This is a genomic window from Microbulbifer sp. THAF38, assembly GCF_009363535.1.
Taxonomy (GTDB): domain Bacteria; phylum Pseudomonadota; class Gammaproteobacteria; order Pseudomonadales; family Cellvibrionaceae; genus Microbulbifer.
Map to the genome: position 1 here is coordinate 1,432,672 of NZ_CP045369.1, position 57,671 is coordinate 1,490,342.

Below are 57,671 nucleotides of genomic sequence, written 5' to 3' on the forward strand. Positions count from 1 at the left end.
CTCGCCAAAGTGGGTAATGTAAATGGCGGCAACCACCATCACCATGGCGGTGATCCATGCGCCAAAAAACATTTTCCAGAAGAGGCTGCGCATTTTGATACTACCTACTGCTTGGCCTGGGTGAGCATGTAACCGGCGCCGCGGATATTGATGATCAGGTCGCGGCTGGCGCCTTTATCCGCGAGTTTCTTGCGAATGTTGCTGACGTGCACATCGATGGAGCGGTCGTAGGGCATCAGCTTGCGCCCCAGGGCACTCTCGGTGAGCACCTCTTTACTCACTACATCCCCGGCGCTTTGGACCAGCACCTTGAGTACGGAAAATTCGGCGCCGGTCAGGGACAGGGCCTGGTCGCCCCAATAGGCCTGATGCTCGGCTGGTAGCAGGCGCAATTGACCGCTGTTGAGGCTGTCGTCATTGTCCTCTACTTCGACCCGACCGCGACGCAGGATAGCTCGCAGGCGCGCCGCCAACTCGCGGGGATTACAGGGCTTTGGTAGATAGTCATCGGCGCCCATCTCCAGGCCCACGATTCTATCCACGGTATCACCCTTGGCGGTAAGCATAATAACCGGCAGGGAGCGGCTGGTAGGTGAAGCCTCTTCCCGTAGTTTGCGCAATACGTCAAAACCGTTGTGCACCGGCAGCATCACGTCTAATACCAGCGCATCAAAGTGCTGACTCTGGGCCAATTCCAGTCCGCGGCCGCCATCATTGGCGGCGGTTACATCGAAGCCCTCCCCGGTAAGGTATTCACTCAGCAGATCGGTTAATTCTGTGTCGTCGTCGATAAGAAGGATGCGGCTCATGGCGTTCTCTCAATTGCTGTGGAGCCATTATATGCAAAGCACTGGCGCTAGTTATCGCCGCTTATCCGGCTTTTTACCGTTCTTAACAAATGTTTACCGCAGTTTGCCCCTGTTTACACAGGCCCGACTTACTATGAAATCACTGAATACAAACGTGAGGACGGAGTGATGAAAAACTGGAAACTGATGCTGAGTAGTCTGGCTCTGGCCGGCGTGATGGCGGCCCCTGCAGCTACTATGGCGTTTGGCGCAGAGGGGGGCCATCACAAGCGCGGATTTGAGCATATGGCGCGCAAGCTGGAGCTAACCGAGGGCCAGAAAGCCCAGTTAAAGGCTAACAGAGATAGCAACAGTGAAAGCAGGAATGCTCAGCGCCAGCAGTTACAAGAGCTGCGTAAGGAGATTTATACCGCCCTGGAGAGCGGTGCAGACCAGGCCACCCTGGACCAGCTCGGGGCAGAATTGGGTAAGTTGCAGGTTCAAAAAATGCAAAACCACTTCCAAATGCGCCAGCAGTTCGAAGCGATCCTCACCGATGAGCAGAAAGCCAAATTTGAAGAGTTGAAAGAGCAGCGCAAAGAGCGCCGTGTAAAGTGGCGTGAGGAACGCCTTGAGCGCCGCACCACAGAAAGCTGATCTTCCCCAAACCGCAGACTCCTTGTGCGATCCGCCGGGCGCACCCTTCCCCAGAGGCCCGGTCGGTTCATAACCCTTTGCCCCCACAATTATGGGGGCTTTTTTGTGCCGAGACACAACCTTGGTCAGCTTGCCGTGCCCCGCCATTGCTGGGAGAATACGCCGCCCCGCCAATAAGTATCTAGTGTGGCCCGGTTTGGGCGAAGAGGAATGACTGTGAGCAAAATCGGCTTGTTTTATGGCAGCGACGAAGGCAATACCGAATCTATAGCCCTGCGCATCCGCGCCCGCATGGGAGAGGAGCGGGTAGACCTGTTTGATATTGCCGATGTTACCCAATTGGAGATTGCCAACTACGAGCAGCTGATTTTCGGTATTCCTACCTGGGACTTCGGTCAGATTCAATCCGACTGGGAAGAGTTCTGGGAGGATGTGCAGGAAATAGACTTCAGTGGCAAGACGGTGGCCCTGTTTGGCCTGGGCGATCAGTTCGGTTACGGCGATTACTTCCTGGATGCGATGGGCATGCTACATGATGTGATTGCCGGTCGAGGAGCGGCCATTGTTGGCTTGTGGTCAACAGAGGGCTATGAATTCGAGGCTTCCAAGGCGGAAATTGAAGGCGAAGGCAAATTTATGGGCCTCGCTATCGATGAAGACCAGCAGGAAGAGCTGACTGCCGAACGCCTCAACCTCTGGTGCAAACAGATAGCTGACGAGTTTAACCTTGATGGCGGTGCCGCCAGTGTCGTCGAGTTGGATGACTAGTTACTTATGCCGCTGACGATCCCCTTTAAAGAATTCTGGCCTTGGCTGACTGAACACCCCAATTGCATTCTCCGGGCCGGTACCCCGGAGAGCGTCGTTTATGATGATGATGACTATTACTGGCGTTTTGCTGAGGAAGACACCCGCACACTGCTAGTACAGGTGATGCGCGGCAAACGCCCGGTAGCGGAATTCTTTATTGAGCCCTCACATATTGCGTCTGTACAAGTGGGCCCAGGGGAAAGGGGGGAGTATAACTTCGACCTGATGACCGAAATCCATGGGCAGCTGCAGGTGATTTATTATTTTGTGCTGTCACATGGATTAGATGAGCCTGTGAATTCCGTCGAGGAGCCCTCCCAGGCTTCAGGACAGCTCCACTAAAAGGGAAAGCACCAGTTGATAGCTCAACGGGTGCTGGAAAGTCTGGGGTGGTATTAGCTTATTACTAGTTCACAGCCGGCTGTTTTTCTACTGACCCAATACCGATGTGCTTATCAAGAAAAGCTAGCAGTTCGGTATAAAGCTTCATGTTGTTTTCTTCGCTATAAAACCCGTGCCCTTCATTGGCAACAATAAGGCTTTTTGCTGGTTTCCCTTCTTTCTCTAGTTTTTCCAGTAGCTCCTCGGCATGCTCAACGGGCACTCGCTCATCTTTCTCACCGTGAATAATAAATAAGGGAATATTGAGTTTATCGGTGTTGTGGATTGGGGAGTTTTCCTTTAAGAAGTTCTTATCTTTACTCAGTTCCCTATTAAGGTAGGCTAACCCTCTATCACGACGTTTGATATCCCCTTTCTTGTACATCATCTCCAAGTCATAAACACCCACATAGCCAACCGCACATTTATACAGGTCTTGATATCTGATCGGGTTCATTAGGGCAGAGTAGCCCCCAAAGCTGGCACCGTAAATACAAACTTTTCTTGGATCTGCATAGCCTTTTTCTACTGCCCAATGAACGGCGTCGGCTATATCCTTTTGAATTTTTCCTCCCCACTCTTGCTCTCCGGCAGTGTAAAAGTGGTCGCCGTATCCTGTTGAGCCACGAAAGTTTACCTGGAGAACCAAGTAGCCATTTTGGGAAAGTATTTGTGCTTCTTGGTCATATCCCCAGTAGTCACGGGCATGGGGGCCTCCATGTGGTACTACTACCATAGGCAGATTTTTAGTTTGTCCTTTGGGGAAAGTCAGATAGGTGCCTATTCTCATGTTGTCCGTGGTGACAAATGAGTCCGCTTGCATTGAGTTTAGAGTTTCAGGGGCAAGCCATTCTGATGATGATAATAGAAAATCTACTTTCTTAGTCTTCAAATTTGCTAAGAAATAATCCCCTGGGAGCCGGTCTCCATATACTCTTAATATTCCTAGAGAGCCGTCATCGGTAAAGCTTGTAAAGTTGATTCTGTAGCCTTCAAAAGCTTTCTTTAAGCCTCGAAAATAAGCTGCAAATCCATTGCCTTCATCAAAAAAGTACTCTTCAGGAAAATCAGGGTGTAGATAGACTCCGATGGGGTTGTCATTTGTGGGGTGGTAAATTATTCCGCTAATATCGGAGATTTCGTGGGAAAATATCGGGGTTATTGTGTTTGTTTTTTTGTTAAATTTAACTAGTTGCTCAGTACTGTTAGGGCGATCTATCTCAAAATAGAATTCACCAGTATCTAAGTCTCCCCCTTTTGGCCAGCCGTGAGCTAGGAGAGAATTCTCTACTTTCTTCCATCCTTTTTTTGATTTTTCGTATATTTCATAATCTCCTTTTCGATTACTGCCAGTTGCGAAGACTACATTGCCATGATCATCGGTGTGAGCCCGGCCAACCTGCGGCAGCCCTGTTATTCTGGTTTTAACGCCGTTATAAATGTTTACCTTGAGAATTTCCCCTGTTGTTTCCCAATTATTGGACCATGGATATGTGGAAAGCAAAATTTCACTTTTGTCTTCGGGAAGGAGATCAATAATTGTGGCATGTGCATAGGTTGCTTTGGCTCTTTTTAAACGGGTTCCAGTTTGAGTTTCACTTGCTAGGTATCCAAAGATGTTTTTCTTCTTGGAGCCATCTACATTTACAGCGAATAGAGTGCCGTAATAAATAGGCATCTCCAAAGCGGCTTTTCGTGATACGACTTTTGCTACAACTCTTTCATTATTGGCCCAATAAAAGTCACCAACTTCATCCTTACCTTTGAATCGAAGGCCTCCGGTGATTTTTCGGTCTTTGAGGGATATAAAAAGTAAGACTCTCTCGCCATTATGGTTTTTTCTTATGGCTAGATGGGTGCCCTCTGGAGATATTTTCACCTCCTCAATTTCTATATGGCGTACTAGGTCGGATAAGGGTACTTCGGTGCTAAATGCGAAAAGTGGCCACAGAAAAGTGAAAAATAATAGAAGCCTGCGCATATATAGTCCTTGTGTCAAAAGCTTGTAATTATGCGCGTTAAGGTTATGGATGCAAATGGTTAGGGCGGGCTCCGAAATGTCGCCCTAACCTAAAAAGGCTTAAAAGTAAAGTTAATTTATAACCAAATCCTGACTCTCCCGCTCAGGCTTATGCTGATCAAACCAGTACAAAATAGAAGCCACTTTTGCAACCATCTGGCTGGGCCTCGCGGCAATACTGTGAGAGGCGCCTGGAATTCGTACCATTGCAGCTTCCACATCGTTTAACTTCAGTGCCTGGTAAAACTGCTCTGTTTCGGACATCGGTGTGCGGTAATCCTCCTCTCCGGTAAGCAGCATAGTGGGCGTAGTGACATTGCCCACATAAGTGAGGGGAGAGCGGCGGCGATATTCCTCCGGTTTTTCCCAGGGCATACCTGAGAACCAGTATTTGGTAAAGAACCTCGAGTAGTCAGCAGTCAAGACGAAGCTCTCCCAGTTGATTACCGGTTTGGCAACTACTGCCGCGCGGAATCGATCGGTTTTGCCGATAATCCAGGCTGTTAGGGTGCCGCCGCCGCTGCCGCCGGTAACGAATAATTGCTCCTCATCGATATAACCCTGATCAATTACTGCATCGACGCCGGCTATTAAATCGTCGTAATCCTGGCTCGGGTAATTGTGGTGAATCAGGTTGGCAAATTCATGCCCGTAGCTGGTAGAGCCCCGTGGGTTTGTGTAGAGAACTACATAGCCGGCGGCAGCAAAAAGTTGCACCTCGGCGGCAAACCGGGGGCCATAGTTAGAGAAGGGTCCGCCGTGAATTTCCAACAGCAGGGGATATTTTTTCTTCGGGTCGAAGTTGGGCGGGTAGGCGACCCAGCCCTGTATATCGCGCCCATCGAAGCTGGACTTGTAATGGATCTTCTCCACGTGGGCCATATTGCGCAGCGGCACCACATCGTTATTGAGGCTGGTCAGCGCTTTTACTTTGCCGTTGTGGGCTAAAGCCAGCTCTGCCGGATGCTGCGGATTGGTTTGCGTGTAAGCAATAGCTCCGCGTTTGGATGTGGCAAAGTGAGTGCCCGAGTAGGGTCGCCCCAGCGATAGACCGCCAGCATCACTGGCGACTACAGTGTCGCTGCCACCAATTTTTTTAATGGCAATTTTTGTGGAGCCCTGATCGTCGTAGCTATAAGCGATACGTTTACTGTCGCCTAGCCAGTTGAAGCTGGAGATACTGCGGTCTTTAGCGGTTTGGACTTTGCGAGACTCGCCGCTGTCGAGATCGATGATGCGCAGGCTGTGTTGTTGGTACCCGAGCCGCTGATCCTCGAATCCCAGGTAGGCAAGCTTTTTACCATCGGGGGAAATCTGCGGATGATGATCGGGCCCGAATCTTTCGGTGATCTGCTCGATTTTGCCATCCTTGAGATTTACTCTATAAATTTCAGAGTTCATCAATTCGATCTCGTGATCGGGGTGGCGGTTTGCAGAAAAGTAAATAGCGTCGTTGTTTTTACTCCAGGCGAGACTACTGCCGTGATCGAACTCACCGCTGGTAAGCTGACGCGGCGTGCCGCCCTCACGGGGGATGACAAATACCTGGGTGTGCCCCTGCTTGAGATAACCCATGCCGTCCGCACGATAAATACTGCGGTCGATAAACTGAGGTGGTTTTGCCCACTCTGCGCCCTCGGGGGCACCGGGTAGTTCAACCGGGAACGGTTTGCTCTCGGGCACAAACATGGTGAAGGCAATTTGTTTGCCGTCCCGTGACCACTGAATATTGGAAGGGGATTTTGGCAGGTGGGAGATCTGCAGATTTTGGCCGTTATCGAGCCACAATAAGTGTATCTGGGGGCTGCCACTGCGGGAACTGATAAAGGCAATTGTTTTACCGTCCGGGGATAGGCGCGGCGAATAATCCGAGTAATCTCCTGAGGTCAGTGGACGGTGGTCCTTGCCGTCGGCACTGATGCGCCACAGGTTTGCCCGCTTGTTGTCCGCCATTTTGTTCATGGAGTTGCGGACGTAGTAAATACTCTTTCCGTCGTTGCTGAACTGAGGATCGCTGGCATACTCGAGATTGAATACATCCTCATAGCTGAAATTAGTGGGTTGCTCTTCAGCGAGGGCAGGACTGGCGATTAATATCGCCGCGGCTATTTTCAATAGTCTGTTCATGATCTGCGGGCTCCTCCATTTTGTTATCGGAAGGAGCATACCGCAGAGGCAGTTGGTTAGGAGGCGAATAAGCCGATCTGTGTATTTAGTGGGATAATCCGTGCAATTAATAAATAATTATCGTCCGGGGCAGTAAGCTCAGGTTAGAAGCCCCCTAAGTACTTCCCGATAGATATCCTTAAGGATATCCAAATCGTCGGCTTTGACTCTCTCATCAACTTTGTGAATAGTGGCATTGACCGGCCCCAGTTCCACTACTTGCGCTCCTGTTGGAGCGATAAAGCGGCCATCGGAAGTGCCCCCGGCAGTCGATAATTCTGTTTCCTTTCCTGTGATTTTTTGGATTGCTTGCTCTACAGCGCGGACCAGTGGGCCCTCGGCAGTGAGGAAGGGGTGCCCGGACAAATTAAAGTTCGCTTCATATTTCAGTTTGTGCTTATCCAGGATTGCTCGGGCACGGGTTTCCAATTCTTCGGCGGTGGATTCCGTAGAAAAGCGCCAGTTACAGAGCAGATCCACCTCACCGGGAATCACATTGGTTGCTCCTGTACCTCCGTTGATGTTGGAAACCTGGAAGCTGGTGGCGGGGAAAAATTGGTTGCCCTGATCCCACTCTTCTGCTGCCAGTTCAGCGAGTGCTGGGGCCAAATTGTGAATTGGGTTTTCCGCCAGATGTGGATAGGCCACATGTCCCTGAACACCGAAGACTTTTAACTCAAGGCCCAATGAGCCGCGTCTTCCGTTTTTAATAATATCGCCGACGCGCTCGCTGCTGGAGGGTTCACCGACAATACAGCAGTCTATTTTTTCTCCCTTCTCCTCGAGCCACTCAACGACTTTGACTGTGCCATTGATTGCCGGCCCCTCCTCGTCGCTGGTGATCAAAAAGGCGATGCGACCGCTGTGATCGGGGTGCTGGTGGATAAACTCCTCGCAGGCCACCACCATTGCTGCCAGTGAACCCTTCATGTCGGCCGCACCGCGACCATACAAAAAGCCATCGCGGATTTGTGGCTCGAAGGGCGGGCTGCTCCAGTTTTCCTCCGGCCCGCTCGGCACGACATCCGTGTGACCGGCAAAGGCAAGCAGAGGGCCTTTGCTTTGCCCGTTGCGCACCGCCCAAAAATTATCGGTATCGCCACGTCGCAGCTTTGTCACCTTGAACCCAACTTTTTCCAGTCGCTCAATCATCTGATCCATACAGCCTGCATCTTCGGGGGTTACGGAGCGACGGCGGATAAGGTCAAAGGCCAGTTGCAGTGTGGGGGTCACGGAATAATCCTTTTAGTTGATGAGGTGCGCTGTTATTAGAATTTATGCAAATGGAGAGCGGGCGGGGCCGGGGCCCCGCAGGGTCAGCTTTTAATTGCTGTGCAGTGCTGCATTCAACTCAATGGCGCTCTTATTCGTTAGGCATTCAACGGCGCCATTGGTGGAGTTTCTGCGGAACAGCAGGTCGGATTTTCCGGCCAATTCGCGCGCTTTGATGTATTCGACCAGTTTGCCGCTGTCATCTAGAAGGGCTACCTTAGTTCCGGCGGTGATATAGAGGCCCGCTTCCACGGTGCAACGATCCCCCAGGGGAATACCAATACCGGCGTTGGCACCCAGCAAGCAGTTATCGCCCACGGAAATCACTATGTTTCCGCCACCAGAGAGCGTGCCCATGGTGGAGCTGCTGCCACCCAGATCGGAACCAGCGCCGACAAATACGCCCGCAGAGATACGGCCCTCGATCATCCCTGGGCCCTCGGTGCCCGCGTTAAAGTTGACGAAGCCCTCGTGCATGATGGTAGTGCCCTCGCCGAGATAGGCGCCGAGGCGCACGCGCGCGGTGTGGGCGATGCGCACGCCCGTGGGCACTACGTAGTTGGTCATCTTGGGGAATTTGTCGACGCAGGCAATTTCCAGGTGCTCTCCGTTCAGGCGCGCTTCCAGTTGGCGCTGTGGCAGCTCCTCCAGGTCGATAGCGCCCTGATTGGTCCAGGCCACATTAACCAGTTTGCCGAAGAGACCTTCGAGATTGGTTTCGTGGGGTTTTACCAGGCGGTGGGAGAGTAGTTGCAGCTTCAAATAGGCTTCCGGTACTGTCTGCGGTGCCTCGTCGCTGGAAAGTACAACGACAACCAGCGGCCGGTGGCTGTTGGCGAACTGCTGCAGGATCTCCGCCTGTTCGTCCGCTCCGGCGCTGTGCAGCTTTTCTGTGAGGCTGTGCAGCAGGGTCGCGTCGAGGGGCAGGCTGTGGTTGCCGCCATCAATATGTAGGGTCTCAGTTACCGCTTTGGCTATTTCTGCATTGGGTTTGAACAGCGGTTTTGGGTAAAAGACTTCCAGCCAGTCGCCCTTGCTATTGCAGGTGCCAACGCCAAATCCGATGCTGTAGATATCACTCATTTTTTTCTCCTAGTTGGCTTGGCCGGTAAGCGCGGCGAATTCTTGCTCTTTAAAACCAAAGCGAGTAGTGCCGTCTGAGGTGGTCACCGGGCGCTTGATCAGGGTGGGGGTCTCGCTGGCAAGTGTTAAAGCGCTGTCGTTGTCCATTGTATTTTTCTGTACTTCGCTCAGAGCGCGCCAACTGGTGGAGCGGCGATTCAGTACTTCCTGCCAGCCAAATTCATTCAGCCAGGCTTTTAGGGGCACATTGTCCATGCCGTCTTCACGGAAATCGTGAAATTGATAGTCGACCCCATTCTTTTCCAGCCACTTGCGGGCTTTTTTTACGGTGTCGCAGTTTTTAATGCCGTACAGAGTAATCACAGTTACGCCTTTTTGGTTTTCTTGGGGTTTTTGCGGTTGGGGTAGCAGGTGGTGCAGATTTCGCAGACGGTGCCGTCGCAGCCGCGCGCGGAACAGTACTCGCGGCCATAGAAAATAATCTGCAGGTGCAATTTATTCCACTTTTCTCTGGGGAACAGCCTTTTTAGGTCTTTCTCGGTCTGGGTGACATTTTTACCGTTGGTGAGCCCCCAGCGCTGCGCTAAGCGATGAATATGAGTGTCCACCGGGAAGGCCGGGTGGCCAAATGCCTGGGACATCACCACGCTGGCGGTCTTGTGGCCGACACCGGGCAGGGTTTCCAGGGCGGCCATATTCTCCGGCACTTTACTGTGGTATTCGTTGACAAGAATTTGCGACAGCTTGCTGATGGCTTTGGATTTCTGCGGTGATAAACCGCAGGGGCGGATAACCGCCTGGATATCCTCCACGGGCACCAGTGCCATATCCTCGGGGTTGTCGGCCAACTGCCAGAGAGCGGGGGTGACTTGGTTGACGCGCTCATCGGTACACTGTGCCGAGAGTAGTACGGCAACCAACAAGGTGTAGGGGTCTTTGTGATCGAGCGGAACCGGGGTTTGCGGATAGAGTTCTTCCAGGCGCTGTAGAATAAAATCCACGCGCTCTTGTTTGAGTAAGTTTTTTACTGCCATTCTCGTCTGTGCCTGAGTGGGGCTCCTGGGTTGCGGTGTCTGTTGGATTAATTCGGCGGTCAGTTCTGCCGGCAAAATTCTTTGATGCGCTCTGCCGCTTCCACGCACTCTTCTAATGTGGCTACCAGAGCCATGCGCACATACTCGCTGCCGGGGTTCACTCCCTCGCGCTCGCGGGCGAGGAAAGAGCCCGGCAAAACCGTGATATTTTGCTGGCGGTACAGCTCGCGGGCAAACTCCTCCCCGTCGCCGACACGGGGCCACAAGTAAAAGCTGGCCTGTGGCTTTTGTACTTCTAGGCAGCCGTCGAGAATATCGAGCACCGCGTCGAACTTCTGTCGGTAGAGTGCGCGATTTCCGCGCACATGCTCTTCATCCTGCCAGGCGGCGATGGAGGCGTACTGGTTAGACAGTGGCATGGCGCAGCCGTGGTAGGTGCGATAGAGCAGGAATTTATCCAGCAGCTGAGCATCGCCGGCAACAAACCCGGAGCGCAGCCCCGCCAAATTGGAGCGCTTCGACAGGCTGTGAAAAACCACACAGCGACGATAGTCGCCCCGGCCCATTTGTTCGCAGGCTTGCAGTAGCCCGGCCGGCGGCGCGCTCTCGTCGAAGTAGAGTTCCGAGTAGCACTCATCCGAGGCGATGGTGAAGTCGTAGCGGTCTGCCAGCTCGATGAGTGTTTGCAATTCGTCGATCTCCAGCAGGGCGCCAGTGGGGTTGCCCGGTGAGCAGAGATACAGCAGCTCACACTGGCGCCACACCGATTCGGGCACGGAGCCGAAGTCTGGCTTAAAGCGATTGCCAGCGAGGCAGTTGATAAAGTGCGGCTCGGCGCCGGCCAGCAGGGCCGCTCCCTCGTAAATCTGGTAGAAGGGGTTGGGCATCAGCACTTTACTGCCCGGCGTGACCATGGCCTGGGCGAAGGCGAATAACGCTTCGCGGGTGCCATTCACCGGCAAAACCTGGGTGTCGGCGCAGACCTGTGCGAGCTGAAAGCGGGTGCACAGCCAGTCGGCAATCGCCTGGCGCAGGGTTTCCAGGCCTTTGGTGAGCGGGTAGGCGGCGATTTTGTCCAGGTGCGCGACCAGCTCTCTCCGCACGAATTCAGGCGGCTCGTGTTTCGGCTCGCCGATGGAGAGGGCGATATGGGGTTTGCTCGCCGGTTGCAGGTCCGCTTTCAGCGCCTGTAACTTGGAGAAGGGGTAGGGCTGCAGCTTGTCCAGGTTTGGATTCATAGCGTTCTTATCCGCTCGTCATTGGTGTTATTGCGGCGCTGTGTGGTCGTCCAGCTCCCGGCAAATGGCCTGCTCCAGTGCGCGATTGGTCTCGGCGTTACTGAGCGCGTGACCCTCGGCATCGGTGATATGGAAAATATCCTCTACCCGTTCCCCAAGAGTGGAGATTTTGGCGTTGTGCAGGCGCAGATCATGGGTGACAAAAGTGCGCGCAATCAGCGCGAGCAGACCGGGCCTGTCGGCGCTGGTGATTTCCAGTGTGCTGTATTGGTCGCCCGCCTCGGTAGACAGGTGCGCGCGGCTCTCCATTGAAAACATCTTCAGGCGCCGCGGGGTGCGCCGCTGGATCACCTTGGAGTAGTCCTCCACTAAGGCCAGCTCTTTTTGCAATGTCTCGCGAATTTGCTGTAGGCGCTGGGGCTCGTCGAGCAGGGGTTGTCCATATTCGTCCAGCACGTAAAAAGTATCCAGGGTGTAGCCGGAGGCCGAGCTGTACAGGCGCGCATCGTGCACATTCAGGTTGAGCATATCGAGCCCGGTGACGACGGCGGCGAATACATTGGCGCGGTCGGGGGTGTAGACAAAAACCTGGGTAGCGCCGTCGTGCTCGCCGGGGCCTGAGTTGCGTGTCAGCACCAGGGTGTCGCTGGGCATTAGCGGGCTGTTGCTGTGCAGCTCGTGAATGGCCGCGGTGTGCCAGACGATGTTGTCGGCGCTCTCGCGCACAAAATAGTCGTCGCCCATCTGTGCCCATATGTTTTCCATAGAGGCTTCCGGCAGCCCGAGGGCGCACAGTTTTTCCAGCGCCAGGCTGCGGGTTTCCTCGATAATTTCCTCGCGGTCGATGGGGTTCTCCAGGCCGCGGCGCAGGGCGTGCTGGGTGGCCTGGTAGAGCTGGCGCATCAGGCTGGCCCGCCAGCTGTTCCAAAGCTCTGGGTTGGTGGCGTTGATATCCGCTACGGTCAGGGCGTAGAGGTAGTCCAGGTGTTCGCGGTCGCCCACTTCGCGGGCGAAAGCGTGCACCACTTCCGGATCACTGATGTCTTGTTTCTGCGATACCTGGCTCATCAATAGGTGCTTTTCCACCAGCCAGCAAACCAGGCGGCGGTCGCGCGCCGGCAGCTGGTGGCGCTCGCAAAACTCGGCGGCGTCCACTACGCCCAGCTTGGAGTGGTCGCCGCCGCGACCCTTGGCGATATCGTGGTAGAGGCCGGCGATATACAGCAGTTCCGGTTGGCGCAGGCGCTCGAGAATTTCCGCGGCGATGGGGAATTTTTCCCGCGCCTCGGGGCCGCGAAAGCTGCGCATATTGCGCACCACCTGCAGGGTGTGAGCGTCCACGGTGTAGATGTGGAAGAGGTCGTGCTGCATCTGCCCAGTGACGCGGCCGAACTCCGGCAGGTAGCGCCCGAGAATACCGTAGCGGGTCATCCGCGACAGCTGTGTGGAGAGTCCGCGCGCAGAGCGCAGCAGCTCCATAAACAGCTCGCTGTTGGCGGGGTCCGCGCGAAAGTGCTCGTCGATCAGGTGGCGGTGCTCGCGGATCAGGCGGATGGTTGAGGCGCGCACCCGTGTGATTTGCGGGTGTCTGGCCATCAGCACAAAGATCTCCAGCAGCGCTGGGGGGTGCTGATTGAACACCTGTGGGTAGGCGGCCTCAATAGCCCCGCCGCGCAGCTGGAAGCGCTCATTGATGGGGGTGGCAGTTTGCTCGCCACCCTGCTGGATTGCCTCGCCCAAATACTGCAGCAGTACATCGTTGAGTTCGCGCAGGGCCATTACGATGCGGTAGTAGTTGTGCATGAACTGCTCAACCGCCAGCTGGGTGTCGCTGTCTTCATAGCCAAACTGTTTGGCCAATTCTCTCTGGTAGTCGAACAGCAGCCGCTCCTCGGCACGTCCGGCGAGAAGGTGCAGGCCATAGCGCACTCGCCAAAGAAAGCTCTCGCCAGACTGGAGGATGGCGAATTCCTCCTCGGTGAAAAAGGCCTTGCCCTGCAGCTGTCTGAGCGTGCGCACCCGAAAGAAATACTTGGCGACCCAGGCGATGGTCTGGATATCGCGTAGCCCACCGGGAGAGTTCTTGATGTTGGGTTCGAGAATATATTCCGCGGCCTGCTGGCGGTTGTGGCGCTCATCTTGCTCGGCCAGTTTGGCATTGAAAAAGTCCTCGGTAGACCAGAGTTTGCCCCCCTCCATGCCGGCCGCAAGTTGTTCCCCGGGTTTGCTGTCGCCCACCACTGTGCGGGATTCGGTGAGATTGGTGATGACAGTGATGTCCTCGGCGGCCAGTGCCAGGCACTCCTCCACGCTGCGCACCGAGTGGCCGATCTCCAAGCCTAGATCCCAGAGGAAGGTGACGAACCTCTCAATACTGTCGATGGTTTCTTCGTCGGCGCGATCCTCAGTGAGAATCAGTAGATCGATATCGGAATGGGGGTGTAGTTCTCCTCGGCCATAACCGCCTACGGCCATCAAGCTGGCGCCTGACTTCCATTGGTACTGATGCCAGGCATAGTGCAGCAGGCAATCGACAAAGAGCGCGCGCTCATGCACCAGAGTGGCGACATCTTCGCCCTCGCGAAAACGCTCAGCCATCTGGTGCTCGGCCGCACCTATCGCATCCTTGAAGATCTGCAGGGGCGGTTTTTCACGGGCGGCGAGATCGCGGCGAAAGCGGGCTTGGTCGAAGAAGAAGAGAGGGCGCTCGAAGTAGGGTGTGTTGACCGGCTGCATGACTGAGGTCCGTTTGGCTATACCCCGCCGCTGGGCGGGGCTGTGCATCTTTATTTAGAAACGGGAGGAGCTTGTGGTTAAAATTTTTCCTCGCTACGCGCGGTCAGCACCTCGACCCCGCTGCTGGTGACCACCATGGTGTGCTCCCACTGAGCCGACAGGCGGCGGTCCTTGGTGACCGCGGTCCAGCCATCGCCGAGAACACGAGTGGCGGCCTTGCCGGCATTGATCATCGGTTCAATGGTAAAGGTCATGCCTTCCTGCAAAATCTCGCCGGTTCCGGGCTGGCCGTAGTGCAGTACCTGGGGTTCCTCGTGGAAGACATCGCCGATACCGTGGCCGCAAAAGTCGCGCACCACAGAGTAGTAGTTCTTCTCGGCGTGTTGCTGGATCACGTGGCCGATGTCACCGAGGCTGGTGCCCGGACGCACTATCTCAATGGCCTTGTACATGCATTCTTGGGTGACGCGCACCAGTCGCTCGGCGTGTGCGGCGGGCTTGCCGACGAAGAACATCTTGCTGGTGTCGCCGTACCAGCCATCCTTAATCACGGTGACATCAATATTGATGATGTCGCCCTTCTTGAGCACTTTGCTCTCAGAGGGTATCCCGTGGCAAACCACCTCATTGACCGAGGTGCAAATGGACTTTGGGAAGCCCCGATAGCCGAGGCAGGCGGGGATGGCCTTCTGCACATTGACGATATGGTCGTGGCAGCGGCGGTCCAGTTCTTCTGTAGTGACGCCAGGGACCACATACTCGCCAATCATCTCCAGGACCTCTGCGGCGAGGCGGCCCGCGGTGCGCATTTTGGCAATTTGTTCCGGCGTCTTTATGGCTGAGGTCATGCGTGTCCTTAAGTCTATCTGTGAAGGCGGGCATTGTAGCGGATTGCCGACGACGGGGCATAGCGCCAGCGAGTGGCGCTAACTAAGGAACCCACAGGCGCAGCCATTCACATCATATTTATTCCCGTTCTTCACTCGGCTGCGTGGTTGTGGTATAAAGCGCGCCGCTCCGGAGTGCTTCCGGGGCGGAAATGCCGCACACGCATCGACACATGTGTCTGGGTGCCTCGAAAGGGGTTGACGCATGGGATGTGTGGAGGACTAACCCGTATATTTAGAGGTTTATTATGCCGCAAGTAAGCATGCGCGATATGCTGCAGGCTGGTGTTCACTTTGGCCACCAGACCCGCTACTGGAACCCGAAGATGGGTCAATACATCTTTGGTGCCCGCAACAAGATTCACATCATCAACCTGGAGCACACTGTTCCGGCTTTTAACGAAGCCCTGCAGGTGGTCAAGGGGATGGCCGCTCAGAAGAAAAAGATCCTGTTCGTAGGCACCAAGCGCGCCGCACAGAAATCTATCAAAGAGCAGGCCGAGCGCTGTGGCCAGCCTTTCGTCAGCAACCGCTGGCTGGGCGGTATGCTCACCAACTACAAAACCATCCGCGCGTCCATCAAGCGTTTCCGCGAGCTGGAAGTTCAGTCTCAGGACGGTACTTTCGAGAAGCTGACCAAGAAAGAAGCTCTGATGCGCACCCGCATGATGGAGAAGCTCGACCGCTCCATCGGTGGTATCAAGGACATGGGCGGCCTGCCCGACGCGATCTTCGTAATCGACGTTGAGCACGAGCGCATCGCGATTCAGGAAGCTAACAAGCTGGGTATTCCGGTAATCGGTGTTGTCGATACCAACAGTGATCCCGCTGGTGTTGACTACGTGATCCCCGGTAACGACGATGCTATCCGTGCCATCAAACTGTACACCACTGTTGTGGCTGACGCAGTTCTGGCCGGCGCAGCGGAAGCTGGCAGCGCGGTGAACAAAGACGAGTACGTCGAAGCTAGCGATGACGAAGCTGCTGCAGAGTAATTTGCAGGGCGAAGTGGTGTAACGGAGTAGCGTTACATTGCGAACTTAAAAAGGGGCCCGGTTTACGGCCCCTTTTTTCTAACTTTAAGTGACAGAACCCCGAGGAAAAAATCATGGCGATTACCGCGTCAATGGTAAAAGAACTGCGCGAGCGTACCGGCCTGCCGATGATGGAGTGTAAGAAAGCACTCACCGCAGCGGATGGCGATATCGAAAAGGCGATCGAAGACCTGCGCAAAGCCTCCGGCCTGAAGGCTGCCAAGAAAGCTGGCCGCACCGCTGCAGACGGCGTTGTTGCTGCAAAAGTCGCCGAAGACGGCAGCTACGGCGTATTGGTAGAAGTGAACTCCGAAACCGACTTCGTTGCTCGCGACGATAACTTCCAGGCTTTTGTTGCCAAGGTTGTCGATAAAGCATTTGCCGAGCGCCAGCAGGACGTAGCCGCCCTGATGGAAGGTGATCTGGAAAATGCTCGCGAAGCACTGGTTCAGAAAATCGGTGAGAACATCGGCGTGCGTCGAATCCAGTTGGTCGAAGCTCCGGTTGTGGGTGCTTATGTACACTCCAACAATCGTATCGCCGCTCTGGTAGCTCTGAGCGCGGGTGAGGTTGAGCTGGCGAAAGACGTTGCTATGCATGTAACCGCGGTAAACCCTCAGGTGAACAAGCCTGAAGATATGCCTGCTGACGTCCTGGAAAAAGAGAAGGACATCATCAAGGCCCAGCCCGATATGGAAGGCAAGCCGGCTGAAATCGTTGAGAAAATGATGGGCGGTCGTATCAAGAAGTTCCTGAAAGAGAACAGCTTGGTGGAGCAGCCTTTCGTTAAGAATCCAGACGTAAGCATTGGTAAGCTGGTTAAAGACGCCGGCGCTGACGTAACTTCTTTCGTCCGCTTTGAAGTGGGTGAAGGTATCGAGAAAGAAGAGGTGGACTTCGCTGCGGAAGTAGCGGCACAGGTTAAATCCTCTTCCTAATTGATAACAGTGAGTGCTCTGAGTACTCACTTGCGGTGGGGTGCCTCCGCTGGAGCCTGTGTGCTTGCAGCGGGGCACCCCTCTGTGTAAATGACAGAAAGTGTTGTAATGTTCGGCGGCAATACTTGGCCACTAAACAGGTACATTTGAGAGGACCAACGAATGCCCGGTATTAAAGACCGCAAATATAAAAGAATTCTGCTGAAGCTCAGCGGCGAAGAGCTGATGGGTGATCAGGGTTTTGGTATCAGCCCTAAAGTGCTGGACAAAATGGCCCTGGAGATTGGTCAGCTGGTGGGTATCGGCGTTCAGGTTGGACTGGTTGTAGGCGGCGGTAACCTGTTTCGCGGTGCGGCCCTGAGTGCGGCTGGACTCGATCGTGTGACTGGCGATCATATGGGAATGCTGGCTACGGTAATGAATGCGCTGGCTCTGCGCGATGCGCTGGAAAGATCCAATATTTCATCGCGGGTAATGTCCTCTATCCAGATGAGCGGAATCGTGGACCACTATGACCGCCGCGCGGCAATTCGCTACCTGGAGCGCGGCGAAGTGCTGATTTTTGCTGCGGGTACCGGTAATCCATTCTTTACTACTGATTCTGCTGCCTGCCTGCGCGGCATTGAAATTGAGGCGGAGTTGGTGCTAAAAGCCACTAAGGTGGACGGTGTTTACTCGGCCGATCCGGTGCTGGACCCCACCGCAACCCGCTATGACCAACTGACTTATGACGAAGTGCTCGATAAAAAGCTCGGCGTGATGGATTTGACTGCGATCTGTCTCTGCCGCGAGCACAATATGCCCGTGCGGGTATTCCGTATGGATAAAACCGGCGCGCTGCTCAATATTGTCGTGGGTGGCGAGGAAGGCACGCTAATCGAAGAGGAAGTGAAATCGTGATTGAAGATATCAAAAAAGACGCTAAGACTCGTATGAGCAAGGCGCTCGACGCACTAGCCAATAATTTCAATAAAATCCGTACCGGTCGTGCGCACCCGAGTATTCTCGACGGTATTCATGTTTCCTATTACGGTTCCGATACTCCACTATCTCAGGTTGCCAACGTCACCGTTGAAGATGCGCGCACCTTATCGGTTACCCCCTGGGAGAAAAACCTGGTTCCGGATATCGAAAAAGCGATTATGAAGTCCGATTTGGGCCTCAACCCCAGCACTGCTGGAGCGGTTATTCGCATTCCGATGCCTATGCTGACTGAAGAAACCCGCAAAAACTTTATTCGCCAGGCTCGCGGTGAGGCTGAGACTGCGCGGGTGTCTATCCGCAATATTCGTCGTGATGCACTGGCTGAGGTCAAGTCCCTGGTCAAGGACAAGGAAATCTCCGAGGATGACGAGCGTCGTGCAAGTGACGATATCCAAAAAATTACGGATCAGTTCGTGGCGGATGTCGACAAAGCGCTCACCGCCAAAGAAAAAGATCTGATGGAAATTTAATGGGTAATAGTGGTACCGACTTGAACTCCCCCGGTCCCCGACACATCGCCATTATTATGGATGGCAACGGGCGCTGGGCCGCCCGCAGGGGGCTCTCGCCCTCGGCGGGGCACAGGGCAGGAGTTGAGCGCATACGCGATCTTTTGTCCGCGTGCAAGAGTCGCGGTGTTGAGGCGCTGACGCTTTTCGCTTTTTCCAGTGAAAACTGGCAGCGCCCCCCAAAGGAAGTGGAACTGTTGATGACCCTTTTTCACTCCTATCTGCGCAAGGAAGCCAAGCGCATGCGCGATGAGGGTGTGCGCTTGCGAGTGATAGGGCGCAGGGACCGCTTTTCGTCGCGCTTGCAGCGCGCCATTGCGGAAGCGGAAGAGATTACCCGTGGCGGTGACCAGGGTGATCTGGTGATTGCGGCGGACTACGGTGGTCGCTGGGATATTGCCCAGGCGGCAAGGCGGCTTGCGGAGGAGTTGGCCAATGGCGAGCGCTCTCTCGATTCGATCGATGAGGATGCCATGGATAGCCAAATGCAGCTCACCGATTTGCCGCCGGTGGATCTGTTGATAAGATCCAGCGGCGAGCAGCGTATCAGTAACTTTATTCTCTGGCAGGCCGCCTATAGCGAGTTATTTTTTATCGATACGCTCTGGCCGGATTTTGATGAACATGCCCTTGATGAGGCGATAGAAGCATTTCAGCAGCGTGATCGGCGATTTGGTGGACGCGCTGAAGATGATGGCACGGCTGTGCAGGCCTGATAGGGATCGGGCCAAATGCGCGGCCATTTTTTTGTCCGCGGATAACTTTTAGGAATATTACACCGGGGCGCTCAAGGTCGCTTAAAGATAGCAGGCCGAGTGTGGGTCCAGATGAAAGGGGTTTTCGGTGCTTAAAGAAAGAATAATTACTGCGCTGGTATTGCTGGTACTTTTCGCTGGAGTTTTGTTCCTGCTGCCAATTCAATGGTACTCGCTGATTTTCGTCGCGGTGATATTGCTCGGTGGCTGGGAGTGGGCCAACCTTTCCAACCTCAATCGCGCACTGCGTTTTGTCTTTCTCGCCGCATTGGGTGGGACTCTGGTTTTCACCGCTGAATATGTTTTTTCTATGGATTTCAGCTCCCCGGATATTGACCGGGCGCGCCAGATATTGGCGATCGCTTGCGGTTGGTGGGCGCTCGCTTTCCTGTGGGTGCAGAGCTATCCAGCCAGTGCCATGCTCTGGGGGAACCGCTGGGTGCGGGGTCTGATTGGGCTGGTAGTGCTGGTGCCCAGCTGGCTGTCGCTGGTGATTTTGCGAGGACTCGATCACGGTGCCTGGTTGGTTTTATACGTTGTCGCTATCGTTGTAGCTGCCGATGTGGGCGCTTACTTTGTCGGTCGCAAGTTCGGCAAGCGCAAATTGGCCCGCGAAGTGAGTCCCGGTAAATCCTGGGAGGGCTTTTTTGGCGGTTTGGGCGCTTGTCTGATACTCGCTCTTGTCACTTCCTACCTGTTTGATCTACCGCTTAAAAACACAGTGTTGTTTTCTTTTGGTGTGCTGGTGACCGCGCTTGCCTCGGTGATTGGCGACCTGTTGGAGAGTATGTTCAAACGGCACCGGGGTATTAAAGACAGCAGCCATATACTGCCGGGGCACGGCGGTGTTATGGATCGCTTGGATAGCCTCACTGCGGCTCTGCCGGTCTTCACTATGGCAGCGCTCGCTAGCGAGCTGCCTAAGTATCTGTAAAAAAGTACCTGTAAATAGGTATCTGTAACAGGTACGCCACTCTTCAATCTATATCTGTGATTTTGATAGGCGCCGGCATTGCTTGTCGGCGCTGTCGTCGAAGCGCAAGAGGTTTCGTAGGTAAGTCGAACGCTTATGCAAAGGCAATCTCCACAAGTCGTTACCGTCCTCGGTTCTACGGGTTCCATTGGTGGGAGCACTCTGGATGTGCTTGCACGCCATCCACAGCGCTATACCATCTATGCCTTGACGGCCCGCGAGCGTATCGCGGAGTTGGCCCAGCAGTGCCGTAAGCACAACCCGCGCTATGCGGTAGTCAGCAGTGAAGAGCGGGCCGAGGAGTTGCGAAGCTTGCTGGGGGATGACGTTTCGACTGAAGTCCTTTGGGGCTTGGAAGGACTCTGCCAGGTTGCCTCTGTGGATGAGGTGGATGTGGTTATGGCGGCGATTGTCGGCGCCGCAGGCTTGCGACCAACCCTAGCAGCCGTTGAGGCTGGCAAGAAGGTGCTGCTCGCCAATAAAGAGGCGCTAGTGATGGCCGGACCGGTTTTCCTGCGCGCTTTGCGGGCAGGCGGAGCCCAGCTTTTACCTATCGATAGCGAGCACAATGCTATTTTCCAGTGCCTGCCTCAGCCGTGCGATAGCTTGGTGGGAGCAGGGGTGGAAAAGATACTGCTTACCGGCTCCGGCGGTCCATTTCGTACGCGCGAAGCGAACGATCTACATCGGGTGACGCCTGAGGAAGCCTGCGCACATCCCAATTGGTCGATGGGACGGAAAATCTCGGTGGATTCGGCCACCATGATGAACAAAGGGTTGGAGTTTATCGAGGCCTGCTATCTGTTTAACGCAAGCCCTGAACAGATAGACGTAGTTGTGCACCCGCAGAGTATTGTGCACTCCATGGTGCAGTATCGAGATGGCTCTCTGTTGGCACAGATGGGGAATCCAGATATGCGCACCCCTATCGCGCACGCACTGGCATTTCCCGCTCGTATTGACGCGGGGGTCCCAGCACTCGACCTGATTGCACAGGGCCGGTTGGATTTTGAGGCGCCAAATTATCAGCGCTTCCCCTGTCTGCGCCTTGCTCGTGAAGCTATGGATGCCGCTGGTAGTATGCCGACGGTGCTGAATGCCGCTAACGAGGTGGCTGTCGAGGCGTTTTTACAGGGACGGCTGGCATTTACTAGTATTGCTGCGGTTATAGAAAAAGTAATGAATAGCGCTCCCATCGTTGAACTGACGGGGCTGGACGTAGTCGAAGCCATTGATCTCAATGCGCGGGAGCTGGCCCAGCAAGCTGTTGGAGCCCTTTAGATTTGCTGCTGGGCATATAATGCCGGGATTTGCGCATGAAAAGAGACTGTAACTGAGTATGGATTTGATTCAGACGGTAATCTGGGCCCTGGTGGCCCTCGGTATACTGGTATCCTTCCACGAGTTTGGACACTTTCTCGTAGCACGGCTCTGTGGAGTCAAGGTGCTGCGCTTTTCTGTGGGCTTTGGCCGTCGCTTATTCTCCCGTTATGATCGACACGGCACTGAGTTTGCAATCTCGGCAATTCCCCTCGGCGGCTATGTCAAAATGCTGGATGAGCGGGAGGGGCCTGTCGCCGCCCACGAATTAAATCAGGCATTTAACCGCAAGAGTGTGTGGGCGCGTATGGCGATTGCCGCAGCGGGTCCCGCAGCTAATTTCTTGTTGGCTATTGTACTGTTTTGGGTTGTCTTTATGGGGGGCACGGCGGGCCCTGTACCTATCGTAGATAACGTCAAGCCTGGAACTATTGCTGAGGCAGCGGGCCTGGAGCCCGGGCAAGAAATTGTTGCGGTGGACGGTGAGGACACACCTACCTGGCAGGCGCTCAACTGGCGCTTGGCCAATCGCCTGGGAGACAGTGGCGCAATAGAGTTTTCGGTGCGCTACCCGGACTCCAATCTCGAATATCACATGGTGGCGGATATCAACCGCTGGCTCTCCGGTCAGGAAGTACCTGATCCACTGGGGGAGATTGGTCTCGAACTCTGGACTCCCCCCATCAGTATGACGCTTCACCAGGTTTTGGAAGGTAGCGCTGCCAGCGCAGCGGGTCTGCGTGCGGGTGACAAGATAGTGGCAACCGATGGGAGAACTTTTTCCGGTTGGGAGGAATGGAGCCAGTATGTACGTGCACGCGCAGGAGAGCCTCTTCTGGTAGAGGTGGAGCGGCAGGGGCAGCGTTTGACCCTGCCAGTGACGCCGGCAGAAGTGACGCTTGATGGTGGTGAGCGCGTCGGCCAAATTGGCGTGCAGCCAGTAACAGAGCGCTGGCCAGAAGATCGGGTCAGGGTGTTCCATTATGGCGTGGCGGGAGCGCTATCGCAGGGGCTTCAGGAAACTTGGGATAAAACCCTGTTTACCTTGAACAGCTTAAAGAAATTGATTTTTGGTCAACTTTCGACCAAAAACTTGAGTGGTCCCATCACCATTGCTAAAGTGGCGGGTACTTCCGCAGAGAGGGGATGGCAGTCATTCCTGTCACTTTTGGCTCTGCTCAGTATCAGTCTCGGTGTACTCAATCTGTTACCCATTCCGGTACTCGATGGTGGTCACCTTCTCTACTACGGTATTGAGGCGATCAAGGGATCTCCTGTGTCTGAACGAGTACAGGTGATCGGCTTGCAGGTGGGCATGGCCCTGGTGCTTTGCATTATGGGGCTGGCTCTGTACAACGATATTTTGCGTTTGTAGCGCTCTAAAGCTTATTTTCCCAACTGCACCGAGTGTGAAGGAATTTTTGTTAAGTGAGGGCGTTGCGGGTTGTTTTTGCAACCTCTGTAATAAATTGAAGTAACTCGGCATTGGAATGAAATATTGGCTGATAACGATCACTCTCGGCCTGGTGCTGCCTTTCAGCGCTTTGGCACAGTCGTTCGTTCTCAGTGATATCCGGGTGGAAGGGCTACAGCGTGTTTCAGCAGGCACTGTTTTTTCAGCGCTTCCGGTTCGGGTTGGCGATGAGGTTGGGCTTGATGACATTCAGGGGGCAACCCGAGAGCTGTTCCGTACTGGTTATTTTGAAGACATACAAATTGGTCGTGAAAATAGCGTTCTCGTTGTTAATGTCAGGGAACGACCGGCCATATCAAAGATTGGTATTTCGGGAAACAAGGCGATTGCCGCAGAGGATCTGCTAAAAGCGTTGGAACAATACGGCCTGGCCGAGGGGCAGATTTTAAAACGCTCGACTCTCAAAGGTTTGACTCAGGAATTTGAGCGCCAGTATGTGGCACAGGGGCGCTATGGCGCTAGCGTCAAGACCGAAGTCAAAGAGCTACCGCGTAATCAGGTTGAGCTGCGAGTTATTGTTGAAGAAGGGACTGTCGCTGCGATTAAACATATTAATATTGTGGGGAATCGTGTCTTTTCCGATAAAGAGCTTGGCGAAATTTTTGAGCTCAAAACTACCGGCTGGCTCTCTTGGTTGCGCAGTGATGATAAGTACTCTCTTGAGAAACTCACTGGTGATCTCGAGCGTCTGGAGTCCTATTACCTCAATCGTGGTTACCTTGACTTCCAGATCGATTCGACCCAGGTATCTCTGGGGCCGGACAGGAAAAGTGTTTTTATCACCATTAATGTGAATGAGGGTGATGTTTACACTATCAGTGAGGTAGAAATCGCAGGAGACCCGGTAGTTTCTGAGGAAGAGATACAGCGCTTATTGTTAGTACGTGAAGGTCAGACATTCTCTCAAGAGAGGGTAACTACAACTTCCGACTATATTTCCAAGCGTTTGGGTAATAAAGGTTACGGTTTTGCCGAAGTGAGTGGCATTCCAGAGGCCAATAAAGAAGAGAATACAGTAAAAATCACCTTCTTTATCGATCCGGGAAAACGCACTTACGTACGGCGTATTACTTTTCGTGGAAATACTCGTACCGCAGATGAAGTCTTGCGGCGAGAGTTGCGCCAGATGGAGTCGGCTTTAGCTTCCTCGGCTCGTATTGAGCAAGCCAAAGCGCGTCTTGAGCGGCTTGGTTATTTGAAGGTAGTGAAAGTTGAAACTGTTAAGGTATCCGGTGATTCAGACCGGATTGATGTCGATTACATGGTAGAGGGGCAACCCTCAGGTTCCGGGGGAGCGGGGCGCTAATAAAGTGCTGTAACTCCTGGATTGCGAATAAAAAGACTCGGAATTAGTAGATGAAAGATTTCCTGAAAGCGGCCTCCCTCGGCCTGATGTTGCCTTTAAGTGCAATAGCGCAGTCGTTCGTGGTCAATGATATTCGCGTGGAAGGATTACAGCGCGTCTCTGCCGGTACCGTTTTTTCCGCCCTTCCCGTGCGAGTGGGCGATGAAATTGAGTCTGTGGAAATCCAGAGCGCCACTCGGGCACTATTTCGTACCGGGTACTTTGAAGACATCCAGATCGGCCGTGAAAACGGTGTGCTTGTGGTTACGGTGCGTGAACGCCCGGCAATCTCCAAAATCGAGATCACCGGCAATAAGGCTATCGCCACTGAAGATCTACTCAAAGGCATGAAAGATAACGGTTTGTCCGAGGGGCAGATCTTCAAACGGGCAACTCTAGAAGGGCTTGCCCAGGAGCTCGAGCGTCAATATGTAGCGCAGGGGCGCTATGGCGCCAGCGTAAAGACCGAAGTCAAAGAGCTGCCGCGCAACCAGGTCGAACTCCGGGTTATCGTCGATGAGGGCTCGGTCGCGGCGATTAAGCACATCAATGTTGTGGGTAACCGGGCCTTTTCCGATGAGGAACTGGCGGAAATTTTCGAGTTGCAGACCACTGGCTGGTTGTCTTGGCTGCGCAGCGATGACAAATACTCCCGCGAGAAGCTTACCGGTGACCTGGAGCGCCTGGAATCCTACTATCTCGACCGCGGCTACCTGGATTTTCAGATCGAGTCGACTCAAGTTTCCCTGAGCCCTGACAAGCAGAGCGTTTTTATCACGGTCAATGTGCGAGAGGGCGATGTTTACACGGTCAGCGAAGTGGACCTTGCCGGTGATCCGGTGGTATCGGAAGAGGAAATCAAGCGTCTGTTGTTGGTACGTGAAGGGCAGACTTTCTCCCAAATCCGGATGACCACCACTTCTGACTACATTACCAAGCGCCTGGGCAACGAGGGCTATACCTTTGCGGAAGTGAATGGTATTCCCGAGCCCAATAAAGAAGATAATACGGTAAAAATCACCTTCTTTATCAACCCCGGCAAGCGCGCTTATGTGCGCCGAATTCAATTCCGCGGAAACACCCGTACTGCCGATGAAGTATTGCGCCGTGAGATGCGCCAGATGGAGTCGGCCTCGGCTTCCTCCGCAAGAATTGAGCAGTCCAAGGTGCGCCTGGAGCGCCTCGGTTACTTCAAAGAGGTAGAGGTGGAAACCGCAGAGGTACCAGGCACTTCTGACCAGATCGATGTGGAATATACCGTTGAGGAGCAGCCTTCTGGTTCTATTGGCGGCACCATCGGTTGGGCCCAGAGCAGTGGCTTGGTACTCGGAGGTAATATTCAGGAGAACAACTGGCTGGGTACTGGCAAGCAGGTAGGTATCGGGGTTAACGTTTCTACCTATCAGACTGCAATGAACTTCTCCTACCTCGACCCCTACTTCACCCCGGATGGAGTAAGTCGTGGTTTTAATGTTTTCTTCCGAGAAAATGATTATTCTGAGGTTAATCTTTCTGACTATAACACCACAACTTACGGTGGTGGTGTCAGCTTTGGCTACCCGGTTTCGGAAATCTCTCGCGTTGGTTTGAATGTTAACTTCAATCATTTGGAGCTTTCTGCTTCAAGTGGTTCTGTGCAGGAAATTAAATCTAGCCCATCTTTTTTGGACGACACGTCTCTTGAGGGGGTGACACGCGCTAATGCTGAGATAATCGTCGATGATGCCAACAATGGAATTGCAAACAACCTTGCAATGATGATTGATGAAAACCAATTTAATACCTCGGCCGATGGTTTTATTGACCGCTATGGCGATGCGTTTAACAACTTAGCTTTGACCGCTTCTTATGCCCGTTCCACTCTGAACCGCGGTATTCTGGCGACTCGCGGAGCTTCCCAGAACTTCTCCGCAGAATTCACTGTGCCTGGTAGTGATCTCGAATATTATAAATTTATCTATACCGGCCAGTATTTCCGCCCCCTAACTAAGAGTTTGACTCTGCGTTTGCGTACGCGACTGGGTTACGGAGATGGCTATGGTGACCTCGACCAGCTGCCCTTCTTTGAAAACTTCTATGCAGGTGGTTTTGGCTCTGTGCGTGGCTTCAAGCGTAATACATTGGGCCCCCGTTCCACTCCTGCAGAGTTTTATACTCAACTTCCTTGTGCAACCGATGGTGAAAGCATCACACAAAACTGCTATCAGGTAGATGAGAATGGAAACCTGGATATCCGTCAGAACGGTGATGCCGATCCATTTGGCGGAAACATCCTAGTCGAGGGTAGCGCCGAGGTTATCTTCCCGCTTCCATTTATCAAAGATCAGCGCTCCCTACAGTCTGCTTTCTTCATTGACGCAGGTAATGTATTTGATACCAGCTGCGATGAAACCCAGATCAACTGTTACGATGTGGACTTTGGTAAAATGAATGTTTCCGCGGGCATCGGCTTGACTTGGGTGACTGGTTTTGGCCCACTGACCTTCAGCTTGGCTAAAGCCTTGAAGGAAAATGACGATGATGAAACTGAAGTGTTCCAGTTTACCTTGGGTAACAGCTTCTAAATTAATCGGACATAAATGGATAGAGCGCAGTTGTTGCGCATAAAAAATAAAATCAATTGGAGAGACCAAAGTGCTTAAGAATGTAAAGATTTTCGCAATCCTGCTGGTTGGTATAACCCTTTCTGGTGCCGCTCTGGCGCAGACTAAGGTTGCGGTATTTAACCTGCAGGCCGCGATTATGAGCACCGATGTGGCCAAGACCAAGGTCAATTCACTGAAGACCAGTTCCGAGTATTCCAAGCTGCAAAGCAGCGCCGAATCAATTCGTTCAGAGCTGCAAAAAATGGCAGAGGACGCGCAGAAAAACAGTGTTACTTGGTCCGATGAGCAGAAAACCGAATACCAGCGTAAAATGAACTTCCAGCGTTCAGACTTTGAAACTACTGTTAAAAAGCTTCGTGCAATGGAAGCTCAGGTGGGGCAGGAAATCCAGACTTCCCTGGGGCCCAAAGCCAAAGCTGCACTGGAAGCGATCATTAAAGAGCAAAAGCTAGATCTGGTGTTGGACGCCTCTACCGCTTACTTCGCCAATCCTTCAGTTAACCTGACTGAGGCTGTCGTAAAGCGTATGAACGCTGATAAGTAATCGATAGCCTGTATGAGAGACAATTTGTCGTTAACCCAGCTTGCGCAAGCGCTGGGTGCTCAGCTGCGTCTGGCCCCAGGGGTAGACGCAGACCATGTAATTTGTGGCCTGAGTACCTTGCAAGATGCAGGGCCGGACCAGCTGACCTTTCTGGCAAACCCCAATTATCGTCGCTTCCTCAAGATTACATCGGCTGGTGCAGTACTTGTGACCAGTGAGTTTGTCGAGGAGACACCTGTTAGTGCCCTATGTGTGGATAATCCCTACCTAGCTTTTGCCAGGGCCAGTGCTTTATTCAATACGGCTCCAACCATAGAGGCTGGAGTGCACCCTAGTGCTGTAGTTCACTCAGATGCTGAAGTGGACCCCAGTGCCTCCATTGCCGCGGGTGCAGTAATTGAGGCATTTGCGAAAATTGGTCCTAGTGCATCGGTTGGTGCCAACTGTTTTGTGGGAGAGGGTAGCACCTTGGGTGAAGGGAGCTGCCTCTTTGCTGGCGCGATACTGCATCACGGTTGTCAGGTGGGTCGGAATGTTATCATCCATAGCCATGCGGTTATTGGTGCGGATGGCTTTGGTTTTGCTCCTCATCAGCGGGAGTGGATAAAAATTTACCAGTTGGGCGGCGTCCAGATTGGCGATGAAGTTGAAATAGGTGCCAACACCTGCGTGGATCGTGGAGCGCTAGGTGATACGGTGATTGGCCGTGGAGTCAAGATCGACAACTTGGTCCAAATCGCGCACAATGTGCAGATTGGTGACTACTCAGCCATCGCCGCATGTACCGGAATCGCCGGCAGCGCAATGATAGGGAAGCACTGTGCTTTAGGTGGCAGCTCCCGCATAGCTGGGCATGTAACGATCGCCGATGGCTGCCAGGTTACCGCTAATACCTTTGTGACCAAATCCATTGAAAAGCCGGGAATTTATTCCGGCGCCTTACCCTTTGATGACAGTCAGTCTTGGCGTCGCAACGCGGTGCGCTTCGGTCAGTTGGATAAAATGGCGCGAAGAGTGAAAGATTTGGAGAGGCAGCTTGAGGTATTGTCCCGCGACAGGGATGAATAGCTCAACTGCTGTAAGAAAAACAATTTTGAATTGCTGTTTTCGGGGCGTTTAACGCCCCGAAGTGGTTTCTGGGGGCATTTGGAATGATGGATGTAACTGAGATTCGCGAGTACCTGCCACATCGCTATCCGTTTTTATTGGTCGATCGTGTTGTCGAACTCGAGGAAGGAAAGTTTATTAAGGGGTATAAAAATATTTCTGTTAATGAAGAGCTGTTTAACGGTCACTTTCCACAGATGCCGATTTTTCCCGGTGTTATGATCGTTGAGGCTTTGGCACAAGTTTCTGGAATCCTCGGTTTCAAAACATTTGGTAAGAAACCAGAGGATGGCTACCTCTACCTGTTTGGCGGTGTCGACAAGGCTCGATTCAAGCGTCAGGTGGTGCCGGGGGATAGGCTGGATTTGATGTCCGAAGCGGTTTCGGTACGTCGTAACATCTGGAAGTTTTCCTGTAAGGCCAGTGTCGATGGAGAGTTGGCTGCCTCTGCCGACCTTCTGTGTGCGGTAAAGCAGGTCTAGCATTTCTGCTCGTCACTTGGTGTGACCACTGAGGTGCTTTAGATAGTTTTCCCGTTGTTATTTATGTGAAGTTGTAGTGTCCGTAGCGCCGCTACTTGAGGAGTAGATTCCAGAATGCAGACAAATATCCACCCCACAGCTATTGTCGATCCGACGGCGGTTATCGGTTCCGGGGTGAGTATCGGAGCCTATTCCATTGTCGGGGCCAATGTTGAGCTTGGTGATGGCTGTGAGATAGCTTCACATGTCGTATTGAGCGGTCCCACTAAGCTCGGAAAAAATAATCGCATTTATCAGTTTGCCTCGATAGGGCAGGATACGCCGGACAAAAAATACCAGGGTGAGGAGACCACCCTCGTAGTTGGTGATAACAACGTCATTCGCGAGGGCGTCACTATTCATCGCGGCACCGTGCAAGACCGCGGGGAAACCACAATCGGCAGTGATAATCTGATTATGGCCTATGCCCATATTGGCCATGATAGTGTTGTCGGTAACCATACGATTCTGGTGAATAATGTGGGGCTTGCCGGCCATGTTATTGTTAAGGATTGGGCAATTCTTAGCGGTTACAGTCTTGTGCATCAGCATTGTACGATTGGAGAGCACGCTTTCCTGGGCATGGGGGCGGCAATCGGTAAAGATGTGCCCGCTTACGTTATGGTTGCCGGGAATCCGGCGGAGGCCAAAACCATCAATGCTGAAGGTTTACGTCGTCGTGGTTTTTCCCGCGAGGATATCTCTTTGATCAACAAGGCTTACAAAACGGTCTACCGACGTGGCCTTACCCTGCAGGAAGCTTTACAGGCCCTGAGAGAGTTGCGTGAACAGTCCCCTGTGATCCAGCCCTGGATTGATTCCCTGCAGTCCTCAGCCCGCGGCATTGTCCGCTAACCACAATCCATTACGGGGAGTGCGGTTATTGGCCACTTCCCGAAAATAGTCTTTTCTTCTTTCGCTCGGTGTTTATAAGAGTTAGGTCTATTCCGCTCTGGGGGAATATTTAGGCGTGTCAGAAAATAATAAACCGGTTCGTATTGGTATTGTTGTTGGTGAGGCCTCTGGGGATATCCTCGGTGCAGGTCTTATAGAAGCCATGCAAAAGCGTCTACCGGGAATTCAATTTGAAGGGATTGCCGGTCCGCGTATGCTGGCCTTGGGGGCAAAAACCCTGTTTCCGATGGAGCGTCTCTCGGTGATGGGTTTCGTTGAACCGTTAAAGCGCTTGCCGGAATTGTTAAAAATTCGCCGTACCCTGCGTGAGCATTTTACTGAGAATCCACCGGATCTTTTTATCGGTATTGATTCGCCGGATTTTAATTTATCGCTGGAAGAATCTCTCAAGGCCGAGGGCATCCGCACCGTACACTATGTCAGCCCTTCAGTTTGGGCGTGGCGGCGGGGGCGGATTAAAAAGATTGCTCGAGCCATCGACCATATGCTCACGTTACTGCCTTTTGAGGCGGCCTTTTACCGGGAAAAACAAGTGCCGGTGACGTTTGTGGGGCATCCCCTTGCGGATGAAATCCCCCTGCAGGTTAACAATGTCGCAGCGCGCAAAGAGTTAGGTTTTGAAGCTGATGATAGAGTTATCGCGCTGTTGCCGGGTAGTCGTGGCGGTGAGGTACGCTTACTTGGACCGTTATTTTTGCAAACGGCTCGCTGGTGTTATCAGCGCCACCCCGATCTTAAGTTTGTTTTGCCAGCGGCCAATGAGCAGCGCCTGGCGGAATTGAAAGAGCAGTTGGAGAGTTTCCCAGAGCTGCCGGTTACCTTGCTGGAAGGGGATTCGCACAAGGCCCTCAGTGTCTCTAATTCCGTATTGATTGCCTCGGGCACGGCGACTCTGGAGACGATGCTGCTGAAAAAGCCCATGGTAGTGGCCTATAAACTGGGCAAAATCTCCTATGCCATCGTCTCCCGTATGTTACATACCACCTGGGTCTCGTTGCCTAACTTATTGGCACAGAGGGAGCTGGTTCCGGAAATTTTACAGAGTGACGCGACCCCTGAAAATCTCGGGGCTGCGTTGATGCGCTATTTTGAGGATCCGCTGCTCGGCGATCAGTTAGAGCGCGAGTTTGACGACCTTCATCAACAGTTGCGACGAAATGCCTCCGAGCGGGCGGCCGATGCTATTTGTACTCTTTTGAAGTAATGAGGTTTTAAAAATCCATGAGTATCAAAAAAGAATTGCCCCCGTACATCTGTCCTTATAAAGGGGATTTGCTTGCCGGAGTCGATGAGGTGGGTCGTGGTCCATTGGCTGGAGATGTAGTGGCGGCTGCGGTGATTCTCGACCCGGCCAAACCTATAATTGGACTGGCCGACTCCAAAAAGCTCAGTGAAAAAAAACGAGAGTTACTCTTTGATGAAATTTGTGAGCGAGCCCTGAGCTTCGCTATTGCTCGGGCTACAGTCGAGGAGATCGATCAGATCAATATTTTGCAGGCGAGCCTGCTGGCAATGCATCGTGCGGTGGAGCAGCTATCTCTGCAGCCGGAATTTGTGTTGGTGGACGGCAACAAGAAACCGGATTGGCCTTACCCCTGCGATACTGTGGTTAAGGGGGATGGTCGCGTTGCAGCGATTGCCGCCGCCTCGATTCTGGCAAAAGTGACACGGGATCGGGAGATGGTGGAGCTGGATGCGAAATATCCAGGCTACGGGCTGGCCGGCCACAAAGGCTACCCAACCAAGGCGCATATGCAAGCCCTGCAAGAGCTCGGGCCTAGCCCGGTACATAGGGTGAGCTTCGCCCCGGTGAAGAAGCTCTTAGTGGATTTCGTCTGAGCTCAGAATGTACCAAGTTATTGGCTAACGCTCGATTTTCTTAACGCGGGCTCTGGTGATCATCTTGTCTGATACCTCTTCAATTTCCACCAGATAATTGAGGATATACAAGCTGATATTGCCATCTGGGATGCTTTCCAGGTGCTCCATGGCGAGGCCATTGAAAGTCTTGGGGCCGTCGGTGGGCAGATCCCAGCCCAGGGTGCGGTTGATATCCCGAATGGAGGTTCCGCCTTCGATCATATACCAGCCCCCTTCAATGGCGACAATTTCCTCGTCGTCGCTGGGTACTGGGCTCGCAGTGAAATCGCCGACAATTTCCTCCAGCAGATCCTCCAGAGTTACGATCCCCATCACTTCGCCGTATTCATCTACAACCAGTCCCATGCGGCGCTTGGTTTTCTGGAAGTTCATCAGCAGGGTAGGGAGGGGCGTGGCCTCAGGTACGAAGTAGGGCTCACCGGTAAAGGATTTCAGCCTTTCGGCAGTGAGGCTATCGGGACCGTCGCGCAGAATTTGTGCGGCGCGGCGCAGGTGGAGAATGCCCACCACATGATTGATATCTCCCCGGTAGACCGGCAGGCGCGTATAGGTGCTTTCTGCCAGCTGCTGGAGGATTTGATCAGCGCTGTTTTCCAGGTCGATTCCCATGACCTCGTTGCGGGGAATCATAATATCTTCCACCGTGGCCTGGTCCAGGTCCAGTACATTGAGAAGCATACCCTTGTGCTTACTGGGTATGAGGGCGCCGGACTCAAATACCACGGATCTTAGCTCTTCTGGTGCCAGGTGCTCGGCATCTCCGCCAGAGGTTGTCTCGACACCGACCAAGCGCGCGAGGCCATTTGAAATACTACCTACTAGCAGTACAAAGGGGGTCAGAAGCCACTGAAGGGGGCGCAAAACCAGAGATGCGGGAAAGGCTATCCGCTCAGGATGTAGTGCGGCAATTGTTTTCGGGGTAACTTCGGCGAAAATAAGGATGACTACGGTAAGGGCTCCGGTGGCGTAAAGAAGGCCGGCATCACCATAAAGTTGGGTAAAAACGGCACCGGCAATAACCGATGCAAGGATATTGACCAGATTATTGCCGATCAGGATAACGCCGATCAGTTTATCTGGACGGGCGAGCAGCTCCATGGCTCGCTTGGCTCCGCGGTGACCATTCTTAGCCTGGTGGCGCAGGCGGTAACGGTTCAGCGCCATCATGCTGGTTTCGGAGCTGGAAAAAAAAGCCGATATCACAATCAGCAGGGCCAGCAGGCTAAACAGCAGGCCCGGGGGCATCTCGTTCAAGGGAGAACTCTTTTTATTTCTGAGCGGAGATATTGGAACAGAACAGAGACCTCCGCAAGTTTTCTAGTTATTAATAGCCCAAACCATACAAATTAAGGGCCAGAAAGATGGTAGGAATCTACAGTTACCGAGCACAAAATGCTGGAGTATTGGAGTGCTGTTGCCAATAACTTCCTGCCGGTTTAACTGCAGTTTTCCCTCTCTTACTCAGCCGCGCTGAAGAATTACCTCAAGTACCAGTTTGCTGCCAAAGTAGGCCAGCATTAGTGCGGCAAAGGCGCACAGAGTCCAGCGTACGGCGGTGTTGCCGCGCCAACCCCATTGCCAGTGCCCCCAGAGAAGGATGCTGTAGAGTACCCAGGCAATCAGAGAGAGTATTGTTTTATGCAGGGGGCCCTGTTCAAAAAGGTTGCCCACAAATATAAATCCGGTAATTAGTGAGGCGGTTAGTAGCAGTTGACCGAAAGCGATCAAGCCAAAGAGCAGTGATTCCATGCTCTGCAGAGGGGGAAGCAGCCGCATTGCGCCAACAGGTCTGTGGTTGTGCAATTGTTGATTCAGGTAGTAGAGGTAGATGGCCTGCAGGGTCGCGAGTGTGAGTAGAGAGTAGGCGCAGATAGATAAAAGTGCGTGTACGGCTATACCCGAAGACAATTGTTGGTGTGGTGCCACAGCCCCCCAGATGTGGGTGTCAGCAAGCTCAGTGAGCGCTCCGATTGGGGCAAAAATAAGGATCAACAGGGTGAGAGGACGGCTTACAGCCAGGATAAGTAGCAATAGGTTCACTACCCAGGTGATGAGTGACAGCATTGCCAACAGGTCAAAGCGGTAACCCGCGGGGGAAAACAGCGTGTGTGCCAGGGATATTGCGTGGGCAATCAGTGCGCCGGCAAGCAGGCCCAGCAGCAGCCCGCGCTCGGGCTGTTGTGCCCGGGCAAGAGCCCTGGCCGCGACAATGGTGGTAGCTATATATAGCGCGATGGCCGTCCAGTGGGCGAATGCCGCCATTGGTTAGATCCGTATCTTCTAAGCAGTGGAGGAGGAGTGTGTCACAGCCCGCTTTAACAGGGAAGATCTGGTGATATTTCGGCTGTGACGGGACCTGGGCTATACTGCCGCGCCTCAGAGTGGGAGTTGGAAATACTCCCCTAAAAAATTTCGCGGCCCTCCGTATCGGGGTCCTGTCCGCAATCGGAGAAATCGAGACGAATTTATGTTCGATAACCTGAGTGACCGCTTATCGGCGGCCCTAAAAAAAGTCACCGGCAAGGCGAGCCTGACCGATGACAATATCCGCGATACCTTGCGCGAAGTGCGCAAAGCGCTGCTTGAAGCGGATGTCGCTCTGCCTGTTGTGAAGGCCTTTGTACAGCAAGTGCGCACAGCTGCTGTGGGGCAGAAGGTTAGTAAGGCCCTGAATCCGGGCCAGCAGTTCGTCAAGATTGTTCAGGATGAGCTGGTCAAGGTAATGGGTGCGGCTGCAGAGCCCCTCAACCTCGCGGTGCAGCCCCCGGCAGTGATTTTGATGGCGGGCCTTCAGGGCGCCGGTAAAACCACCAGTGTTGCCAAACTGGCCAAATACCTGCAAGAGCGGGAAAAGAAAAAAGTCATGGTGGTGAGTGCGGACGTATATCGCCCCGCAGCCATCAAGCAGCTGGAGACTCTGGCCGGTGAAGTGGGCGCGCTGTTTCATGCTTCCACTCCAGAACAGAAGCCGCTGAATATCGCCAAGGGCGCGGTGGATGCGGCACGCAAGCAGTTTGCCGATGTACTGATCGTCGATACTGCGGGTCGCCTGCATATCGACAGCCAGCTGATGGATGAGATCCGAGAGCTGCACAGTGAGCTGGACCCTGCGGAAACCCTGTTTGTTATCGATGCCATGATCGGCCAGGACGCGGTGAATACCGCCAATGCCTTCAATGAGGCCCTGCCGCTTACCGGGGTCATCCTGACCAAGGCGGATGGCGACGCCCGCGGCGGTGCAGCGCTCTCAGTGCGTCATGTCACTGGCAAGCCGATCAAGTTTATCGGTGTCGGTGAGAAGACCGATGCCCTGGAAACCTTCCACCCGGATCGTATTGCCTCACGAATTCTCGGCATGGGCGATATTCTGTCTCTGATCGAAGAGGCAGAGCAAAAGATCGATAAGGAAAAAGCTGAAAAGCTGGTCAAAAAGGTACAGAAGGGCAAGGGCTTCGATCTGGAAGACCTGCGCGACCAACTGCAGCAGATGCAAAATATGGGCGGGTTCGGCTCCCTGCTGGAGAAAATGCCCGGTATGGGCGGCATCGCGCAAGCTGCCCAGCAGGCGGATATGGGCAAAGAATTCAAACGTATGGATGCGATTATCTCCTCCATGACCCCTGCGGAGCGCCGCAATCCAGATCTGCTCAACGGCTCCCGCAAGCGCCGTATTGTCGCCGGTTCCGGTACCCAGGTGCAGGATCTTAACCGGTTGCTCAAGCAGCACAAGCAGATGGGCAAAATGATGAAAAAGCTCAAGGGCGGCGGTATGGGCAAGATGATGCGCGGTCTTGGTGGAATGACCGGCGGTGGCGGCATGCCTGGAGGCCTCGGTGGAATGGGCGGTATGCCCGGTGGCCTGCCCCCCGGATTCAAGAAAAAGTAAGGGTTTCCGGGGCCCTGGCGGCCCCATGAAGCGCTATACAAAACCCTGGCGGTACATTAGAATACGCCGCCTTTCAGCCGGGGGTGAGCTGCCGGCAGAGTTGTTTGGGTGACGGCTTAACGCTGTCGCCAAGTATTTAAAACTACAGGAAAGTTACATGGTAACCATTCGTTTGGCTCGTGGCGGTGCTAAAAAACGCCCGTTTTATCACCTGACCGTAACCGATAGCCGCAAATCTCGCGACGGTCGTTTCATTGAGCGTGTTGGCTTCTTCAACCCGGTTGCCCGCGGTCAGGAAGAGCGTCTGCGCATCGATCATGAGCGTGTTGACTACTGGCTGGGTCACGGCGCTCAGGTTTCTGATCGCGTCAGCAAGCTGCTGAAAGAATCCGCTTAATTTGCGCGTAAGTGGTGCGTCTGTGACAGATAACGGAAACGCTTCCGAGGAGCTGGTCACTGTTGGACGCGTAACTACCGTTTATGGTGTGCGCGGCTGGGTCAAGGTTCATTCCTATACCGAGCCGATGGACAACATTCTGCAATTCCCCAAGTGGTGGTTGCGGGGGCCGAAAGGTTGGGAGCCCTTAGATATTGACGCTGGCAAGCGTCATGGCAAGGGATTGATCGTTCATGTGAAGGGGCTGGATGACCGCGATTTAGCGGCTCAACTTTGCCAGCGCGATATTGCTATTGCGCGTGACCTGATGCCTGAACTCGAGCAGGGTGAGTATTACTGGCACCAGCTTGAGGGTTTGCGGGTTATCAGCCGTTTTGACGGCGAGGAACACGATTTTGGCAGTGTCGTTCGCATGATGGAAACTGGCGCCAACGATGTATTGGTTGTGCGTGGTGGGGCGGATAAGCGCGAGCGCTTGATACCGTATCTGCCAGACCAGTTTATTAAAGATATAGACCTGGAAGCCGGTGTGATCACCGTCGACTGGGACCCGGCTTTTTAAGGCGCTGAGCGATGGCTAAAAGAATCGCTCTGGTAAGCATTTTTCCGGAGATGTTTGCCGCATTGACCGAGTATGGTGTCAGTGGGCGGGCTGTTAAAGATGGCCTGCTGGAAGTACGCTGCTGGAACCCTCGGGATTTCACCAGTGACAAGCACCGCACTGTGGATGATCGCCCTTACGGCGGTGGTCCCGGAATGGTGATGATGGCCGAACCCCTTTATCAGTCTCTGCAGGCGGCATGCGCTTGGGCTGGAGAAGAGGGTGAAGCTGTACGCACTATCTACCTGTCTCCGCAGGGACAGCAACTGGATCAGCGTGGGGTCGAAAGTCTCTCTGACGCTGGCAACCTGGTTTTGCTGGCCGGGCGTTACGAAGGGGTGGATGAGCGTATCGTCGAATCGATGATCGATGAGGAATGGTCCATTGGTGACTATGTCCTTAGTGGTGGTGAACTGGCTGCTATGGTGATGGTGGATGCCATTACACGGCTGATTCCCGGCGCTTTGGGGCACGATCAGTCGGCGGTTGAGGATTCTTTCTCCTCGGGCTTGCTCGACTGTCCCCACTACACCCGGCCCGAACAGTACCGGGGCGTAGCGGTACCGGAAGTGTTGCTCTCGGGCAACCACGAAAGAATACGCCGCTGGCGCCTGAAGCAGGCACTGGCGCGCACACAGCAGCGTCGGCCCGACCTTTTGGCGGGGCTGGAGCTGAACAAGGAGCAGAAGCAACTGTTGGAGGAAATTCAGCAGGAGCGGAAATCCGACGAAACTTGATGCCGGATTCGCCGGGAGGCGAGAGTAGTTCGGTGAACTAGCTGAGAAGCTACATAAACTCTATTTGGGAGCAAATCCAAATGACTAACAAAATTATCCAGCAGCTGGAGCAGGAACAGCTGAAGAGCGAAGTACCTCCCTTCGCACCGGGCGACACCGTAATCGTTCAAGTGAAAGTAAAAGAAGGTAACCGCGAGCGTCTGCAGGCGTTCGAAGGCGTGGTAATCGGCAAGCGCAACCGCGGCCTGAACTCCTCCTTCACCGTGCGTAAAATCTCCCACGGTGTTGGCGTTGAGCGTACTTTCCAGACTCACAGCCCGCTGGTTGACAGCATCAAGGTTAAGCGTCGTGGTGACGTGCGCCAGGCTAAACTCTACTACCTGCGCAGCCTGACTGGTAAAGCCGCACGTATTAAAGAGAAGCTTAACTAAGCGCATCTCTTACAGCTCACCAAAAAGCCGGGGCAGTTGCTCCGGCTTTTTTGTATCTCAAGCAGACCTAGTGAATATTCGCTCTCAGATGCTTTGAGAGATTGTCACAATTGCATAGTCATTTGCGCTGCTATCCTTTCTATCCCTTCTTGCTAACTTGCTAAGCGCCCATCCGTTGGGTTCCCCTCTGTCAGATCCATAGAGTCAGTCCACAAGTTGGCTATTTGCACGTAGTTACCGGTGCACGAATATGTTAAAACGCGCCATATAAACCTGATATGGCGCGCAGCTGCCATACTGGCTGGAACTGAAGGCCGACGATCGAGTCGAACCCCATTGAGAATTTAAGGAGCAATCGGTAATGATGCTTATCAAGAAGCCGCTGGCGCTCGCTGGTGCGCTGCTCGGTCTGCTTGGCCCAGCGGCCCTTGCAGAGGTCGACGCGAATGTTGCGAAGACAATCAAAGCTCGTCTAGAGGCCAGTAACCCAAAGCCCAAGTACGGTGACGTGCGTGAGACCCCCATCGAAGGGCTCTACGAGGTAGAGTTGGATGGTGGCAGCAGCACTCTGTTCGTCTCAGCCGATGGCAACCACTTTATCCTGGGTGACCTGTTTCAGGTGAAGAGCGGTGGCGGCTTTGCCAACCTCTCTGAAGGCCGCCGGGCAACTCGCCGGGCCAAGGTAATGGAAACCCAGAGCGTTGACGATATGATCGTCTTCTCGCCCAAGGGTGAAACCAAAGCGCGGATCTATGTATTTACCGATGTGGACTGTGGTTACTGTCGAAAACTGCACCAGGATGTGCCTGAGTTGAATAAGCGCGGCATTGAAGTCAGGTATCTGGCATTCCCACGCGGCGGGTTGCAGTCGCTGGGTTATCGCAAGCTCGCGACTGCCTGGTGCGCCGATGACAGCAACCAGACCCTGACCGCATTAAAAAATCGCGAAAATGTGCCGCTGAAAGTTTGCGATAACAACCCGGTCGCGGCCCAATATAAATTGGGTAATGAAGAGATCGATGTGCGCGGGACACCCACCATCGTGATGGAGGATGGCAGAGTTGTGCCAGGCTATCTGCCCCCAGCCACTCTGATTAAAGAACTGGGTATTTAATTACCCACATATAAAAAGCAGCGGCTAGCCTGAGGCAGCCGCTGTTTTTTTATCTAAGCTGGACTCTTCAGCGCCACCTTGCGCGGCTGGGTCATATTCTCCGGTGCGAGAATATCGTTTAACTCCTCTTCACTCAGCAATCCTTCCTCCAAAATCAACTGCTTGACGCTCGCGCCGGTCATCAATGCCTGCTGGGCGATGCGGGTGGCATTTTCATAGCCGATAAATGGATTTACCGCGGTAATCAGGCCGATACTGTTTTCGACCATCTGTCGGCAGTGCTCTTCGTTCGCGCTGATACCGTTGACGCAGCGTTGGGCCAGGGTGTGCATAGCCTGGGTCATCAGGCGCATGGATTGCAGCAGGTTGAAGGCGATCACTGGTTCCATGACATTTAACTGCAGCTGGCCCGATTCGGCCGCGAGAGTAATGGTCAGATCATTGCCGATCACCTGGTAGGCCACCTGGTTTACTACCTCGGGAATTACCGGGTTCACTTTGCCGGGCATAATAGAAGAGCCCGGCTGCATCGGTGGCAGATTAATCTCATTGAGACCTGCACGGGGGCCGCTGGATAAAAGGCGCAGGTCGCTACAGATCTTCGATATTTTTACCGCGATACGTTTCATCACCCCGGAAAACATGACAAAGGCGCCCATGTCTGAGGTGGCTTCCACCAGGTTTTCCGCACAGACAAAGTCGATATCCGAAATTTCCGACAGTGCCGACACAACCAATTGACGATATTGCGGATCGGTATTAATTCCTGTGCCGATTGCGGTGCCGCCCATATTGATTTCATTAAACAGTACGACGAGCTCTTTAACTCGAGCGACATCTTCGCGAATAGTTGCAGAAAAAGCGGCAAACTCCTGCCCGAGAGTCATGGGTACCGCATCCTGTAACTGGGTGCGGCCCATTTTAATAACATGGGAAAATTCCTTGGCTTTGCCATCAAACTCGATGCACAACTCTTCCATGGATTGCACCAAGTCGTTGTAACTGAGTAGTACCGCCAGGTTGATGGAGGAGGGGTAAACATCGTTGGTGGATTGCGACAAGTTGACATGGTTATTAGGGTGAACGTTTTTGTATTCACCCTTATTGTGGCCTAACAATTCCAGGGCGCGATTGGCAATTACCTCGTTGGCATTCATATTGGTGGAGGTGCCGGCACCGCCTTGAATCATGTCCACCAGGAATTGATCATGCAGTTTGCCTTCAATAATTTCATCGCAGGCTTTGGCAATTGCCGCTTGAAGGCTCTCTTCCAGGTAGCCGAGTTCGCAGTTGGCATGAGCCGCAGCCTTCTTCACCATAGCCAGCGCTTTGACCAAGTTGGGGAAATGGTTGAGGGTAATACCGGTGATCTGGAAGTTTTCCAGGGCGCGCAGGGTTTGAATGCCGAAATAGACATCGGCGGGTACTTTGCGCTCTCCGAGCAGGTCTTTTTCGATGCGAAATTCATCGCCGGCAGAGAATACAGGCATGGGTTTTAGGGTGTGGAAATCATTTGTCATGATGCTTTTGCTTTCTCTTCATCTGCATAGGGGCAAGCGCACCAGTAGCCAGTATTAAGCTGGGTTCCAGGCTGCCCGTAGTTGTCATTATTTGGGCCTCTTGGTTGGGCCCTTAATAGAAATTTATGATTAAAGTGGGGTGGCAAAAAAACTCTGTGGACCTTCAGTGTTGGTTGCCCGGATATTTTCGCGAATGCTGCGATTAATCTCGTCCGAGTCCGGGCCAAATACACCACACAGTTTTAATGCGTTCTTAATGCTGATATTTCTTCCGAGTGATTCCAGCAATACTTTTGTGCATACGGGTTCACGTCGGTCACTGGCGGAGGCACCCAGTTTTAATCCTGACAAATAACTGACCCGGCTCTTGTAAGTGGGGTACAAAATTGTCTGGGCAATTTCATTGCGCGTCAGCGCTTCATAGCCGATCAGAAAAATACGCTCGGAGAGAAAAAGCAGCATGCCTTTGTAGCGGGATTTGTACCACTCCTCCCTGTCTGGGTAGCGCATGCGTTCGAAGCGCTGGAAATAATATCCTTCTCCGTCGGACTCAATATGCAGCAGGCTGCGAATAATGTGATCGGGAAAGGTCATTGAGTAGTGGTACTCAAAGTAAAAACCCAGGTATTTATCTGCGCGGCCTTGGGACTCCCGCATTAACAGATCAATATCCGTGGAATAGGGGCGAGAGGGTTCAGCGGTAGTGTGGGTGCTGCGTACCCGAACAATCTGCTCAAACTGTTCCGCAGGCATCAGAATTTCATGGGGCTCAACACCAAAGAAGTGGCAGATCTTATTGAGGGTATACTGTGAGGGCTGGGTATTACCGTTAAGATATTTGTTAAATTGCGCCCGGTTCACACCCATGCGCCGACACACTTCGGCGATCGAGCGGTAAAAGCTGCACAGCAAGCGCAAGTTTTGTGAAAAATTATTGCTCATCAAGGAGTGTCTGCTTCTGGCCTAAATGCCCAGTATTTCCCATCTAAACGAATACTTGGCCACATTTGGCCGCCCGATAAAAAGTAGCTGGGATTGATATTTGCAGCGATAGACTGGCAGAATCTTCTTTATGCACTGCTCAATGAATCCCGTTTGGTTTTGCTAGGGTGTACATTCCCCACACAGCGGGGTTTCCATCAGTGTTTTAACTTCACTGCTCGTGTAATTCATAGCCAGCAGATGATTCAATTTGACATAGCAGGCTTCACTGGTCATATCCAGGCCACCGATTACACCGGCGCGCAGTAGCGCAGAGCCCGCAGCGTACTTGCCGAGATCCACATGGTTTTCCAGACACTGGGATACCGCCACACAAATAATTCCCAGTTCTGCGGCTCTTGTGAGTTGGGCGGTAAAGGCCTGGTTGTCGGTGGGGGCGTTGCCGGTACCGTAGGTTTCAATCACTATGCCGCGCGGACGGGCTTCAATAATCTTGCTGAGGAATAGCGGCGTTATTCCGGGGAATAGTTTCACCAGTACAACATTGCCATCGGCGTTTTCGGGAATCTCAAATTGTGGTGTGTCGCCGTGCATCAATAAAGCATTGGGGTCGATATGCACCTGAATACCCACCTCGCCGAGGCTCGGGTAATTGGGACTGGCAAAGGCGTCCAATGAGCCGGAGCTGACTTTTACCGCGCGATTGCCGCGCAGTAGCTTGCCATTAAAGTAGAGGCAGACCTCTCCAATACTGTCCGAACCGCTCAACAGCAGGGCGGCGATTAAATTGTTGTAGGCGTCGCTACGCATTTCCCGCAGGGGAATTTGCGAGCCGGTTACCACTACCGGTTTGGCCAGTCCTTGCAGAGCGAAGGACAGCGCGGAGGCGGTATAAGCCATGGTATCGGTGCCGTGCAGCACAACAAAGCCTGTGTAGTGGCTATAGTTGTCGCGTATCAGGGAGGCGATGCGGTACCAGTCCTGGGGTTGCATATTGGCGCTGTCGAGGAGTGGGTCGAGGGCCTGGAAGTCGTAGCTCGGCAGCTGGCCGATCACATCCTGTAGCAGGCGCTGCAGAGCACCTTCGAGATCGGCGTCTGGCACATAGCCGGATTCGCTGCGGCGCATTCCCAGGGTTCCGCCGGTATAAAGGATAAGGGTTTTTTTCATCACTCGACCGCTATCTGAGTCCGTTTTTCAGTGCGCCCATTTTTTGGAAAAGGCGCGGTGGATGCAATTTCGCAGGTTGCTGGTACCTGATGCTGGTAGATGCTCTTATAGCATCTACTGAGGATGGCTCCTATTTCAAGAGGATCTTTAGGGTGACAAAAGTTTCGCTCGCCCCATTGCCTAGGCTAGGGTCTGGCTGGCGCAATTTTATTGACTTTTTTGCTTTCGGCTCGGTAAGGTTGTCGATCTTTTGTTAATTTTATTTGTTTTTATTGCGTCTTCTCCTGGCGCAGCATTTTAGGTTGGGGTGCATTGCCGGGAGCCTAGGCGCGGAGGGAATTTGTGAGCGCAACAATTGAAGACGTCGCAGAGGCGGCGGATCAGGTGTCTGCGGTAGAGCCGCAGCGTGCAGTGCGCATCGGTGTTTGCGGTTTGGGCACTGTGGGCAGCGGAACGATTAATGTCCTGGCGCGCAATGGAGATGAGGTGGCCGCGCGCTGTGGCCGCGCGGTGGTGATTGAGCAAGTCGGAGCCCGTCGCGACAATCCCGATTGCGATACCAGCCAGCTGAATGTCACCCGCGATATCTTTGAGGTCGCCCACAATCCCAATGTCGATATTCTGGTGGAATTAATTGGCGGCACTACGGTAGCGCGCGAGCTGGTTCTAGTAGCGATAGAAAACGGCAAGCATGTGGTCACCGCCAACAAGGCGCTAATCGCCGAGCACGGCAATGAGCTGTTTGAACTGGCCGCGCAAAAGGGGGTCACCGTTGCCTATGAAGCGGCCGTGGCCGGCGGCATCCCTATTATTAAATCCCTGCGCGAAGGCCTGGTGGGCAACCGCATCGAATGGCTCGCCGGCATTATTAATGGCACCGGGAACTATATCCTCACAGAAATGCGCGAGAAGGGTCGCAGCTTTGATGAGGCCCTGGCTCAGGCACAGGCCCTCGGATATGCCGAAGCGGACCCGACCTTTGATGTGGAGGGTATCGATGCCGCGCACAAGCTGGTGATTATGGCCTCCCTGGCTTTCACTATCCCGCTCGCCTTTGACAAGGTGTATACCGAGGGGATCAGCCGCATTTGCCCGGAGGATATCCGCTATGCCGATGAACTCGGCTATCGCATTAAGCACCTGGGTATCGCCCGCCGCACAGAGCAGGGGGTGGAACTGCGGGTACACCCAACCTTAATTCCCCAACGTCGCCTGATTGCCAACGTAAATGGTGTGATGAATGCGGTGTTGGTCAACGGCGACGCAGTGGGGCCAACCCTGTATTACGGCGCCGGCGCCGGTGCCGAAGCCACGGCCTCGGCAGTGATTGCCGATATCGTCGATGTAGCGCGCACTCTCGATGCCAAGCCGGATCAGCGGGTGCCCGCTGCCGGGGTGGCCTTGGCAGAACAGGGCGATACCCTGGTGTTGCCGGAGGAAGAGGTGGTCACCAGCTATTACCTGCGTATTTCCGCTCACGACAAGCCCGGTGTTATGTCCAAGGTGGCAACGATCTGCAGCGATCAGGGCATCAGTATTGAGGCTCTGATTCAGCACGAGCCGGTGGATGGGGAAGAGTTAGTTCCTGTGGTGATTCTCACCAGCCGTGCCAGAGAGGCCTGCCTGCGCGAGGCAGTCGCGCAGATTGAAGCCCTGGATACAGTCGAGGGGGAAGTGGTGCGTATTCGCGTGGAGAGCCTCGGCTGATCCTTGCCCCCTCTGCTACATGGCGCCGTTCCATAGGAGTCGGTGCCAGTTTTCACTATTGCCCACGAGATCCAAGAGCGAAATAACATCGTGAAATTTGTCAGCACCCGCGGCCGAGCGCCGTCTCTCTCTTTTGCCGATACCGTTCTCACCGGTCTAGCCAGTGATGGCGGTCTCTATGTGCCCGAGTCACTGCCGCACTTTTCCAGAAAGGATATTGCGGCTATGGCAGGTATGGATTACCAGCAGTTGGCCTTTGAAATTATCCGGCCGTTTGTGGGAGAGGATCTCAGTAAGCGGGAGCTGCGCGATATTATCGGGCGCTCCTATGGTTTGGGGCAGGGTCAGTTTCGTCACAGGGCGGTGGCGCCCTTGGTGCAGACCGATACCAACGAGTGGATTCTGGAGCTTTTCCACGGCCCAACTCTGGCCTTTAAAGATTTTGCCCTGCAGTTTCTCGGCCAGTTGTTCGATCACCTGCTGGAAAAGCGCGGTGAGCGCGTGGTGGTGATGGGGGCGACTTCCGGGGATACCGGTTCGGCGGCGATTGAAGGCTGCCGCCACTGCGACAATATCGATATTTTTATTCTGCACCCCCACAACCGGGTCTCAGAAGTGCAGCGCCGGCAGATGACCACGGTGCTGTCGGACAATGTGTTCAATATCGCCATGGAAGGTAATTTCGATGATTGCCAGAATATGGTGAAGGCCAGCTTCGCCAACCAGTCCTTTTTGCCCAACGGGCGCCGCTTGGTAGCGGTGAACTCCATTAACTGGGCGCGTATTATGGCGCAGATTGTCTACTACTTTTACGCGGCCTTACGCCTGGGCGCGCCGGAAAAAACCGTGAATTTCTCCGTGCCCACCGGCAACTTCGGCGATATTTTTGCCGGTTACCTGGCGAAGCAGATGGGTCTGCCTATCGACCAATTGGTGATCGCCACCAATGCCAACGATATCCTGCACCGCTGCATCAGCGATAACGACCACACCCCCAAGCCGCTGGTACACAGTCTGTCGCCCAGTATGGATATCATGGTGTCCAGTAACTTTGAGAGGCTGTTGTTCGATCTCTACGGCCGCGATGGCGCCGCAGTGGCGGAGTTGTTGGAGGATCGCAGTGCACCTATGCACTTGAGCGAGGTGGCCCTGTTGCAGGCCCAAAAGACATTTTCCAGTTATAGGGTCGACGATGCGCGCACTATTGAGGTGATCCGCGAGCAGTACCAGGCGACCGGCTATCTGCTCGACCCCCATACCGCAATTGGTGTCGAGGCCGCGAGAAGGGTGCGCCGCTCCGCCGAGCAGCCCATGGTTTGCTTATCCACCGCACACCCGGCAAAATTCCCCGATGCCGTGGCGCAGGCGCTGCCACAAACCGAAATTCCCCTGCCGGCCCATATGCAGGACCTCTGGCAACGCGAAGAGCGACTCAAGGTACTGCCCAACGACATGTCCCAGGTGCACGACTATATGGCGACCATGCTGTCCGAAGGACGCTAGCTGGCGCAGACTTCGCAGCGAGGGACTTGGCGGCCGGATAAAAAAAGCTGAGAGAGAATGAGTACAAGAATTCAGCGGCGGCCAGTGGACCTCTCCACTGGCCGTTTTGCTTCTGAAACCCCAAAAATTTTGCAGAGAGTGTTGCTCGGTCGCGGGATCGTCAGCGAGGAAGCCCTGGACCACAGCCTCGCCAAGCTGCAGCAGCCTCAGTTAATGCGCGGGCTGGATACAGCGGTGACACTGCTGGTGGAAGCCGTGCGGGCGCAGCAGAAGATCTTGATCGTCGGTGACTTCGATGCCGATGGTGCCACCAGCAGCACGCTCGCGGTGCTGGCACTGGGGGCCATGGGCGCGCCGGGTGTGGACTTCCTGGTGCCGAACCGCTTCGATTTTGGTTACGGCCTCACCCCGGAAATCGTAGAGGTGGCCAAGGATTACGCCCCAGATATGCTGATCACCGTGGATAACGGCATCAGCAGTATCGATGGGGTGGCGGCGGCCAAGGCTGCAGGCATGACAGTGATCGTAACCGATCACCACCTGCCCGGCAGCGAGCTGCCGGATGCCGATGCCATTGTGAACCCGAACCAGCCGAACTGTGATTTTCCCAGTAAGAATCTCGCCGGTGTGGGAGTTATCTTTTACCTGTTGAGTCGCCTGCGCAGTGCCCTGCAGGAATGCGGTTGGTTTGCTCAGAGCGGTATCGCCCCGCCGAATATGGCCGAATATCTCGATTTGGTGGCGCTCGGCACCGTGGCAGACCTGGTGCCGCTGGATCACAATAACCGCATCCTGGTGCACCAGGGTATCGCCCGTATCCGTTCCGGTCGCTGCCGACCCGGTATTTCCGCTTTGCTAGAAGTGGCCGGGCGGGACCAGCGCAGGCTTTCCACCACTGATATCGGTTTTATCCTGGGGCCACGAATTAATGCGGCCGGGCGCCTAGATGATATTGGCACCGGCATCCGCTGCCTCCTGACCCGCGATCCCAGTGAAGCTCGCGAGCTGGCGGGGGAGTTGGATATGCTCAACCGGGACCGCAAGGCCATCGAGCAGGGTATGCAGCGGGAAGCTCTGGCGGCGCTGGAAGAACTACAGCTAGAGGGGGAGATTCCCTGGAGCCTGTGCCTCTACGATGCTAACTGGCATCAAGGGGTAGTGGGTATCCTCGCCAGCCGCATCAAGGAGAAATTTCACCGCCCGGTAATTGCCTTTGCCGAAGGAGACAACGGCTTGGTCAAAGGCTCGGCGCGTTCCATACCCGGCTTGCATATCCGCGATGCCCTGAGCGATGTGGCGGCAGCCAATCCTGAGTTGATCAGTAAATTTGGCGGTCATGCTATGGCCGCGGGGTTGAGTTTGCCTGCACCAAACCTCGATGCGTTCCGAGCGGAGTTTGAGCGAGTGGTGCGCAAGCGTCTGGATGAAAATCAATTACAGGCGGTGATCGACTCCGATGGTGAGCTGGATATTGCAGACTACAACCTGCAAACCGCAGCCATGTTGCGCGCCTGTGCACCCTGGGGGCAGGCGTTTCCCGAGCCGGTCTTCGATGGGGAGTTTCTGTTGCTGCAGCAGCGTATTGTCGGCGAGCGTCACTTGAAGATGGTGGTGTCTCCGCCGCAGGCGCCACAGCTGGCCCTCGATGCCATCGCTTTTAATATAGATACAGACCAGTGGCCGCAGCCTACCGAGCGAGTGCGCCTGGCTTACAAGTTAGACGTCAATGAATTTCGTGGGCGCGAGTCCCTGCAGTTAATGGTGAACCTGCTGGAGGCCATATAGGGCTTCCTTTGCAGAGAGTTGTGAATGGCTTGGAGCTTGTTCGCAGCAGTAATAAAAAGTGGTTGGAAGTAAAAAGTAGTGAAACGTAAACAAGTCCAGGCCGAAGTCCTGCTGTTATTAGCCGCTCTTTTCTGGGGCGTCGCCTTTGTGCCACAAAAGATCGCTATGGCGGATATTGAGCCGCTGGCCTTTAATGCTTGGCGATTTTTCCTCGGGGGCTTGATTCTGGTACCCATCGTTTACTGGCTGTCCTCCCGCAGGGATGCCCAGCCCGGCGAAGTGGATGGGCACTCTGTTATTCATCGTTGGAGAGCCTGTTTACCCGGCGGAGCGTTGCTCGGTTTTTGGTTATTTCTCGGTGCGGCGCTGCAACAGGTCAGCCTGCTCTACACCACTGCCGGCCGCGCCGGTTTTATCACCGGGTTTTACCTCTTGTTGGTGCCGGTCATCGGCTTGTCCCTCGGGCATAAAACCAACCGCTGGACTTGGGCCGGTATTGGCCTGGCTTTATTTGGCCTCTACTGGCTGGCGGACTTCAGCGAAGAGTCTCAGCTAGTTGGCGACCTGATGGTATTTGCCAGCGCCTTTGTCTTCGCCATTCAGGTGCTCTCTGCGGATCGCCTGGTGAAACGCTACGATGCACTGCGTCTGGCCTGTATCCAGTTTCTGGTCTGCGGTCTGTTGTCGGCCCTGGCATCGCTCTTCACCGAACAGGCAACGATACAGTCCGCTGTGGATGCGGCCTGGCCGATCGCCTACATGATGATTTTCTCCACCGCGCTGGCATTTACTTTCCAACTGCTGGCCCAGCGCCACGCGGCACCATCCCATGCCACGGTAATTATGAGCTTGGAGGCGGTATTCGCCCTGGCGGCGGGCTGGTTATTCCTTAATGAAATGCTTAACACTACGGAATTGATTGGCTGTGGCCTGATGCTGGCTGGGATGCTGGTAAGTCATTATGGGAACCACAGTGGTACCCATCACTAGGAAAATACAATGGAATTGTCTGTACTCGCACTTTTTGTCCCCGCCAGTTTTTTTGCCTCGGTAACCCCGGGACTCTGCATGATGCTGGCCCTCAGCCTTGGTATTACAGTGGGGGTGCGCCACACCCTGTGGATGATGGTTGGCGAGCTGGTAGGAGTAGCGCTGGTGGCCTTGGCTACGGTGCTTGGTGCGGCGGTGGTGATGGTGCAATATCCCACTGTATTTCAGCTTTTTAAATACTGCGGTGGCGCATACCTCGCCTGGATGGGCATACAGATGTGGCGTTCCCGAGGGCAGCTGGCTTCTCTTGATGCGGCACAGGGGCGCGCCCGGCCCTCCGCAAAAGCGCTGATTGCCCAGGGATTTATCACTGCCGTTGCCAACCCCAAGGGTTGGGCCTTCTTTATCGCCCTGTTGCCGCCATTTATCGACCAAAGCAAGCCTTTGGCACCGCAGCTCTCTGTGTTGATCGCCACCATACTGTTGCTGGAAACCCTGTGCTTGCTGATTTACGCTGGGGGTGGTCAGGCCCTCAGTCGCCTGTTGGAACACGCTGAAAATGTGCGTTTAATTAACCGTATTTCCGGTACTTTGATGTTACTGGTGGGAGCCTGGCTGGCGCTGTCTTAAGCTGGGTGGCCATTGCTTTATGGAGGAAGTTTGATGGTGAAAATAAAATTGTCCGCTCTGCTGATGTTGACCTTACTGGCGATGGCGGCCTGCGGTGGAGCCAAGGAGGAAAAGGCTATGGAAAATCAGGTAGAGAATACTCCGGGCTCCAGTCAGCCGGAGGTGGCATTCAGTACGACAGCTCCGAAGTCGGGCGAGTTAGTGTGGGTCTATCGCAAGAGTGGCCGCAAGCAGTGCGAGGGTGGTGGCATGACTTTGCAGCAGAGCCGAGCCAAGTTGCGGGAAAACGGTTTGATGGTGCAGGAATCCCGCTGTGGCGTGCGCACTGATCGAATGTTTCCGGCCGTCTGTGGTGCGCCCACCGGGGATATTTTGTTGCACCTGATCAGTATGGATGCCTTGGATGCTGCCCTGGAGTTGGGTTACGACCCCGCAGAAAAAATGCAGTATCAATTTTCCCAGTGCCGGGATAACAGCGCCTAAGAACAAGGTCTATCAGCTGTAGTTAATGGGTTGGGAGTTGGCAGTGAATATTTCCCAGGCGGCGCAGCATTCGGGGCTCAGTAGCAAGGCCCTGCGCCATTATGAGTCGATCGGCTTAGTGACTCCCGCGCGCAAAGCCAATGGCTACCGCCATTACAGCGAGAATGACCTGGAGACCTTGCGTTTTATCCAGCGCGCCCGCGCCTGTGGCTTCTCTATTGAAGAAGTGCGCACTCTGCTGGGCTTGCGGGATGACCCCGGGCGACACAGCCGAGAAACCAAGCAGCTGGTGCATGAAAAGCTTTCCATGCTGGAAGCCCAGCTGCGCGATATGCTGGCAATGCGTGAAACCCTATATTCGTTTATCGACAGCTGTGCCGGTGATGACTCACCGGACTGCGCGATTTTGCAGCAGTTATCCGGCCAGCCATGCAAATAGGGATTTTGCCCGATTTACAGCGGCTGGCCGACGACTGGAAGGACCCCCGCGCGCTGCGGTAGAATGCGCGCCGCTTTTTATTTTGTCCGGACACCGAGAGTTCATGGAAATCAATCCCCTCCTCAACCAATTGAAAGACCTCGAAGAGCGCACCGACGTTCTTAGGGGGTATCTTTGACTATGCCAGCAAGAAAGAACGCCTGACCGAAGTAGAGCTGGAGCTGGCCGAGCCGAGCGTTTGGGACGACCCCAACCGCGCGCAGGAACTGGGGCGCGAGCGCTCCTCCCTGGAAACGGTGGTGAATACCATCGAAAACCTCGACTCCGGCATTGCCGATTGCCGCGAACTGCTGGAAATGGCGGTCGAGGAAAATGACGAGGACTCCGTAGGGGAGGTCTCCACTGAGATCGAAGGTCTCCAGCAGCAGTTGGGAGTTCTGGAATTCCGCCGTATGTTCTCCGGCGAGAACGATGAGAACAATGCCTACCTGGATATCCAGGCCGGCTCCGGTGGCACCGAAGCTCAGGATTGGGCGGAAATGATTTTGCGTATGTACCTGCGCTGGGGTGAAGCCCACGGCTTCAAGACCACCCTGGAAGAGGTCTCCGCGGGGGAAGTGGCCGGCATCAAGAGTGCCACCATACATTTTGCCGGCGACCACGCTTTCGGCTGGTTGCGCACAGAAACCGGCGTACACCGCCTGGTACGCAAGTCGCCGTTTGATTCCGGCAACCGCCGTCACACTTCTTTCAGCTCGGTATTTGTGTCGCCGGAAATCGATGACAATATCGAGATTGAAATCGACAAATCCCAGGTGCGTGAAGATACCTACCGCGCCTCCGGCGCCGGTGGTCAGCACGTGAACAAAACCGATTCTGCCGTGCGTTTGACCCACACAGAATCTGGTATCGTCGTGCAGTGCCAGAGCGAGCGCTCCCAGCACCAGAACCGCGATAAAGCCTGGAAAATGCTGCGCGCAAAAATGTACGAGCAGGAAATGCTCAAGCGCAACGCAGAGAAGCAGGCCATGGAAGACAGCAAGGCCGACATCGGTTGGGGCAGCCAGATCCGCTCCTACGTGTTGGACGACCAGCGTATCAAGGACCTGCGCACCAGCGTCCAGACCAGCAACTGCCAGGCAGTGCTGGACGGAGACCTGGACCAGTTTATCGAAGCCAGCCTCAAAGCCGGCCTCTGATTTAAAGTCTCCATTCTCACCGCGCCCCTCGTCTCTCACTAATGGGTCGAGGGGTAATATCACTCACAAAACTGATAGATCACCATGACTGATATCCAGCAAGACGAAAACAAACTGATCGCCGAGCGTCGCACCAAGCTTTCCGCTCTGCGCGAGAAGGGCAATGCTTTCCCCAACAGTTTTCGCCGCGAGAACCTCGCTGCCGACCTGCAAGCTGAGTTCGGCGATAAACAGAAAGAGGAGCTGGAAGAACTGGGTAAACGGGCGTGCGTAGCGGGGCGAATCCTGGCGAAACGCGGACCCTTTATGGTGATCCAGGATGTGTCTGACCGCATCCAGCTCTACGCTGATAAAGCCGCGCAAAAAGATATTAAAGAGCGCTTCGGTGCCTGGGATATCGGCGATATCGTCGGCGTAAAAGGCACACTGCACAAATCCGGCAAGGGCGACCTCTACGTCAACTGTGAAGAGTACAGCCTGCTGACCAAAGCGCTGCGTCCGTTGCCGGAAAAATTCCACGGCATCGCCGACCAGGAAATGCGCTATCGCCAGCGCTACGTGGACCTGATCGCCACGCCGGAAGCCCGCGAAGTGTTCCGCGTGCGCTCCAAGGTTATCGAGTACATCCGCAACTTCCTCAATGGCCAGCAGTTTATGGAAGTGGAAACGCCCATGCTGCAGGTAATTCCCGGTGGCGCCAGCGCGCGTCCGTTCGTCACCCATCACAATGCGTTGGATATCGATATGTACCTGCGTATTGCCCCGGAGCTATACCTGAAGCGCTTGGTCGTGGGTGGTTTCGAGCGGGTGTACGAGATCAACCGCAATTTCCGCAACGAAGGCCTGTCCACGCGCCACAACCCCGAGTTCACCATGCTCGAGTTCTACCAGGCGTACGCGGACTACAACGACCTGATGGATCTCACCGAGAAGATGCTGCGCGGTATCTGTGAAGATGTACTGGGCTCCACCACTGTGGATTACCAGGAAAGCAGCTACGACTTCTCCAAGCCGTTCGCGCGTTTGTCTGTATTCGATTCCATCCTGCACTACAACCCGGAACTGACTGCGGCTGATATCGACAACATCGAATCCGCTCGCGCCGTTGCCGAGAAACTGGACATCCCGCTGAAAGACAGCTGGGGCCTGGGTAAAGTACAGATCGAAATCTTCGAGAAGACCGTAGAGCACCGTCTCGACCAGCCGACTTTTATCACCGAGTACCCAACCGAAGTGTCTCCGTTGGCGCGTCGCAACGATGACAACCCGTTCGTCACCGACCGCTTCGAATTCTTCGTTGGCGGCCGCGAGATTGCCAATGGCTTCTCCGAGCTAAACGACGCAGAAGACCAAGCTGAACGCTTTAGAGCGCAGGTGGCAGAGAAAGACGCCGGTGACGACGAAGCCATGCACTACGACGCCGACTATATCCGCGCGTTGGAATACGGCCTGCCGCCCACCGCTGGTGAAGGTATCGGTATCGACCGCTTGGTAATGCTGTTCACCAACTCCCCATCAATTCGAGACGTACTGCTGTTCCCGCATATGCGCCCGGAAGCGAACGACTAAGCGAACAAACGCAAATCCCGCGCACTATCTCCAGTGCCTACAGCCACCGCGCCATTTCCGGTGCGGTGGTTTCCTTTCAGTAAATTCCCCATAAAGTGACAACTATTTTAATCGACCCTCAACCCCGCTATTTTGGGGAAAGTTGAGCCTGTGCAGGTTGGTTATGCCCTAGATAAGCAGTGAAAAAACCTGGGTATTGAATCGACAGAATGCAGGTGATTCAGAAGCGCCCGGGGCCCTATGTGGCTGCAACTTGTTTTCATCTTCATCGAGTGTGGTGCTTGGTTCTAGTTTCCTACTTTGGATACTTTGTAACAGCAACTTAAATGGCTTTGGGATTTCTTTCGATGTGTTCATTATTTTCGCAGGAAAATAATCTAAAGGATAAAAATGTTAAAAATCAATAGGTTGCTGATCCCTAAAAAATTGTGATAGTGGTCAGAGTGATCATCTTTCCAGTTTGTACGATCGAGCCAAGTTTATTTAACCCTATGATTCTGAAATGAAATTAAGAGTTGGATTGGTAAATTGATCCTGAGATAGTAATCAGGATAATAGCGGTCGGAGTGATCACTATATAAATGTTGTACAAACCCGCTGCGCGGGAGTGGTGCCACCTTTAAATTATAAGAGGCATTTTAGAAAATGCATAACCGGGTATTGCAAAATATATTTTCTGCGTACAGTGGTTATTTATCTAAAACTGCGCAGCCACTAAAAAATTTGAAAGCTATCTCATCAATTCAAGAGTGCCGTACAAAAGCGATGGGAAGCAGTTATTATCGCTGTAAGCACAACCATGTAACTGAACAGTATCATTCTTGCAGACACAGAAGCTGTCCTCTTTGTTCAGGTCGAAAACAGTTACAGTGGGTTGATCAGCAGCGTCGTAAATTATTTGATACAGAGCATTTTCATGTGGTCTTTACTATTCCTCATGAGTATCTGCAATTATGGCAATACAACGAAGAAAGGCTTACAGATATACTCTTTTTATCAAGTAAAGAAACGCTATTTGAATTGATGGCGAGTAAGGCTTATCACGGAGTAACCCCTGGGATGCTTATGGCTCTGCATACTTGGGGAAGACAGTTAACTTTACATCCTCATATACACTGCTTGATAACCGCCGGCGGTTTGACTTTAAGGGAAAACTGGAAAGAAACAGGTGAATATTTATTGCCTGTGCGAGTGGTAAAGAGCCTTTATAGAGGAAAATTTCAAGCGCTTTTATTAGAACAGTATCGTGCCGGGTTACTCAAGCTCCCTCCCAATTGGTCAATAGGCCAATTTGATATCCTCTTTAAAGCTTGCTATCGCAAAGAATGGTCAGTTCGTATTCAGGAACGATATGAGCATGGCCGAGGTGTTCTGCTGTATTTTTCACGCTATATCAAAGGCGGTCCGCTGAAGCCAAAGCAGATATTAAATGTGGATCATAAGGGGCTGAAGTTTCGTTATTTTGATCACCGTGATCAGCGACGTAAGCAACTACGGTTAAAGCCTCTGGAGTTCTTAAGGCGTATTTTGCAGCACATACCCCCGATAGGTAAGCATATGGTACGAGGTTACGGATTATATGCTGGATGTAACAAGAAAAAGCACGATCTATGTAGCAATCTCGTGGGTTTAATGAAAGATCAACCACTCCCGGCTGGATTACAAATCCAAGATCTGGTGGTAGAGTGTGGTCAGTGCCACGAGCCCACAAAACTGAGTGGCAGGGTGTGGTCTAAGGCGAAAAAAGGAATTTCCTTTATAAAGGGGGTGGCTCGACAAGATAGTGCCGGCGGGAACGTACAACATGGCGATGAACCAGACACTGCAGGAATGGGCCTCTTTAGTTCGGCCTAAATTCAATGCCAGGTCATTTTTTTTACCGCCTGCAGTGCAGGTTATCTAAGCGTTATGTGTAATCACATATGAGAAATCTAGTAGTTGCCAGTTTGTTGGTAATAGTCGGCTGTAACACAATAGAGAGAAGTGTCATCTTTCGTCATCACGAACCTACTTCTTGTAAAGTGAAAGGCTTCGTATCTGGAACAGGCAAGACTGATGAGGGTGCATATAAGAGTGCAAAGAGGAAAGTGGCTGAGTTAGGCGGAAATGTAATCGTTCCAGACCCGAAAGGGCCAATTGAAATTGGCTTTTCTCACACACCTGGCGCCTCCACAAAATACTATTCAATATACAATGCCAAAGGGTTCCTTTGTGAGTAAAACACATAACAAGTCAATCAACTTCGTGCCTTCGGCGCCGGACAGCTTACACTACGCTTCGCTTCGTTACAGCTGCCGGTTATTGAAGCGTTAGCTTAAATATGAACCAAAAGAAATCGTTATTGATTCTAGTTTCAACAACTCTATTAATAGGGGTTGTTTTCTCTATGGTGCCTTTTTTTTCATCGCTTCAGCCTAATGCTAAAGCTGAAGCAGCCCTGTTTAAGCTAGATATATCAAAGATTAATAATGGCGAATTTATAATTTTTGATCACCCAAACTACGGTGATTCAATCAGAGGCTATAAATGGAGCGTAATGATCTACAAGAGCCATAGTGGCTCCATTACTGCTTTTGATATTCCCCGCAAAGGAAAAGCAACAGGGCTTCCCGATATGTACTGGTGGAGGCCTGCTTGGCCATGCTTTAATTTTGGGCCAACCTTTTCAGGAAGCAAGGTTGATGAAAGCATGCCCATTAAGTGCCACGACAACAGAGAGGAGCTTGACTATTGGCTTCCCCAGGTTGAATGGGACCTAAGCGGAAAAACCATAAAAGGAGGCATGGATAATATGCTCCCAACATTAGGTACAGTTGAGGGAAAGCACTTTGTATTTGGAAAACGAAGCTGACAAAGGCCAGCACAACCGCCAAATGCAAAAAACGCATTTGGCTGGACTCGCTACACTTCGTTTCGCTCGCCTGTGTGGCCGGCGTTACATGCCCTAGGAAATATTGTGTCAAGCCAAAAGAAAATATGTAAAAAATTCGATGTAATGCCACTCCCCTCCAATGCGGGTGAAAAGCTAGGCATAGCTATCGAAACTATTGGCAAGATGCCAATTAATGGTTTACGACTCAACCCAGAGAATGGAACATGTGGCTGGTATATCTGGTGCGGCGAAGAAATGTCCGAAAACGCAGATTTTTTCAAGGCATTGCACGTTAGTCATATACCGAAGTATCTACCTGAATTAGAGCAGTATTTATCATTGCCTCCAGGTTATAGATTTTTAATCGCTGGCGAGTACGAGGATGTGTGGCATGATCCACAGCTCACCAGCATATAACAAACCGCAGCAATCGCTCCCGTTGGTCGCTGGGACAGTCAAAACGCTGCGCTTATCTGTCTGCCCTTGTGCGGGGCGTTATGTTTTTAATAGTGGGGAGGCAGGGTGAAAATTAGATACCTCATTCTAAGTGTTTCTATTCTTACAGGGTGCGCTTCGAACACAACGATCAGTCAACGAGATATTTCTACTTGGAATTATGGCGATACTGACGTAAACGTAATCACTCAAAAGCTAGGTGATAAAGTTTATCGAAGGTCGCAATACCGGAGTAATGAATCTAATTACCTATTCATTCAATATGACCGGTCTAAAGTAGAAGGGCTCCTTAGTTTCCTTTTTAAAGATGGAAAACTAGAGGCCATCGCTAAAGATGATGGCTATGGAAGTCATGGGCTATCTGAATGTATGGTATTTCCTCTGTATGAATCGGATGACCCAGACAAATGTCTTAATGATTTTACGGAGAATCTTGTTAAGGCTAGATTGCCTCTCAGTTTTGATCCTAACTTAGGAAATAAAGATCAAAACAACTTAGAGGCGGTAGGTTACGGCGTTGAACTACTTACGTATTCAGTAATAACTGGTGGGGCACCTATTATTTTAGGTGCAGTTATGATTCCTATTGCTACTATAGGGGAGCACCAAGATTCGAAAACAGATGCAACTATGGACGTAGTTGAATTGGGGGCCAATTTAACAGAATACCAATATTTGCTTAATGTGTTACCTGAAGAAGCGATATCAAGTAATGGAAAGTTTAAGAGCATCCTAATACCAGGCGGTTTTGTATTTAAGGAGCCTCAATTCTTTATTGGTGCGTTTGATGGGGAAGTGATATGGCTAGATGAAAAGCCAGCTTGGGTCTGTTCCTCAGTTCTCAGTATAAAGGGGTGTACTGTTGGGAAAAATCGTCGTTAAGCCCAGAAACATAACGAGCGCATGTTGTTCGCCCCTATGGGGTTGGAACCTTCGTTACACGGCGCTTCACTACGGCTCCAAATGCGGACGTTAGTGCACAATAAATCCATGAGTAAATTCATTGTCGACTGCACAAATATAAAATCAGAAGAAGAGTTCTGGGATAAATACTTATCCTCTGTGGATACTGTTGAAGGTGATCTATTTGGTAGAAACTTAGATGCGCTTTGGGATGCTTTGCACGCTGGAGGTCCGGGAGCTCCAATTGAAGGAACTAAGTTAATATCCGTTAGAAATTCAGATAGCTTGAAGAGCTTTCGAGAAGGGCTGTTTTATGATCATCTTAAGCAAATCTCTTATGATCTTAGATCGGACCCCGG

Annotated in this window: 54 protein-coding genes and 1 pseudogene (2 of these 55 only partly in view); 39 read left to right on the forward strand and 16 right to left on the reverse strand. The window is 53.2% G+C overall.

Annotation, left to right across the window (positions count from 1 at the left end):
- Together FIU95_RS06050 and FIU95_RS06055 are read right to left on the reverse strand one after the other, a co-directional pair.
- Positions 1 to 93, reverse strand: partial view of an ATP-binding protein gene (locus FIU95_RS06050; RefSeq protein ID WP_152452447.1) — the start only. Its footprint begins 1,284 nt before the window's first position; 93 of the gene's 1,377 nt are visible here — the first part of the coding sequence; its start codon is at positions 91 to 93; the stop codon falls past the left edge of the window.
- Between the two features lie 11 nt (positions 94 to 104).
- On the reverse strand, positions 105 to 809 hold the full coding sequence (locus FIU95_RS06055; protein WP_152452449.1) for a response regulator transcription factor: 705 nt from the start codon (positions 807 to 809) through the stop codon (positions 105 to 107).
- 168 nt (positions 810 to 977) lie between these two features.
- On the opposite strand from FIU95_RS06055, the gene FIU95_RS06060 reads away from it, so the two are divergent.
- The 3 genes from FIU95_RS06060 to FIU95_RS06070 all read left to right on the forward strand — a co-directional run bounded on the left by FIU95_RS06060 (position 978) and on the right by FIU95_RS06070 (position 2,597).
- Positions 978 to 1,445: a Spy/CpxP family protein refolding chaperone gene (locus FIU95_RS06060; RefSeq protein WP_152452451.1), complete on the forward strand. Its 468-nt coding sequence runs from the start codon at positions 978 to 980 to the stop codon at positions 1,443 to 1,445.
- A 216-nt stretch (positions 1,446 to 1,661) separates the two neighbouring features.
- Entirely contained in the window at positions 1,662 to 2,213 is a 552-nt protein-coding gene (locus tag FIU95_RS06065) for a flavodoxin (protein ID WP_152456159.1), read from the forward strand.
- 6 nt (positions 2,214 to 2,219) lie between these two features.
- Positions 2,220 to 2,597, forward strand: a complete 378-nt coding sequence (locus tag FIU95_RS06070) for a hypothetical protein (RefSeq protein WP_152452454.1) — start codon at positions 2,220 to 2,222, stop codon at positions 2,595 to 2,597.
- A 64-nt stretch (positions 2,598 to 2,661) separates the two neighbouring features.
- Here the strand turns inward: FIU95_RS06070 and FIU95_RS06075 are convergent, their stop codons facing one another.
- The 9 genes from FIU95_RS06075 to map form a co-directional block, all read right to left on the reverse strand.
- Positions 2,662 to 4,617 carry a S9 family peptidase gene (locus tag FIU95_RS06075; RefSeq protein ID WP_152452456.1) on the reverse strand — a complete coding sequence of 652 codons (1,956 nt, stop codon included), beginning with the start codon at positions 4,615 to 4,617 and terminating at the stop codon, positions 2,662 to 2,664.
- 111 nt (positions 4,618 to 4,728) lie between these two features.
- Positions 4,729 to 6,783 (reverse strand): S9 family peptidase, encoded by a 2,055-nt coding sequence (locus FIU95_RS06080; RefSeq protein WP_152452458.1) that lies wholly within the window; start codon positions 6,781 to 6,783, stop codon positions 4,729 to 4,731.
- A 138-nt stretch (positions 6,784 to 6,921) separates the two neighbouring features.
- Positions 6,922 to 8,055, reverse strand: coding sequence for a succinyl-diaminopimelate desuccinylase (dapE, locus tag FIU95_RS06085; protein WP_152452460.1), 1,134 nt, complete (start codon positions 8,053 to 8,055; stop codon positions 6,922 to 6,924).
- Between the two features lie 90 nt (positions 8,056 to 8,145).
- The gene (dapD, locus tag FIU95_RS06090) at positions 8,146 to 9,177 is read right to left on the reverse strand and encodes a 2,3,4,5-tetrahydropyridine-2,6-dicarboxylate N-succinyltransferase (protein WP_152452462.1); all 1,032 of its coding nucleotides are present in this window, start codon (positions 9,175 to 9,177) and stop codon (positions 8,146 to 8,148) included.
- Between the two features lie 9 nt (positions 9,178 to 9,186).
- Positions 9,187 to 9,540, reverse strand: coding sequence for an ArsC family reductase (locus FIU95_RS06095; protein WP_152452464.1), 354 nt, complete (start codon positions 9,538 to 9,540; stop codon positions 9,187 to 9,189).
- Between the two features lie 2 nt (positions 9,541 to 9,542).
- Complete coding sequence (gene nth, locus FIU95_RS06100) at positions 9,543 to 10,211, reverse strand: endonuclease III (RefSeq protein WP_152452466.1); 669 nt, start codon at positions 10,209 to 10,211, stop codon at positions 9,543 to 9,545.
- A 59-nt stretch (positions 10,212 to 10,270) separates the two neighbouring features.
- On the reverse strand, positions 10,271 to 11,449 hold the full coding sequence (dapC, locus tag FIU95_RS06105; protein WP_152452468.1) for a succinyldiaminopimelate transaminase: 1,179 nt from the start codon (positions 11,447 to 11,449) through the stop codon (positions 10,271 to 10,273).
- A 27-nt stretch (positions 11,450 to 11,476) separates the two neighbouring features.
- Positions 11,477 to 14,185, reverse strand: coding sequence for a [protein-PII] uridylyltransferase (locus FIU95_RS06110; RefSeq protein ID WP_152452470.1), 2,709 nt, complete (start codon positions 14,183 to 14,185; stop codon positions 11,477 to 11,479).
- A 77-nt stretch (positions 14,186 to 14,262) separates the two neighbouring features.
- Positions 14,263 to 15,033: a type I methionyl aminopeptidase gene (map, locus tag FIU95_RS06115; RefSeq protein ID WP_152452472.1), complete on the reverse strand. Its 771-nt coding sequence runs from the start codon at positions 15,031 to 15,033 to the stop codon at positions 14,263 to 14,265.
- A gap of 287 nt (positions 15,034 to 15,320) precedes the next feature.
- Between map and rpsB the strand changes: the two genes are divergently transcribed.
- From rpsB to rnhB, 16 genes and pseudogenes are all read left to right on the forward strand, one after another.
- Positions 15,321 to 16,067, forward strand: coding sequence for a 30S ribosomal protein S2 (rpsB, locus tag FIU95_RS06120; RefSeq protein ID WP_152452474.1), 747 nt, complete (start codon positions 15,321 to 15,323; stop codon positions 16,065 to 16,067).
- 113 nt (positions 16,068 to 16,180) lie between these two features.
- Entirely contained in the window at positions 16,181 to 17,044 is an 864-nt protein-coding gene (tsf, locus tag FIU95_RS06125) for a translation elongation factor Ts (RefSeq protein WP_152452476.1), read from the forward strand.
- Between the two features lie 162 nt (positions 17,045 to 17,206).
- Positions 17,207 to 17,944: a UMP kinase gene (gene pyrH / locus FIU95_RS06130; RefSeq protein WP_152452478.1), complete on the forward strand. Its 738-nt coding sequence runs from the start codon at positions 17,207 to 17,209 to the stop codon at positions 17,942 to 17,944.
- Positions 17,941 to 18,498, forward strand: coding sequence for a ribosome recycling factor (gene frr / locus FIU95_RS06135; RefSeq protein ID WP_152452480.1), 558 nt, complete (start codon positions 17,941 to 17,943; stop codon positions 18,496 to 18,498). The genes pyrH and frr overlap by 4 nt, the downstream gene beginning before the upstream one ends.
- Positions 18,498 to 19,253: a polyprenyl diphosphate synthase gene (gene uppS / locus FIU95_RS06140; RefSeq protein WP_152452482.1), complete on the forward strand. Its 756-nt coding sequence runs from the start codon at positions 18,498 to 18,500 to the stop codon at positions 19,251 to 19,253. Before frr ends, uppS begins: the two co-directional genes overlap by 1 nt.
- Positions 19,254 to 19,380: 127 nt before the next feature.
- The gene (locus FIU95_RS06145) at positions 19,381 to 20,226 is read left to right on the forward strand and encodes a phosphatidate cytidylyltransferase (protein ID WP_152452484.1); all 846 of its coding nucleotides are present in this window, start codon (positions 19,381 to 19,383) and stop codon (positions 20,224 to 20,226) included.
- A 135-nt stretch (positions 20,227 to 20,361) separates the two neighbouring features.
- Positions 20,362 to 21,546, forward strand: coding sequence for a 1-deoxy-D-xylulose-5-phosphate reductoisomerase (ispC, locus tag FIU95_RS06150; RefSeq protein ID WP_152452486.1), 1,185 nt, complete (start codon positions 20,362 to 20,364; stop codon positions 21,544 to 21,546).
- A gap of 58 nt (positions 21,547 to 21,604) precedes the next feature.
- Entirely contained in the window at positions 21,605 to 22,960 is a 1,356-nt protein-coding gene (gene rseP, locus FIU95_RS06155; RefSeq protein ID WP_152452488.1) for an RIP metalloprotease RseP, read from the forward strand.
- Between the two features lie 115 nt (positions 22,961 to 23,075).
- Positions 23,076 to 24,353: pseudogene (bamA, locus tag FIU95_RS06160) on the forward strand (outer membrane protein assembly factor BamA); the annotation flags it as partial.
- A gap of 62 nt (positions 24,354 to 24,415) precedes the next feature.
- The gene (gene bamA, locus FIU95_RS06165; RefSeq protein WP_152452492.1) at positions 24,416 to 26,968 is read left to right on the forward strand and encodes an outer membrane protein assembly factor BamA; all 2,553 of its coding nucleotides are present in this window, start codon (positions 24,416 to 24,418) and stop codon (positions 26,966 to 26,968) included.
- 70 nt (positions 26,969 to 27,038) lie between these two features.
- On the forward strand, positions 27,039 to 27,554 hold the full coding sequence (locus FIU95_RS06170; RefSeq protein WP_152452494.1) for an OmpH family outer membrane protein: 516 nt from the start codon (positions 27,039 to 27,041) through the stop codon (positions 27,552 to 27,554).
- A 24-nt stretch (positions 27,555 to 27,578) separates the two neighbouring features.
- Positions 27,579 to 28,622 (forward strand): UDP-3-O-(3-hydroxymyristoyl)glucosamine N-acyltransferase, encoded by a 1,044-nt coding sequence (lpxD, locus tag FIU95_RS06175; protein ID WP_152452496.1) that lies wholly within the window; start codon positions 27,579 to 27,581, stop codon positions 28,620 to 28,622.
- Positions 28,623 to 28,705: 83 nt separating this feature from the next.
- Positions 28,706 to 29,143 carry a 3-hydroxyacyl-ACP dehydratase FabZ gene (gene fabZ / locus FIU95_RS06180; RefSeq protein WP_152452498.1) on the forward strand — a complete coding sequence of 146 codons (438 nt, stop codon included), beginning with the start codon at positions 28,706 to 28,708 and terminating at the stop codon, positions 29,141 to 29,143.
- A gap of 114 nt (positions 29,144 to 29,257) precedes the next feature.
- Complete coding sequence (gene lpxA, locus FIU95_RS06185) at positions 29,258 to 30,037, forward strand: acyl-ACP--UDP-N-acetylglucosamine O-acyltransferase (RefSeq protein WP_152452500.1); 780 nt, start codon at positions 29,258 to 29,260, stop codon at positions 30,035 to 30,037.
- Between the two features lie 115 nt (positions 30,038 to 30,152).
- A complete protein-coding gene (gene lpxB, locus FIU95_RS06190) occupies positions 30,153 to 31,301 on the forward strand; it encodes a lipid-A-disaccharide synthase (RefSeq protein WP_152452502.1) in 1,149 nt (382 codons plus the stop codon).
- 17 nt (positions 31,302 to 31,318) lie between these two features.
- On the forward strand, positions 31,319 to 31,936 hold the full coding sequence (gene rnhB, locus FIU95_RS06195) for a ribonuclease HII (RefSeq protein WP_152452504.1): 618 nt from the start codon (positions 31,319 to 31,321) through the stop codon (positions 31,934 to 31,936).
- 24 nt (positions 31,937 to 31,960) lie between these two features.
- On the opposite strand, the gene FIU95_RS06200 is transcribed toward rnhB, so the two are convergent.
- Both FIU95_RS06200 and FIU95_RS06205 read right to left on the reverse strand, forming a co-directional pair.
- Positions 31,961 to 33,232, reverse strand: a complete 1,272-nt coding sequence (locus tag FIU95_RS06200) for an HlyC/CorC family transporter (RefSeq protein ID WP_371416954.1) — start codon at positions 33,230 to 33,232, stop codon at positions 31,961 to 31,963.
- Positions 33,233 to 33,439: 207 nt separating this feature from the next.
- A complete protein-coding gene (locus FIU95_RS06205) occupies positions 33,440 to 34,240 on the reverse strand; it encodes an inner membrane protein YpjD (protein WP_152452506.1) in 801 nt (266 codons plus the stop codon).
- A gap of 205 nt (positions 34,241 to 34,445) precedes the next feature.
- On the opposite strand from FIU95_RS06205, the gene ffh reads away from it, so the two are divergent.
- From ffh to FIU95_RS06235, 6 genes are all read left to right on the forward strand, one after another.
- Positions 34,446 to 35,864, forward strand: a complete 1,419-nt coding sequence (gene ffh, locus FIU95_RS06210) for a signal recognition particle protein (protein WP_152452508.1) — start codon at positions 34,446 to 34,448, stop codon at positions 35,862 to 35,864.
- 157 nt (positions 35,865 to 36,021) lie between these two features.
- The gene (gene rpsP / locus FIU95_RS06215; protein ID WP_152452510.1) at positions 36,022 to 36,261 is read left to right on the forward strand and encodes a 30S ribosomal protein S16; all 240 of its coding nucleotides are present in this window, start codon (positions 36,022 to 36,024) and stop codon (positions 36,259 to 36,261) included.
- A 22-nt stretch (positions 36,262 to 36,283) separates the two neighbouring features.
- Positions 36,284 to 36,823, forward strand: a complete 540-nt coding sequence (gene rimM, locus FIU95_RS06220) for a ribosome maturation factor RimM (RefSeq protein ID WP_152452512.1) — start codon at positions 36,284 to 36,286, stop codon at positions 36,821 to 36,823.
- A gap of 11 nt (positions 36,824 to 36,834) precedes the next feature.
- Positions 36,835 to 37,599 (forward strand): tRNA (guanosine(37)-N1)-methyltransferase TrmD, encoded by a 765-nt coding sequence (gene trmD, locus FIU95_RS06225; protein WP_152452514.1) that lies wholly within the window; start codon positions 36,835 to 36,837, stop codon positions 37,597 to 37,599.
- Positions 37,600 to 37,679: 80 nt separating this feature from the next.
- The gene (gene rplS, locus FIU95_RS06230; protein ID WP_108733996.1) at positions 37,680 to 38,030 is read left to right on the forward strand and encodes a 50S ribosomal protein L19; all 351 of its coding nucleotides are present in this window, start codon (positions 37,680 to 37,682) and stop codon (positions 38,028 to 38,030) included.
- Positions 38,031 to 38,391: 361 nt separating this feature from the next.
- Entirely contained in the window at positions 38,392 to 39,144 is a 753-nt protein-coding gene (locus FIU95_RS06235) for a DsbC family protein (RefSeq protein WP_152452516.1), read from the forward strand.
- Between the two features lie 53 nt (positions 39,145 to 39,197).
- Here the strand turns inward: FIU95_RS06235 and aspA are convergent, their stop codons facing one another.
- The 3 genes from aspA to FIU95_RS06250 all read right to left on the reverse strand — a co-directional run bounded on the left by aspA (position 39,198) and on the right by FIU95_RS06250 (position 42,776).
- Complete coding sequence (gene aspA / locus FIU95_RS06240) at positions 39,198 to 40,664, reverse strand: aspartate ammonia-lyase (protein WP_216646309.1); 1,467 nt, start codon at positions 40,662 to 40,664, stop codon at positions 39,198 to 39,200.
- 129 nt (positions 40,665 to 40,793) lie between these two features.
- Positions 40,794 to 41,606, reverse strand: a complete 813-nt coding sequence (locus FIU95_RS06245) for a helix-turn-helix transcriptional regulator (RefSeq protein WP_152452518.1) — start codon at positions 41,604 to 41,606, stop codon at positions 40,794 to 40,796.
- A gap of 162 nt (positions 41,607 to 41,768) precedes the next feature.
- On the reverse strand, positions 41,769 to 42,776 hold the full coding sequence (locus FIU95_RS06250; RefSeq protein WP_152452520.1) for an asparaginase: 1,008 nt from the start codon (positions 42,774 to 42,776) through the stop codon (positions 41,769 to 41,771).
- A 384-nt stretch (positions 42,777 to 43,160) separates the two neighbouring features.
- Here FIU95_RS06250 and FIU95_RS06255 point away from each other — a divergent pair, with 384 nt between their 5' ends.
- The 14 genes from FIU95_RS06255 to FIU95_RS06320 all read left to right on the forward strand — a co-directional run.
- On the forward strand, positions 43,161 to 44,483 hold the full coding sequence (locus tag FIU95_RS06255; RefSeq protein ID WP_152456165.1) for a homoserine dehydrogenase: 1,323 nt from the start codon (positions 43,161 to 43,163) through the stop codon (positions 44,481 to 44,483).
- A gap of 90 nt (positions 44,484 to 44,573) precedes the next feature.
- Positions 44,574 to 45,986, forward strand: coding sequence for a threonine synthase (gene thrC / locus FIU95_RS06260; RefSeq protein ID WP_152456167.1), 1,413 nt, complete (start codon positions 44,574 to 44,576; stop codon positions 45,984 to 45,986).
- 57 nt (positions 45,987 to 46,043) lie between these two features.
- Positions 46,044 to 47,771 carry a single-stranded-DNA-specific exonuclease RecJ gene (gene recJ, locus FIU95_RS06265; RefSeq protein WP_152452522.1) on the forward strand — a complete coding sequence of 576 codons (1,728 nt, stop codon included), beginning with the start codon at positions 46,044 to 46,046 and terminating at the stop codon, positions 47,769 to 47,771.
- Positions 47,772 to 47,849: 78 nt separating this feature from the next.
- Positions 47,850 to 48,761 (forward strand): DMT family transporter, encoded by a 912-nt coding sequence (locus tag FIU95_RS06270; RefSeq protein ID WP_152452524.1) that lies wholly within the window; start codon positions 47,850 to 47,852, stop codon positions 48,759 to 48,761.
- Between the two features lie 9 nt (positions 48,762 to 48,770).
- Positions 48,771 to 49,391 (forward strand): LysE family translocator, encoded by a 621-nt coding sequence (locus FIU95_RS06275; protein WP_152452526.1) that lies wholly within the window; start codon positions 48,771 to 48,773, stop codon positions 49,389 to 49,391.
- A 33-nt stretch (positions 49,392 to 49,424) separates the two neighbouring features.
- Entirely contained in the window at positions 49,425 to 49,874 is a 450-nt protein-coding gene (locus FIU95_RS06280) for a hypothetical protein (RefSeq protein ID WP_152452528.1), read from the forward strand.
- Positions 49,875 to 49,917: 43 nt separating this feature from the next.
- On the forward strand, positions 49,918 to 50,313 hold the full coding sequence (locus FIU95_RS06285) for a MerR family transcriptional regulator (RefSeq protein ID WP_216646310.1): 396 nt from the start codon (positions 49,918 to 49,920) through the stop codon (positions 50,311 to 50,313).
- A 103-nt stretch (positions 50,314 to 50,416) separates the two neighbouring features.
- Positions 50,417 to 51,512, forward strand: a protein-coding gene (gene prfB, locus FIU95_RS06290) for a peptide chain release factor 2 (protein ID WP_152452532.1) whose coding sequence is annotated in 2 segments (ribosomal slippage) — positions 50,417 to 50,488 and positions 50,490 to 51,512 — 1,095 coding nt in all. Because the reading frame shifts where the segments join, the coding sequence is not laid out codon by codon here.
- Between the two features lie 84 nt (positions 51,513 to 51,596).
- Positions 51,597 to 53,081, forward strand: coding sequence for a lysine--tRNA ligase (gene lysS / locus FIU95_RS06295; RefSeq protein WP_152452534.1), 1,485 nt, complete (start codon positions 51,597 to 51,599; stop codon positions 53,079 to 53,081).
- Positions 53,082 to 53,726: 645 nt separating this feature from the next.
- Positions 53,727 to 54,935: a transposase gene (locus FIU95_RS06300; RefSeq protein ID WP_152452536.1), complete on the forward strand. Its 1,209-nt coding sequence runs from the start codon at positions 53,727 to 53,729 to the stop codon at positions 54,933 to 54,935.
- Positions 54,936 to 55,401: 466 nt separating this feature from the next.
- Positions 55,402 to 55,932, forward strand: coding sequence for a hypothetical protein (locus FIU95_RS06305; RefSeq protein ID WP_152452538.1), 531 nt, complete (start codon positions 55,402 to 55,404; stop codon positions 55,930 to 55,932).
- 105 nt (positions 55,933 to 56,037) lie between these two features.
- Positions 56,038 to 56,370: a hypothetical protein gene (locus tag FIU95_RS06310; protein WP_152452540.1), complete on the forward strand. Its 333-nt coding sequence runs from the start codon at positions 56,038 to 56,040 to the stop codon at positions 56,368 to 56,370.
- Positions 56,371 to 56,475: 105 nt separating this feature from the next.
- Positions 56,476 to 57,291 carry a hypothetical protein gene (locus FIU95_RS06315; protein ID WP_152452542.1) on the forward strand — a complete coding sequence of 272 codons (816 nt, stop codon included), beginning with the start codon at positions 56,476 to 56,478 and terminating at the stop codon, positions 57,289 to 57,291.
- 108 nt (positions 57,292 to 57,399) lie between these two features.
- Positions 57,400 to 57,671, forward strand: partial view of a barstar family protein gene (locus FIU95_RS06320; protein ID WP_172975332.1) — the 5' portion only. The gene runs 28 nt beyond the window's last position; only the first 272 of its 300 coding nucleotides appear in the window; its start codon is at positions 57,400 to 57,402; its stop codon lies beyond the right edge, outside the window.

Coding starts and splice junctions, on each gene's coding strand:
- nth (WP_152452466.1), bottom strand. CDS start 10,211: ATGGCAGTAAAAAACTTACTCAAACAAGAGCGCGTGGATTTTATTCTA.
- rnhB (WP_152452504.1), top strand. CDS start 31,319: ATGAGTATCAAAAAAGAATTGCCCCCGTACATCTGTCCTTATAAAGGG.
- fabZ (WP_152452498.1), top strand. CDS start 28,706: ATGATGGATGTAACTGAGATTCGCGAGTACCTGCCACATCGCTATCCG.
- rplS (WP_108733996.1), top strand. CDS start 37,680: ATGACTAACAAAATTATCCAGCAGCTGGAGCAGGAACAGCTGAAGAGC.
- FIU95_RS06060 (WP_152452451.1), top strand. CDS start 978: ATGAAAAACTGGAAACTGATGCTGAGTAGTCTGGCTCTGGCCGGCGTG.
- FIU95_RS06275 (WP_152452526.1), top strand. CDS start 48,771: ATGGAATTGTCTGTACTCGCACTTTTTGTCCCCGCCAGTTTTTTTGCC.
- pyrH (WP_152452478.1), top strand. CDS start 17,207: ATGCCCGGTATTAAAGACCGCAAATATAAAAGAATTCTGCTGAAGCTC.
- FIU95_RS06305 (WP_152452538.1), top strand. CDS start 55,402: ATGAACCAAAAGAAATCGTTATTGATTCTAGTTTCAACAACTCTATTA.
- FIU95_RS06300 (WP_152452536.1), top strand. CDS start 53,727: ATGCATAACCGGGTATTGCAAAATATATTTTCTGCGTACAGTGGTTAT.
- map (WP_152452472.1), bottom strand. CDS start 15,033: ATGACCTCAGCCATAAAGACGCCGGAACAAATTGCCAAAATGCGCACC.
- uppS (WP_152452482.1), top strand. CDS start 18,498: ATGGGTAATAGTGGTACCGACTTGAACTCCCCCGGTCCCCGACACATC.
- recJ (WP_152452522.1), top strand. CDS start 46,044: ATGAGTACAAGAATTCAGCGGCGGCCAGTGGACCTCTCCACTGGCCGT.
- bamA (WP_152452492.1), top strand. CDS start 24,416: ATGAAAGATTTCCTGAAAGCGGCCTCCCTCGGCCTGATGTTGCCTTTA.
- rpsB (WP_152452474.1), top strand. CDS start 15,321: ATGCCGCAAGTAAGCATGCGCGATATGCTGCAGGCTGGTGTTCACTTT.
- FIU95_RS06235 (WP_152452516.1), top strand. CDS start 38,392: ATGATGCTTATCAAGAAGCCGCTGGCGCTCGCTGGTGCGCTGCTCGGT.
- lpxA (WP_152452500.1), top strand. CDS start 29,258: ATGCAGACAAATATCCACCCCACAGCTATTGTCGATCCGACGGCGGTT.
- tsf (WP_152452476.1), top strand. CDS start 16,181: ATGGCGATTACCGCGTCAATGGTAAAAGAACTGCGCGAGCGTACCGGC.
- FIU95_RS06055 (WP_152452449.1), bottom strand. CDS start 809: ATGAGCCGCATCCTTCTTATCGACGACGACACAGAATTAACCGATCTG.
- FIU95_RS06205 (WP_152452506.1), bottom strand. CDS start 34,240: ATGGCGGCATTCGCCCACTGGACGGCCATCGCGCTATATATAGCTACC.
- aspA (WP_216646309.1), bottom strand. CDS start 40,664: ATGACAAATGATTTCCACACCCTAAAACCCATGCCTGTATTCTCTGCC.
- FIU95_RS06070 (WP_152452454.1), top strand. CDS start 2,220: ATGCCGCTGACGATCCCCTTTAAAGAATTCTGGCCTTGGCTGACTGAA.
- FIU95_RS06245 (WP_152452518.1), bottom strand. CDS start 41,606: ATGAGCAATAATTTTTCACAAAACTTGCGCTTGCTGTGCAGCTTTTAC.
- ffh (WP_152452508.1), top strand. CDS start 34,446: ATGTTCGATAACCTGAGTGACCGCTTATCGGCGGCCCTAAAAAAAGTC.
- dapD (WP_152452462.1), bottom strand. CDS start 9,177: ATGAGTGATATCTACAGCATCGGATTTGGCGTTGGCACCTGCAATAGC.
- rseP (WP_152452488.1), top strand. CDS start 21,605: ATGGATTTGATTCAGACGGTAATCTGGGCCCTGGTGGCCCTCGGTATA.
- FIU95_RS06110 (WP_152452470.1), bottom strand. CDS start 14,185: ATGCAGCCGGTCAACACACCCTACTTCGAGCGCCCTCTCTTCTTCTTC.
- lysS (WP_152452534.1), top strand. CDS start 51,597: ATGACTGATATCCAGCAAGACGAAAACAAACTGATCGCCGAGCGTCGC.
- trmD (WP_152452514.1), top strand. CDS start 36,835: ATGGCTAAAAGAATCGCTCTGGTAAGCATTTTTCCGGAGATGTTTGCC.
- ispC (WP_152452486.1), top strand. CDS start 20,362: ATGCAAAGGCAATCTCCACAAGTCGTTACCGTCCTCGGTTCTACGGGT.
- FIU95_RS06075 (WP_152452456.1), bottom strand. CDS start 4,617: ATGCGCAGGCTTCTATTATTTTTCACTTTTCTGTGGCCACTTTTCGCA.
- FIU95_RS06250 (WP_152452520.1), bottom strand. CDS start 42,776: ATGAAAAAAACCCTTATCCTTTATACCGGCGGAACCCTGGGAATGCGC.
- FIU95_RS06080 (WP_152452458.1), bottom strand. CDS start 6,783: ATGAACAGACTATTGAAAATAGCCGCGGCGATATTAATCGCCAGTCCT.
- FIU95_RS06280 (WP_152452528.1), top strand. CDS start 49,425: ATGGTGAAAATAAAATTGTCCGCTCTGCTGATGTTGACCTTACTGGCG.
- dapC (WP_152452468.1), bottom strand. CDS start 11,449: ATGAATCCAAACCTGGACAAGCTGCAGCCCTACCCCTTCTCCAAGTTA.
- rpsP (WP_152452510.1), top strand. CDS start 36,022: ATGGTAACCATTCGTTTGGCTCGTGGCGGTGCTAAAAAACGCCCGTTT.